This is a genomic window from Xylanimonas oleitrophica (assembly GCF_003244315.1).
GTDB classification, from domain to species: domain Bacteria; phylum Actinomycetota; class Actinomycetes; order Actinomycetales; family Cellulomonadaceae; genus Xylanimonas_A; species Xylanimonas_A oleitrophica.
Genome location: NZ_QKWH01000001.1, coordinates 456271 through 509247, shown reverse-complemented (window position 1 = coordinate 509247; position 52977 = coordinate 456271). Strand labels below are relative to the sequence as shown.

At 73.3% G+C, this 52977-nt stretch carries 72 protein-coding genes and 2 tRNA genes (1 of these 74 only partly in view); 60 read left to right on the top strand and 14 right to left on the bottom strand.

The annotated features are described in order from the left end of the window. The first annotated feature begins 44 nt into the window (after positions 1-44). The 42 genes from DNL40_RS02495 (at position 45) to DNL40_RS02305 (ending at position 23139) form a co-directional block, all read left to right on the top strand. Complete coding sequence (locus DNL40_RS02495) at positions 45-632, top strand: crossover junction endodeoxyribonuclease RuvC (RefSeq protein ID WP_111249624.1); 588 nt, start codon at positions 45-47, stop codon at positions 630-632. 3 nt (positions 633-635) lie between these two features. Beyond that, positions 636-1058: a hypothetical protein gene (locus tag DNL40_RS02490; protein WP_111249623.1), complete on the top strand. Its 423-nt coding sequence runs from the start codon at positions 636-638 to the stop codon at positions 1056-1058. Further along, positions 1051-1515: a hypothetical protein gene (locus tag DNL40_RS02485; RefSeq protein WP_111249622.1), complete on the top strand. Its 465-nt coding sequence runs from the start codon at positions 1051-1053 to the stop codon at positions 1513-1515. The genes DNL40_RS02490 and DNL40_RS02485 overlap by 8 nt, the downstream gene beginning before the upstream one ends. Then, positions 1512-1649, top strand: coding sequence for a hypothetical protein (locus DNL40_RS16300; protein ID WP_179950890.1), 138 nt, complete (start codon positions 1512-1514; stop codon positions 1647-1649). The genes DNL40_RS02485 and DNL40_RS16300 overlap by 4 nt, the downstream gene beginning before the upstream one ends. Next, the gene (locus DNL40_RS02480) at positions 1646-1975 is read left to right on the top strand and encodes a hypothetical protein (RefSeq protein WP_111249621.1); all 330 of its coding nucleotides are present in this window, start codon (positions 1646-1648) and stop codon (positions 1973-1975) included. The genes DNL40_RS16300 and DNL40_RS02480 overlap by 4 nt, the downstream gene beginning before the upstream one ends. Beyond that, the gene (locus DNL40_RS02475; RefSeq protein WP_111249620.1) at positions 1975-2241 is read left to right on the top strand and encodes a hypothetical protein; all 267 of its coding nucleotides are present in this window, start codon (positions 1975-1977) and stop codon (positions 2239-2241) included. Before DNL40_RS02480 ends, DNL40_RS02475 begins: the two co-directional genes overlap by 1 nt. Continuing rightward, positions 2238-2408, top strand: coding sequence for a hypothetical protein (locus DNL40_RS16295; RefSeq protein ID WP_179950889.1), 171 nt, complete (start codon positions 2238-2240; stop codon positions 2406-2408). Before DNL40_RS02475 ends, DNL40_RS16295 begins: the two co-directional genes overlap by 4 nt. Beyond that, entirely contained in the window at positions 2405-3103 is a 699-nt protein-coding gene (locus DNL40_RS02470) for a hypothetical protein (protein WP_111249619.1), read from the top strand. Before DNL40_RS16295 ends, DNL40_RS02470 begins: the two co-directional genes overlap by 4 nt. After that, a complete protein-coding gene (locus DNL40_RS02465; RefSeq protein WP_111249618.1) occupies positions 3100-3507 on the top strand; it encodes a hypothetical protein in 408 nt (135 codons plus the stop codon). The genes DNL40_RS02470 and DNL40_RS02465 overlap by 4 nt, the downstream gene beginning before the upstream one ends. Beyond that, complete coding sequence (locus tag DNL40_RS02460) at positions 3504-4283, top strand: BAR domain-containing protein (RefSeq protein ID WP_111249617.1); 780 nt, start codon at positions 3504-3506, stop codon at positions 4281-4283. The genes DNL40_RS02465 and DNL40_RS02460 overlap by 4 nt, the downstream gene beginning before the upstream one ends. Beyond that, complete coding sequence (locus DNL40_RS02455; protein ID WP_111249616.1) at positions 4283-4963, top strand: hypothetical protein; 681 nt, start codon at positions 4283-4285, stop codon at positions 4961-4963. The genes DNL40_RS02460 and DNL40_RS02455 overlap by 1 nt, the downstream gene beginning before the upstream one ends. A gap of 38 nt (positions 4964-5001) precedes the next feature. Further along, a complete protein-coding gene (locus DNL40_RS16875; protein ID WP_281268413.1) occupies positions 5002-5133 on the top strand; it encodes a hypothetical protein in 132 nt (43 codons plus the stop codon). Next, complete coding sequence (locus DNL40_RS02450) at positions 5130-5387, top strand: hypothetical protein (RefSeq protein ID WP_111249615.1); 258 nt, start codon at positions 5130-5132, stop codon at positions 5385-5387. Before DNL40_RS16875 ends, DNL40_RS02450 begins: the two co-directional genes overlap by 4 nt. Next, on the top strand, positions 5384-5848 hold the full coding sequence (locus tag DNL40_RS02445; RefSeq protein WP_111249614.1) for a hypothetical protein: 465 nt from the start codon (positions 5384-5386) through the stop codon (positions 5846-5848). The genes DNL40_RS02450 and DNL40_RS02445 overlap by 4 nt, the downstream gene beginning before the upstream one ends. Next, a complete protein-coding gene (locus DNL40_RS02440; RefSeq protein ID WP_111249613.1) occupies positions 5845-6180 on the top strand; it encodes a hypothetical protein in 336 nt (111 codons plus the stop codon). Before DNL40_RS02445 ends, DNL40_RS02440 begins: the two co-directional genes overlap by 4 nt. Further along, entirely contained in the window at positions 6177-6365 is a 189-nt protein-coding gene (locus tag DNL40_RS02435) for a hypothetical protein (RefSeq protein WP_111249612.1), read from the top strand. Before DNL40_RS02440 ends, DNL40_RS02435 begins: the two co-directional genes overlap by 4 nt. Then, positions 6362-6532 (top strand): hypothetical protein, encoded by a 171-nt coding sequence (locus tag DNL40_RS16290; protein WP_179950888.1) that lies wholly within the window; start codon positions 6362-6364, stop codon positions 6530-6532. The genes DNL40_RS02435 and DNL40_RS16290 overlap by 4 nt, the downstream gene beginning before the upstream one ends. Continuing rightward, the gene (locus tag DNL40_RS02430) at positions 6529-7590 is read left to right on the top strand and encodes a hypothetical protein (protein ID WP_111249611.1); all 1062 of its coding nucleotides are present in this window, start codon (positions 6529-6531) and stop codon (positions 7588-7590) included. Before DNL40_RS16290 ends, DNL40_RS02430 begins: the two co-directional genes overlap by 4 nt. Positions 7591-7609: 19 nt before the next feature. Continuing rightward, the gene (locus DNL40_RS02425) at positions 7610-7855 is read left to right on the top strand and encodes a hypothetical protein (protein ID WP_111249610.1); all 246 of its coding nucleotides are present in this window, start codon (positions 7610-7612) and stop codon (positions 7853-7855) included. Continuing rightward, positions 7855-9102, top strand: coding sequence for a hypothetical protein (locus tag DNL40_RS02420; protein WP_111249609.1), 1248 nt, complete (start codon positions 7855-7857; stop codon positions 9100-9102). The genes DNL40_RS02425 and DNL40_RS02420 overlap by 1 nt, the downstream gene beginning before the upstream one ends. Then, entirely contained in the window at positions 9099-9656 is a 558-nt protein-coding gene (locus DNL40_RS02415) for a 5' nucleotidase, NT5C type (RefSeq protein WP_111249608.1), read from the top strand. The genes DNL40_RS02420 and DNL40_RS02415 overlap by 4 nt, the downstream gene beginning before the upstream one ends. Further along, positions 9653-10084, top strand: coding sequence for a dATP/dGTP diphosphohydrolase domain-containing protein (locus DNL40_RS02410; protein ID WP_111249607.1), 432 nt, complete (start codon positions 9653-9655; stop codon positions 10082-10084). The genes DNL40_RS02415 and DNL40_RS02410 overlap by 4 nt, the downstream gene beginning before the upstream one ends. Next, complete coding sequence (locus DNL40_RS02405; protein ID WP_111249606.1) at positions 10084-10350, top strand: hypothetical protein; 267 nt, start codon at positions 10084-10086, stop codon at positions 10348-10350. The genes DNL40_RS02410 and DNL40_RS02405 overlap by 1 nt, the downstream gene beginning before the upstream one ends. Beyond that, positions 10347-10601 carry a hypothetical protein gene (locus DNL40_RS02400; RefSeq protein WP_111249605.1) on the top strand — a complete coding sequence of 85 codons (255 nt, stop codon included), beginning with the start codon at positions 10347-10349 and terminating at the stop codon, positions 10599-10601. The genes DNL40_RS02405 and DNL40_RS02400 overlap by 4 nt, the downstream gene beginning before the upstream one ends. A 37-nt stretch (positions 10602-10638) precedes the next feature. Then, on the top strand, positions 10639-10995 hold the full coding sequence (locus DNL40_RS02395) for a hypothetical protein (RefSeq protein ID WP_146252000.1): 357 nt from the start codon (positions 10639-10641) through the stop codon (positions 10993-10995). Then, positions 10992-11306: a DUF6221 family protein gene (locus tag DNL40_RS02390; protein WP_111249603.1), complete on the top strand. Its 315-nt coding sequence runs from the start codon at positions 10992-10994 to the stop codon at positions 11304-11306. The genes DNL40_RS02395 and DNL40_RS02390 overlap by 4 nt, the downstream gene beginning before the upstream one ends. Beyond that, entirely contained in the window at positions 11303-11590 is a 288-nt protein-coding gene (locus tag DNL40_RS02385; RefSeq protein WP_146251999.1) for a hypothetical protein, read from the top strand. Before DNL40_RS02390 ends, DNL40_RS02385 begins: the two co-directional genes overlap by 4 nt. A 42-nt stretch (positions 11591-11632) precedes the next feature. Next, positions 11633-11842 (top strand): type II toxin-antitoxin system HicA family toxin, encoded by a 210-nt coding sequence (locus tag DNL40_RS02380; RefSeq protein ID WP_111249601.1) that lies wholly within the window; start codon positions 11633-11635, stop codon positions 11840-11842. Further along, on the top strand, positions 11839-12207 hold the full coding sequence (locus DNL40_RS02375; protein WP_111249600.1) for an antitoxin HicB: 369 nt from the start codon (positions 11839-11841) through the stop codon (positions 12205-12207). The genes DNL40_RS02380 and DNL40_RS02375 overlap by 4 nt, the downstream gene beginning before the upstream one ends. A gap of 263 nt (positions 12208-12470) precedes the next feature. After that, positions 12471-13991: a phage terminase large subunit gene (terL, locus tag DNL40_RS02370; RefSeq protein WP_111249599.1), complete on the top strand. Its 1521-nt coding sequence runs from the start codon at positions 12471-12473 to the stop codon at positions 13989-13991. 19 nt (positions 13992-14010) lie between these two features. Next, positions 14011-15636 carry a hypothetical protein gene (locus tag DNL40_RS02365; RefSeq protein ID WP_111249598.1) on the top strand — a complete coding sequence of 542 codons (1626 nt, stop codon included), beginning with the start codon at positions 14011-14013 and terminating at the stop codon, positions 15634-15636. Next, on the top strand, positions 15636-16706 hold the full coding sequence (locus DNL40_RS02360) for a phage minor head protein (RefSeq protein ID WP_111249597.1): 1071 nt from the start codon (positions 15636-15638) through the stop codon (positions 16704-16706). Before DNL40_RS02365 ends, DNL40_RS02360 begins: the two co-directional genes overlap by 1 nt. A gap of 190 nt (positions 16707-16896) precedes the next feature. Beyond that, the gene (locus DNL40_RS02350; protein WP_111249595.1) at positions 16897-18279 is read left to right on the top strand and encodes a hypothetical protein; all 1383 of its coding nucleotides are present in this window, start codon (positions 16897-16899) and stop codon (positions 18277-18279) included. A gap of 3 nt (positions 18280-18282) precedes the next feature. Then, positions 18283-18609: a DUF2190 family protein gene (locus DNL40_RS02345; protein WP_111249594.1), complete on the top strand. Its 327-nt coding sequence runs from the start codon at positions 18283-18285 to the stop codon at positions 18607-18609. An 11-nt stretch (positions 18610-18620) separates the two neighbouring features. Continuing rightward, positions 18621-19772 carry a phage major capsid protein gene (locus DNL40_RS02340; RefSeq protein ID WP_111249593.1) on the top strand — a complete coding sequence of 384 codons (1152 nt, stop codon included), beginning with the start codon at positions 18621-18623 and terminating at the stop codon, positions 19770-19772. Between the two features lie 8 nt (positions 19773-19780). Beyond that, complete coding sequence (locus DNL40_RS02335) at positions 19781-20236, top strand: hypothetical protein (RefSeq protein WP_111249592.1); 456 nt, start codon at positions 19781-19783, stop codon at positions 20234-20236. 14 nt (positions 20237-20250) lie between these two features. Beyond that, positions 20251-20697, top strand: a complete 447-nt coding sequence (locus DNL40_RS02330; protein WP_111249591.1) for a DUF6093 family protein — start codon at positions 20251-20253, stop codon at positions 20695-20697. Next, positions 20697-21047 (top strand): HK97-gp10 family putative phage morphogenesis protein, encoded by a 351-nt coding sequence (locus DNL40_RS02325; protein WP_111249590.1) that lies wholly within the window; start codon positions 20697-20699, stop codon positions 21045-21047. The genes DNL40_RS02330 and DNL40_RS02325 overlap by 1 nt, the downstream gene beginning before the upstream one ends. An 11-nt stretch (positions 21048-21058) precedes the next feature. Continuing rightward, positions 21059-21478 (top strand): hypothetical protein, encoded by a 420-nt coding sequence (locus tag DNL40_RS02320; RefSeq protein ID WP_146251997.1) that lies wholly within the window; start codon positions 21059-21061, stop codon positions 21476-21478. Positions 21479-21555: 77 nt separating this feature from the next. After that, positions 21556-21771: a hypothetical protein gene (locus DNL40_RS02315; RefSeq protein ID WP_111249588.1), complete on the top strand. Its 216-nt coding sequence runs from the start codon at positions 21556-21558 to the stop codon at positions 21769-21771. Between the two features lie 2 nt (positions 21772-21773). After that, the gene (locus DNL40_RS02310) at positions 21774-22307 is read left to right on the top strand and encodes a phage tail tube protein (protein ID WP_111249587.1); all 534 of its coding nucleotides are present in this window, start codon (positions 21774-21776) and stop codon (positions 22305-22307) included. Between the two features lie 94 nt (positions 22308-22401). Continuing rightward, positions 22402-23139, top strand: a complete 738-nt coding sequence (locus DNL40_RS02305) for a hypothetical protein (protein WP_146251996.1) — start codon at positions 22402-22404, stop codon at positions 23137-23139. Positions 23140-23450: 311 nt separating this feature from the next. Here the strand turns inward: DNL40_RS02305 and DNL40_RS16140 are convergent, their stop codons facing one another. After that, positions 23451-23642 (bottom strand): hypothetical protein, encoded by a 192-nt coding sequence (locus tag DNL40_RS16140; RefSeq protein WP_146251995.1) that lies wholly within the window; start codon positions 23640-23642, stop codon positions 23451-23453. 44 nt (positions 23643-23686) lie between these two features. Here DNL40_RS16140 and DNL40_RS02295 point away from each other — a divergent pair, with 44 nt between their 5' ends. The 6 genes from DNL40_RS02295 to DNL40_RS02270 are packed head-to-tail and all read left to right on the top strand — an operon-like array spanning position 23687 to position 32538. After that, on the top strand, positions 23687-28477 hold the full coding sequence (locus tag DNL40_RS02295) for a phage tail tape measure protein (protein WP_111249584.1): 4791 nt from the start codon (positions 23687-23689) through the stop codon (positions 28475-28477). Next, a complete protein-coding gene (locus DNL40_RS02290; RefSeq protein ID WP_111249583.1) occupies positions 28477-29310 on the top strand; it encodes a hypothetical protein in 834 nt (277 codons plus the stop codon). The genes DNL40_RS02295 and DNL40_RS02290 overlap by 1 nt, the downstream gene beginning before the upstream one ends. After that, positions 29303-30424 carry a hypothetical protein gene (locus tag DNL40_RS02285; RefSeq protein ID WP_111249582.1) on the top strand — a complete coding sequence of 374 codons (1122 nt, stop codon included), beginning with the start codon at positions 29303-29305 and terminating at the stop codon, positions 30422-30424. Before DNL40_RS02290 ends, DNL40_RS02285 begins: the two co-directional genes overlap by 8 nt. Beyond that, positions 30421-31707 carry a hypothetical protein gene (locus DNL40_RS02280; protein ID WP_111249581.1) on the top strand — a complete coding sequence of 429 codons (1287 nt, stop codon included), beginning with the start codon at positions 30421-30423 and terminating at the stop codon, positions 31705-31707. Before DNL40_RS02285 ends, DNL40_RS02280 begins: the two co-directional genes overlap by 4 nt. Continuing rightward, positions 31704-31898: a hypothetical protein gene (locus DNL40_RS02275; RefSeq protein WP_111249580.1), complete on the top strand. Its 195-nt coding sequence runs from the start codon at positions 31704-31706 to the stop codon at positions 31896-31898. The genes DNL40_RS02280 and DNL40_RS02275 overlap by 4 nt, the downstream gene beginning before the upstream one ends. Continuing rightward, positions 31888-32538, top strand: a complete 651-nt coding sequence (locus DNL40_RS02270; RefSeq protein WP_111249579.1) for a hypothetical protein — start codon at positions 31888-31890, stop codon at positions 32536-32538. Before DNL40_RS02275 ends, DNL40_RS02270 begins: the two co-directional genes overlap by 11 nt. A gap of 20 nt (positions 32539-32558) precedes the next feature. Here the strand turns inward: DNL40_RS02270 and DNL40_RS02265 are convergent, their stop codons facing one another. Then, complete coding sequence (locus DNL40_RS02265; protein WP_111249578.1) at positions 32559-32930, bottom strand: hypothetical protein; 372 nt, start codon at positions 32928-32930, stop codon at positions 32559-32561. Positions 32931-32995: 65 nt separating this feature from the next. Here DNL40_RS02265 and DNL40_RS02260 point away from each other — a divergent pair, with 65 nt between their 5' ends. The 3 genes from DNL40_RS02260 to DNL40_RS02250 all read left to right on the top strand — a co-directional run bounded on the left by DNL40_RS02260 (position 32996) and on the right by DNL40_RS02250 (position 34633). Beyond that, positions 32996-33499, top strand: a complete 504-nt coding sequence (locus tag DNL40_RS02260) for a DUF2746 domain-containing protein (protein ID WP_111249577.1) — start codon at positions 32996-32998, stop codon at positions 33497-33499. 76 nt (positions 33500-33575) lie between these two features. Next, entirely contained in the window at positions 33576-34316 is a 741-nt protein-coding gene (locus DNL40_RS16135) for a M15 family metallopeptidase (RefSeq protein WP_146251994.1), read from the top strand. Next, positions 34313-34633 carry a hypothetical protein gene (locus DNL40_RS02250; RefSeq protein ID WP_111249576.1) on the top strand — a complete coding sequence of 107 codons (321 nt, stop codon included), beginning with the start codon at positions 34313-34315 and terminating at the stop codon, positions 34631-34633. The genes DNL40_RS16135 and DNL40_RS02250 overlap by 4 nt, the downstream gene beginning before the upstream one ends. Before the next feature lie 349 nt (positions 34634-34982). Here DNL40_RS02250 and DNL40_RS02245 read toward each other — a convergent pair whose 3' ends face one another. From DNL40_RS02245 to DNL40_RS02225, 5 genes are all read right to left on the bottom strand, one after another. Beyond that, the gene (locus tag DNL40_RS02245) at positions 34983-35432 is read right to left on the bottom strand and encodes a hypothetical protein (protein ID WP_111249575.1); all 450 of its coding nucleotides are present in this window, start codon (positions 35430-35432) and stop codon (positions 34983-34985) included. A gap of 295 nt (positions 35433-35727) precedes the next feature. Then, positions 35728-36480 (bottom strand): hypothetical protein, encoded by a 753-nt coding sequence (locus DNL40_RS02240; RefSeq protein WP_111249574.1) that lies wholly within the window; start codon positions 36478-36480, stop codon positions 35728-35730. A gap of 26 nt (positions 36481-36506) precedes the next feature. Then, on the bottom strand, positions 36507-36998 hold the full coding sequence (locus DNL40_RS02235; RefSeq protein ID WP_146251993.1) for a hypothetical protein: 492 nt from the start codon (positions 36996-36998) through the stop codon (positions 36507-36509). Between the two features lie 29 nt (positions 36999-37027). Beyond that, on the bottom strand, positions 37028-37219 hold the full coding sequence (locus DNL40_RS02230) for a hypothetical protein (RefSeq protein WP_111249572.1): 192 nt from the start codon (positions 37217-37219) through the stop codon (positions 37028-37030). A gap of 387 nt (positions 37220-37606) precedes the next feature. Then, positions 37607-37680, bottom strand: a tRNA-Pro gene (locus DNL40_RS02225). A 210-nt stretch (positions 37681-37890) separates the two neighbouring features. On the opposite strand from DNL40_RS02225, the gene DNL40_RS02220 reads away from it, so the two are divergent. The 6 genes from DNL40_RS02220 (at position 37891) to DNL40_RS02195 (ending at position 42778) form a co-directional block, all read left to right on the top strand. Continuing rightward, positions 37891-37961 (top strand) — tRNA-Gly (locus DNL40_RS02220). 381 nt (positions 37962-38342) lie between these two features. Then, complete coding sequence (gene cysK, locus DNL40_RS02215) at positions 38343-39278, top strand: cysteine synthase A (protein WP_111249571.1); 936 nt, start codon at positions 38343-38345, stop codon at positions 39276-39278. Positions 39279-39381: 103 nt separating this feature from the next. Then, on the top strand, positions 39382-39969 hold the full coding sequence (gene epsC / locus DNL40_RS02210) for a serine O-acetyltransferase EpsC (protein WP_245885638.1): 588 nt from the start codon (positions 39382-39384) through the stop codon (positions 39967-39969). 167 nt (positions 39970-40136) lie between these two features. After that, entirely contained in the window at positions 40137-40493 is a 357-nt protein-coding gene (locus DNL40_RS02205; RefSeq protein WP_111249569.1) for a GntR family transcriptional regulator, read from the top strand. Then, entirely contained in the window at positions 40490-41488 is a 999-nt protein-coding gene (locus tag DNL40_RS02200; protein WP_111249568.1) for a DUF1648 domain-containing protein, read from the top strand. The genes DNL40_RS02205 and DNL40_RS02200 overlap by 4 nt, the downstream gene beginning before the upstream one ends. A 171-nt stretch (positions 41489-41659) precedes the next feature. Further along, the gene (locus DNL40_RS02195) at positions 41660-42778 is read left to right on the top strand and encodes an LLM class F420-dependent oxidoreductase (protein ID WP_111249567.1); all 1119 of its coding nucleotides are present in this window, start codon (positions 41660-41662) and stop codon (positions 42776-42778) included. Positions 42779-42889: 111 nt separating this feature from the next. Here the strand turns inward: DNL40_RS02195 and DNL40_RS02190 are convergent, their stop codons facing one another. Beyond that, positions 42890-43255 carry an MGMT family protein gene (locus DNL40_RS02190; protein WP_281268420.1) on the bottom strand — a complete coding sequence of 122 codons (366 nt, stop codon included), beginning with the start codon at positions 43253-43255 and terminating at the stop codon, positions 42890-42892. A 225-nt stretch (positions 43256-43480) separates the two neighbouring features. On the opposite strand from DNL40_RS02190, the gene DNL40_RS02185 reads away from it, so the two are divergent. Next, positions 43481-44803 (top strand): GNAT family N-acetyltransferase, encoded by a 1323-nt coding sequence (locus DNL40_RS02185; protein WP_245885582.1) that lies wholly within the window; start codon positions 43481-43483, stop codon positions 44801-44803. A 12-nt stretch (positions 44804-44815) separates the two neighbouring features. Here the strand turns inward: DNL40_RS02185 and DNL40_RS02180 are convergent, their stop codons facing one another. From DNL40_RS02180 to DNL40_RS02170, 3 genes are read right to left on the bottom strand one after another with little or no spacing between them, the layout of a single operon-like run. Next, the gene (locus tag DNL40_RS02180) at positions 44816-45904 is read right to left on the bottom strand and encodes an NAD(P)/FAD-dependent oxidoreductase (protein ID WP_111249565.1); all 1089 of its coding nucleotides are present in this window, start codon (positions 45902-45904) and stop codon (positions 44816-44818) included. After that, positions 45901-46494: an isoprenylcysteine carboxyl methyltransferase family protein gene (locus DNL40_RS02175; protein ID WP_111249564.1), complete on the bottom strand. Its 594-nt coding sequence runs from the start codon at positions 46492-46494 to the stop codon at positions 45901-45903. Before DNL40_RS02175 ends, DNL40_RS02180 begins: the two co-directional genes overlap by 4 nt. Positions 46495-46496: 2 nt before the next feature. After that, positions 46497-47585, bottom strand: a complete 1089-nt coding sequence (locus DNL40_RS02170) for a type III polyketide synthase (protein WP_111249563.1) — start codon at positions 47583-47585, stop codon at positions 46497-46499. 66 nt (positions 47586-47651) lie between these two features. Between DNL40_RS02170 and DNL40_RS02165 the strand changes: the two genes are divergently transcribed. Then, positions 47652-48536 (top strand): UbiA family prenyltransferase, encoded by an 885-nt coding sequence (locus tag DNL40_RS02165; protein ID WP_111249562.1) that lies wholly within the window; start codon positions 47652-47654, stop codon positions 48534-48536. Between the two features lie 70 nt (positions 48537-48606). On the opposite strand, the gene DNL40_RS02160 is transcribed toward DNL40_RS02165, so the two are convergent. Both DNL40_RS02160 and DNL40_RS02155 read right to left on the bottom strand, forming a co-directional pair. Next, on the bottom strand, positions 48607-49683 hold the full coding sequence (locus DNL40_RS02160; protein ID WP_111249561.1) for an Fpg/Nei family DNA glycosylase: 1077 nt from the start codon (positions 49681-49683) through the stop codon (positions 48607-48609). A 1-nt stretch (position 49684) separates the two neighbouring features. Next, on the bottom strand, positions 49685-50143 hold the full coding sequence (locus DNL40_RS02155; RefSeq protein WP_111249560.1) for a ribose-5-phosphate isomerase: 459 nt from the start codon (positions 50141-50143) through the stop codon (positions 49685-49687). 59 nt (positions 50144-50202) lie between these two features. Here DNL40_RS02155 and DNL40_RS02150 point away from each other — a divergent pair, with 59 nt between their 5' ends. Continuing rightward, positions 50203-52215: a M13 family metallopeptidase gene (locus DNL40_RS02150; RefSeq protein WP_111249559.1), complete on the top strand. Its 2013-nt coding sequence runs from the start codon at positions 50203-50205 to the stop codon at positions 52213-52215. Between the two features lie 77 nt (positions 52216-52292). Here DNL40_RS02150 and DNL40_RS02145 read toward each other — a convergent pair whose 3' ends face one another. Then, on the bottom strand, positions 52293-52977 hold the 3' portion of the coding sequence (locus DNL40_RS02145; protein WP_111249558.1) for a hypothetical protein. It continues 527 nt past the right edge of the window; only the last 685 of its 1212 coding nucleotides appear in the window; its start codon lies off the right edge, out of view; it ends in the stop codon at positions 52293-52295.

The window sequence follows — 52977 nt, the reverse complement described above, 5'->3', positions numbered from 1 at the left end:
GTGCTCGCGCTCTACGCCGCCTGGGACCAGAAGCGCAGGCGGCCATGAAGGTCGTCGGCCTCGACCTGTCCCTGACCTCCACCGGCGTCGCCGTCGTCTGGGCAGCCCCCCGCGCGGGCCACCTCGCCCAGGTTGACCGCATCCGCACCAGCCCCGCCGGCGACACCTACCCGGCCCGCTGGTCACGCCTGCGCGACATCGTCGACGAGGCCATGGCGTGGGTGTCCGACGACACCGACCTCGTCGTCCTCGAGGGCCTGGCCTACGCCTCCAAGAGCCCGCACGCCACCGAGCGCGCTGGCCTGTGGTGGATGCTCGCCCACCGCCTCCTCGTCAACGACCACCGGCTCGCCGTCGTCACGCCCTCCGCCCGCGCCAAGTACGCCACGGGCTCTGGCGCGGCCGGCAAGGACACCGTGCTCGCCGCGGTCGTGCGCCGCTACGTCGACGTCGACGTCACCGGCAACGACGAGGCCGACGCGCTCGTGCTGGCCGCCATGGGCGCCCGCGCCCTCGGCCGCCCGATCGACGAGCTCCCCAAGAACCACCTCGACGCCATGGCCAAGGTCGCCTGGCCCGAGGGTCTCGCCCAGCCGTGCCCGGCCGGGATCACCACCGAGAGCAAGGACTGACTCATGACCGACCGCATCGAGACCACCGCCGCCCTGGACGCCCTGGCGGAGACGGTGAGCGACTGGCTCGCCGGGAGCCCTGCGGCGCACCACGGGCGCGACAACCTTGACGAGGGCTACTCGTACATCGAGGTGTACCGCGAGGACCAGTGGAACGCGTTGTCGCGCCACATAGCAGTGCGCGTACACGGCGCCCTGGCCGAGGCGGAGGCGCGCGGCGCCCGGGAGGCGACCGAGCGCGGACTGCGCGACGTGGCAGCCGTGGTCGACGCGGTGCTGGCCGTGGTGACGAAGCACGAGCGCTCCGGCGCCCAGGCACGAGCCGCTGGCGAGATCGTGTACCCCGTGCTCGTGGGTGCGGTCTGCGAGGAGATCCGCGCCGCGCTGGTGCCCCGCGCCGAGCAGGCTGGGGGCGACCGTGGCTGAGCCGCACGTCATGACCCTGGACGAGCTCGAGACCATGATGGTCCGGGTCGTCGCGAGCATCGACGCTGACGATCCGCAGGCCGCGGTCGCCGCTCTGAAGTTCGACCCGTGCCGGACGAACGTCGGCATGACCATGCGCGCCCTCGCGCTCTCCGCTGGCGTCATCCTCCGCAACGCCACCAACGCCCGCTTCGGCGCCGGCGCCACCTTCGCGAGGCCGTCCTTCGACCAGGACGCACCCGAGCACGCCTACTGGGCAGGCCGCATGTTCGCCGTCGCCATCAACGACGACAGAGACACCCTCGACGCCCTCGTCGAAGCCTGCCTCGACCGTGTCGACGAGCTCCCGGAGCCCGACGGCGCCGCCATGGGCAGCAGCGTGGTCTTCGCGCTCGTGCAGGCTCTCGCAGCCGCCCTCATCCAGCTCCGCGCCGAGCAGGCGGGAGGCGACCGATGAGCGGCCTCCTGTACGGCTACGACTGGCTGCTCAACCGCGCCGGCATCGACCCCGAGAAGGCGGAGCACGCCGCACACCTGGACGACCAGGGCTCCGACCCCGAGTGCATCTACTGCCGGGGCGGTGCGCGATGAGCGCCGACGTGATGCAGCGGCTCGCGGAGATGCAGGCGCGAGCGGACGCAGCGACCGACGGGCCATGGCACCGGGACCGGACGGCCTTGGGTGCGTGCTACCTCATCTCGGTACGCGCTCCCGGCCTGACGGTGGCGGATGGGCTCCGCAAGCCCGACGCCGAGTTCATCGCGCACGCCCGCGCTGACGTGCCCGCGCTGCTGGCGTTTGCCCGCGAGGTGCTGGCGCTGGCGGATGACAAGCAGCGTCATCGCTTCGAGCCGGGCTACGTGGACCGCGACGACATCCACGCCCTCGCCGCGACGTACCTGGGCGGTGAGGCGTGATGGAGACCGTCGCCCTGTGGATCGTGACTGTCGTCGGATTCGTCGGCCTGCTCTACCTCGCGTCGATCCTCGCCCGGCTCGCATGGGACGGGTGGGAGGCGCTGCTGCGCCGCCTGCGCCCCGCCCGCGTGCCCGAGCACCGACAGGCCGACCTGGCGGAGACCGTCGCCACCGCCCGGAGCGCGTGGCGCATCTGGCTCCCCGGCCTGTTCATCGTCGTGATGCCCGAGGCGTCGCGGAAGCCCAAGGGCGGTGAGGGCCGATGACCGCCCGCGTGAACGGCCGCACCGCGCTCACCCGCGACGACGTGCTGGGCATCGTGGCGGAGGCTCTGGGGCTCTACCACGGCGAGGCGGAGAGCGCAGCCATCGCGGAGACCGTCGTGGCCGACCTGGAGGCCGAGGGCGTGCAGCACGAGGGGTGGGGCGCATGACCGCCCACACGCACACTGAGCACGTGCCCGGCTGCTACCGCTGCGACCTGTCCCGCGACGAGGTGACCGCCCCCGAGCGCGACGCCGTGGAGGTGGTCAAGGCCGCGTTGCGCGACCGGCCCGCCATGACCTACGGGGTGTCGGACCTGATCCTCGACAGCATCTCCGCCGCCGTCGTGGCCGCGCTCACCCAGGCCGGGCATCTGGGCGGGCAGGCGGAGGCGTACACCGTCGGCCAGATCAGCGAGGCGTTCGCCAAGCACGCCAGCGCCGACGGCTGGGGTGTCCCCGCGTTCTACGAGGGCGGCTTGCTCAGCGCGCTCCGAGGCGAGTTCGACCGCCAGCCCGGCACCGACGAGAAGCCCTCGCCCTGCGAGGGCGTCGGCGGCATCCCCTGCACGCTGCCCGACGGACACGAGCCGCCGTGCCACGAGCCCGGCACCGACGAGCGCCGCGACCCCGGCCACGACCTCACCTGCCTCTGCATCCTGGACGGGTGCGCCCAGCACGGCCTTGGTCCCTGGGTCGAGCCCGAGCCGATGCGTGCCGACCGAACCCTGTGCCGCTCCCGAGACGGGGACCACGAGTGCCGCCTGCCCGCTGGTCACCGCGACGGGTTGCACCGCTGCCGCATCGACGGGCGGCGGTGGGGACGCCGCCGCCAGCCCGGCACCGACGAGGAGGAGAAGCGATGAGCGACGAGAGGTTGAGACTGGCACTGCTCGGCCTGGGGGCGGTCGCCGCAGGCGTCACATGGCGCGACCGCGCCGAGAGAGCAGAGGCGGACCTGGCCTCTACCCGCCAGGTCGCGGCCGACTACAACGACGAGATCGTGGCCGCCCACGAGGAGCGCGACGAGTGGAAGCGCCGCGCCGGGGAGGCCGAGGCCGAGCGGGACGCGCTGGCCCTCGCACGGGACGAGGTGCTGACCCTCATCGGCGGTGAGGTTGAGGCCGCAGAAGAAGCGCGCCAGGAGGCGTGGCGCATCGGCCTGAACCTGGAGGCGACCATCGCCCGACGCAACGCGTTCCGGCGCGCCCTCCGCATCGCCAAGGTGGCCTACCGCCTGGCCCGTACCGACGAGGGGGGGAAGCGATGAGCGAGCTGGGAGACGCGCTGCGAGCGATGGCCGACACGTTCGAGCGCCGGTGGTCCAAGCGGGGCCTCGCCCTGGACCTGCGCGCCCGGGCAGTCGAAGCCGACGCGCTGGCAGACGAGAGGGACACGTGGGAGAGCCGGTTCCTGGATGCGAAGTGCTCCATCGTGTCCGCGCGCCAGGACCGACTCGACGCGTGGACCCGCGCGGACCAGGCCGAGGCCCGGGTAGAGCGGGTCCGCGCCGCACTCGAGGGCGCCAGCCACACGCCGTTCTCCAAGACGCTCCCGCCCGAGGCGCGGGGCGACTACTGGAAGCGGCGCGCCGAGAAGGCCGAGACCCAGGTGGAGCGGGTGCAGGCGCTGATCAACCGCGCTGACAAGGAGTTCCACTTCGCGACCGTCGGGATCGACGGCACCGGCTACAGCGGCACCGTCGTGCGCGTCAACGACCTCCGCACCGCGCTCGGCCACCCGCCGTGCACCGCCCGCAACTGCGACGGCATCCCCTGCGTCCGCGACCAGCACGACACCACCTGGCACCGAGACGCCGTCGGCCGGCAGTGGAACTACGACACCACCACACCCTGCGCATGCTGCCGCTGCCTGGGCACCGCTGACGAGCACACCGTCAAGGACCTCCCGGGACTGTTCTTCCCCCACTTCATCGAGCACCGCCACGGCTGCGATGGCCGACACCAGAAGCGCGACAGGTGCAACACGAACGCCCACACCCATGGGGCGCCGACCAGCGACGACACCCATGAGGCGGGAGCCTGATGCCCGCGTTCGACTGCCCGAAGTGCGGCAAGACCCACCCGCGCGGCTGCCAGGGCCACCGGTCCGGTGCGCCGGACGAGCCGTGCACGAAGTACCCGATCCGGGGTGGCACGCACTGTGACACGCACGGTGGGCGTGCCCCGCAGGTGAAGGCCGCCGCGGCACGCCGTGCTGAGGCCGCCCGGCTGGAGAAGGCTGCCGCTGACCTGCTGGTCGAGGCCTACGGGGACGACGTGCCGAAGGTCGACCCGACCGAGGCGATCCTGCGGGCCGTGTCGTGGAAGCACGCCGAGGTCCTGGCGTTGCGCCGCATGGTCGCCGACCTGGAGGAGCGTGAGCGCGTCTGGGGCGTCACGAAGGACGTGCAGGGCGGGAAGGACTCCGGCACCACGTTCGAGGCCAAGACGAACATCTGGTGGGCGAAGCTCGGTGAGGCTGAGCGGGCCCTGGTGGACTTCGCGGCCAAGGCCATCGCGGCCGGTGTCGAGGAGCGGAAGGTTCGCCTGGCCGAGCAGCAGGGCGACCTGGTGTCGATCGCGTTGCGGCGGATCCTGGACGGTCTGCTCGAGGCGCTGGTCGTGGCCGGGTTAACGCCGGCGATGCGTGCGGTGTGGGACGAGCAGGTCCCGGTGATCGTGCCGCGTGAGCTGCGGCGCGTCGGGGGCGGTGAGGGCTCGTGAGGGCGGCCTGGCTGTGGGCTGCCGTCGCTGCTGATCCCGTGACCGCCGCCGACTACCGCTACGAGCAGGAGCCGAACGTCTGGTTCCACCCGGAGACGGGCGTGTCCATCTGGGACGAGGACATGCCGTGGGAGCTGCGCCCCGAGCGCGAGGAGGTGGTGGACCGATGAGGCTCCACCTGCACTGGCCGACCGGCTGGGAGTACGAGGGCGTCTGGGCCTACGCCGAGTGCCGGTGCGGCGCGCGACGCACCGCCCGGCACTGGGTCCGCGTGCTCGGGCCCGTCCGGCCCGGCTGGCCGATCCCCGAGGACGCGTGGGACTCCAGGTGGTGGCCGACACCTCCTCCGCCGCCGCCCGCACCGCCGCCCGTGAGCGTCAGGGCCGAGCTCGGCCGCTACACCGACGAGGAGGACCAGACATGACCACCACCCAGACCACCCCGGTCGACGACCGCACCCGCCGCACCCGCGAACAGGCCGCCACCATCCACGTCGGCGACCGCATCCGCTTCACCGGCGACCCCAGCACCCGCTGGTGGACCGTCCGCGCCCGCGACGAGCGCTTCATCATCGCCACCCGGCAGGCCGCGTTCGAGCCCGGCGGCACCCTCCGCTACACCGTCGTCGACCTCACCGGCTGGACCCACCGCTACAACGGCGTCGGCCCCGGCGTCGTGCGCTCCAGCCTCAACACCCTCGGCGGCGGCTGGGACCTCGGACCCGAAGGCGAGGGCTGCGACGAGATCCTCGCCGAGCTCCAGGCCGGCCGCTTCGAGCTGAGCGTCCGCCGTGTCCTGCACGTCGACGGCATCACCCGCAAGGAGGCCGGACCCATGATCACCACCACCGCCGTCGTCGAGGTCACCGAGGACGTGCCCGCATGAGCGACACCTACACCATCCCCACCGCCGCGGAACGCCTCGGCATCCACGCCCACACCGGCACCCGCGGCAAGAAGCCGACGCCACCACGCCACCCCGTCTTCCTCGTCCACGCGGCAGTCCACGCACTGTTCACCCTGTACGGCGCAGCACGCGTGCTCGCCCTCGGTGACGGGTGGGTCACGGGTGCGCTCACCGTCCTCAACGCCATCGGCGCAGTCGTCAGCCTTCGCGAGTGGTGGCAGCGCAAGACCCCCACCTCGTTCGACCTGATCTGGGGTCTGGTCGCCGCCGGGATGGCGTGCTGGGTCCTGACCGCTGGGAGGACCGCATGACCATCACCGGAGCCCTCGCCGCCACCGCCGCCGTGTTCGCCGCCGCCACCTGGACCGCCGGATCGGTCGCGTTCCTCACCGGCACCCAGCGCGGCGCCCGCCTCGCCACCCGCACCGCGGCCGGCTTCGGCATCGCCGCCATGGCCCTCTTCATCGCCGCGATCTGGACGGAGGCCCTCACGTGAACGGCGTCATCGCGCACACCTGCCCCTGCGGCGCCACCTTCCGCGCCACCTACACCACCACCCGCGACCAGCAGCACGCCAGCGCGGACGCCGCCCGCTGGCTCCGCCGCCACCGCCACCACCAGCCCGACACCCCCACCCCGGAACGAGAGGTCAACGGCCTGTGACCCGGAACATGCAGCCCTGCACCCTCGAGTGCGGCCGCGACGTCGAGGACACCTGCTACGTCTGCGCCGAGTGCGGCACCCGCCTCACCACCCTCCTCACCGCCCTCGCCGACACCCCCGAACCCGACCCCGCCGTCCTCACCCACCCCAGCAAGCCCCACCACGAGCACTGCGAGCTCTGCGACCTGCCCAAGACTGAGCGGCGCCGCATCGGCCACCCCGACCTCAACCCCCTGCGCCGCACCGGCCTGCCCCAGACCCGACCAGGACTCCTGGCCGACGCCGAAGACCGCATCGCCCACGGGCAGACCGTCGACGCCTCCGAGAAGGACGAGCACGGCCACACCGTGCCCGGCACCGAAGGCGCCACCCACCTGCCCTACCGGTACACCCCGTCCGAAGCGCGCTGGGACCTCCTGATCACCCTCACCTCCGTGGCCGACACCATCGCCAAGCGCCGCGGCCTGTACCGCCCCCTCAACACCCCCCAGGCCCTGGCCGGGTTCCTCACCGGCAACATCGCCTGGATGCGCGCCCAGCCCGACGGCGGCGACCTCATCGGCGAACTCCTCGACGCCATCCAGCGCATGAAGCGCGCCATCGACGTGCCCCCGCAGATGCAGTACGCCGGACCCTGCACCGCCGACGTCGAGGAGACCACCACCCGCATCGTCGCCGGCACCGAGGTCACCGACCTGACCGTCCGACCCTGCCACGGCGAGCTCTACGCCCGCCCCGGCGCCACCGACGTCACCTGCCCCGGCTGCGGCACCACCTACGCCCTCGCCGACCGCCGCGCCTGGCTCCTCGACCAGGTCGCCGACATGCTCCTGCCCGCCACCGAGATGGCCCGCGCCGTGCACGGCCTGATCGGCATCGACATCAAGGCCGACACCCTCGCGAACAACATCCGCTGGTGGCACCACGCCGGCCGCCTCCTGGAGGCCGGGAAGGCCCGCAACGGCGCCAACACCTACCGCGTCCGCGACGTCATCGACCTCGTCATCAACTCCGCCCGCACCCGCGCCCGCGCCAAGCAGGCCGAGAAGACCGCCTGAGAAGGGGACCCCTGCCACCATGGCCCTCGCTGACCTCCACCAGCCAAGCGTCGACGCCAAGCGTCAGGGATGCGGCCTGCGACGCATCCGCGAACGCCTCGACGACGACGACCGTGCCTGGCTCGCGCGCGTCCTGGCCGCCGACTCCGGGGAGACCAACCGCGCCATCGCCGACACCCTGACGCGCGCCGGGTACACCATCGGCCACCAGGTCATCCAGCGGCACCGGTCAGGCGTCTGCTCCTGCAAGCACCTGGAGGACTGATGGGCCTCGCTGACCTCCACGCCGCACAGGCCGCGACCCGCGTGCCCCGACCGCGCCCCACCGTCCCCACCGGGTACGAGCCGCACATCCGCTACGACGCCGGGCAGGCCGTCGAGGTCTCGATCAACCTGCCGAAGATCGAAGGCGACGAGCAGCAGTGGCGGGACGCGATCCGTGAGCACGCCGGCATCACCGTGCCCGAGGATCGGCAGGTCACCCTCACCCAGGTGCGCCTGTGGGGCCGCCCGGAGCCCGACCCCGAGACCGGCGCGTCCCGCATGTTCCACTACGCCCGGTTCACGATCACCGACCGGCCCGAGACGGCCAGCGCGGAGACCTTCACCGAGCTGGCCAAGGTCGCCCGCGCGGCCCGCACCCGCAAGACCAAGGTCAAGGCCGGCGCCCGCACCCGCGTCGTCGTCGTCGCGGACGCGCAGATCCACAAGCAGGACCACCGCGGCGGCTGGCCCCAGTTCCTCGACCGCACCGAGCACCTCCTGGCCCAGCTCGAGGACCGCATGCGTGCCGTGCCGTGCGAGGACGCGCTGATCCTCGACCCGGGCGACCTGATCGAGGGGTTCTCGAACACCAAGAGCCAGGCGCGGATGAACACCGGGAGCCTGCCGCAGCAGATCCTCGACGCGCAGCGGTTCCTGACCCGGTGGGTCGAGCGCATCGCGGACCGGGTACCGGGCTCGACCCGGGTGGCGGCCGTCCCGTCGAACCACTCCCGCTGGTCGGAGGGGAAGGAGCTCCTGGGCACGCCCGGGGACGACTTCGGGCTGGCGATCCACCAGGGCGTGGCCGAGACGTTCGCGCGCATGCGTCGCGACGACGTCACGTTCATCATCCCCGAGTCGACGTGGGACGAGACCCTGGCCCTGCAGGTGCGGGGCGCGGTCATCGGTCTCGCGCACGGGCACCGCGCCGGGACGAACGCGAACCAGGTGCCCGCCTGGTGGGCGCGGCAGACGCACGGCGGCATGCCGCTGGCAGCCGCGACGATCCTCGTCACCGGGCACTGGCACCACCTCAAGGTCGAGCCGACCGGGCAGATCGACGGCCGTGACCGGTGGTGGTTCCAGGCGCCGACGCTCGACAACGGGTCGGCGTGGTGGGCGAACGGTGGCGGCGCGGGCGACTCCCAGCCGGGCCTGCTCACGTTCACCGTGGACGACGCCGGCGACTGGGCCGACTTCGAACTCATCCGCGACACCCGCAGGCCCGAGACCGGGGAGGCGGCATGAGGGTCGGCATCGACCTCGACGGCGTCTGCTACGACTTCGCCGCGTCCGTGCGCGAGCACATCATCCGCTCGGCCGGGCGGGACCCGGGGCGCCTCGGCCGCCACTACCCGGACCCGACCCGGTGGGAGTTCTACGAGGACTGGGACCTGACGCTGCCGGAGTTCCTGGACGTGTGCCACGAGGGCGTGCGCGCCGGGGTGATCTTCACGCACGGCGCCCCGTTCGAGGGCGTGCCCGAGGCGTTCGACCGCATCCGCGCCGCCGGGCACACCATCCACATCGTCACCGACCGACGCTTCGGCGGCCCGGGCCTGGCTGAGGCCGCGACCCTGCGCTGGCTCGACGCCCACGCCCTGCCGTTCGACACGATCACGTTCGCAGCGGACAAGACCATCGCCCGCCTCGACGTCATGGTCGACGACAAGCCCGCGAACTACCACGCCCTGAACGCGGCCGGTGTGGCCACCTACCTCCTGACCCGCCCCTGGAACGCCCACGTCGAGGACGCGCACCGTGTGCGCGACCTCCTGCACTACGCCGAGGTGATCGCATGACCGAGACCATGACCACGTCCACGACCGGTGGCCGCAAGGGCACGAAGCCGCAGCGGTACGACCTGCTGCCGAAGGCCGGCATGGACGCCATCGCCGAGGTGCTGGCGTTCGGTGCGGAGAAGTACGCGGCCCACAACTGGCGCAAGGGCTACGAGTGGGGCAAGTCCTACGCGGCGGCGATGCGGCACATGACGGCGCACTGGGACGGCGAGACGCTCGACCCGGAGTCGGGGCTGCCGCACCTGGCGCACGCGGGCTGCCACCTGATGTTCATGCTGACGTGGCTGGCGGAGCAGGGCGAGGGCGGCGAGTTCGACGACCGGTACCGGCCGCCGGCGCGGGGCGGTGGCGACACGGCCGACGCGACATCCGCTTGGCTCACGAGAGTGTCCGAGGGCATCGAGCAGGCGCTGGGGCGGCGGTCGTGATGCACGCCTACTACCAGCCGGTCACCGAGCATCAGCCACCCGAGCCCGAGCCCGACGACGGCAGCCTCTTCGAGGCGCTGCGGGCCGCCGCCGAGTCCGGCGCCCACATCGTGGTCGACGGGCACCTGGCCACCGTGGGGCCCGTCCAGCGTCGCCCGTGCGGCGACCGGCTCGGGCTCCGCATCGGCCCCTGCCAGACCGAGACACGACACCAGCAGCACGACGACGGCCACGGCACCACGTGGCAGCGAGGAGCACGACCGTGACGGCCAAGACGCTCGCCACCCTCCAGCTCGACGACGTCGGCCGGCGGGTCACGTTCGAGACGAACGGCACGACCGTGACCGGCTACCTGACGGACTTCCGGGTCGAGACGGACTACGTCACCGAGGTCACGATGACGCAGGACCCGGACGAGGCGGCCCGGATCCCGACGCGCAAGACCGTGACGGTGACGGTGTGGCCGTGGACCGCGACGGGCCTGCCGGGCGACACCCGGGTCAAGGTGGCCCGGTGAAGGCGCCCATGTCGGCCCCTGATGGGAAGGTGTGAGCATGGCCCGCATCATCGAGCCGGACCCCATCTTCGCGCGCTTCGCGCAGATCCTGGGGCTGGACCCCGCCCGCACCGTGGAGGGCACGCTGTCTGTGTATGTCGGCGGCCGGGTCGAGTGGGTCGAGCTGGTCGACGGCCCCGAGGGTCGAGAACATGTCCGGCGCAGCCGCACCGCTTCGGACGACGAGCTCGCGCGGATCGTGGCGGTGACTGATGAGGTTGAGGTCGAGCGCCACGCCGTCCGCGAAGCGGCCCAGACCCGCACGTACACCGCTGTCGACATGGAGCGGGCCTACCGCGCCGGGTTCGGCGACGGGTGGACGAACAAGCCGAGTAGACCGGAGCGCGTGCTGTGACCCTGCCCGAGTTCCTGCTGGCCCGCATCGCCGAGGACGAGGCCGGTGCTGATGACGTTCACCGCGTCGGGTGCGGCGCGAGCCCTGACGAGCAGGGCTACACGTACCCATGCGACTGCGGGCAGCCGGCCCGCCTCCTGGCCGAGTGCGAGGCCAAGCGGCGCATCGTCGGGGTGAACGCGGCACCGGACTGGCCGCAGGGCGACGACCGCTACACGCTCGGGTGGCAGGACAGCGCGCACGCTGTGCTGCGCGCGCTCGCCCTGCCCTACGCCAGTCACCCGGACTACGACGAGGCGTGGCGGCCGTGAGCGCGCTCGACCGGATGCTCGCCGCCGTCGGCCTCCAGCGGGCACGCACGGACGCCGAGCAGGCCGCGCTCGACCGCCTGGCCGCGTGCACCACGGGTCCGGGCGACTACCTGCACCGGCTGGAGCAGGCGGTGATGATCGCGCAGTGCGGTGGCGTGGACGATGACACGCTGGTGGCCCTGCTGCATCTCGCGGCGGCCGGGCAGATGACGCCCGGGGTGGAGCGGGCGTTGGCCGGTGTCGGCATCGACCTGACGCCGCGGCCGACGACCCGGCCTGTCTAGCCCCCCTTGACATTGACTGTCTAGACCCCCTAAACTAGGGTCATGGTCAAGCCGATGAAGCGCCGCGAGGTGCAGGACGCACTCGCCGCCCACGGGTGCAAGGTCATCCGAGAGGGCGGCCGCCACACCGTCTACGGGTGCCCGTGCGGAAAGCACACCGCCCCGCTTCCCCGGCACGGCGACGTCACCGCAGGCGTCGTCCGCTCGATCCAGAAGCAGATGGCATGTCTCCCAGAGGGGTGGTTGCAGTGAGCACGACCTACAAGGCCACCGCGACCCGAGAGGGTCAGTGGTGGGTCATCGACGTCGACGGCGTCGGCGTCACTCAGGAGCGCACCCTGCGCGACGCCCCCGACCAGGCCCGCGACCTCGTCGCCACCATGCTCGACGTCGCCCCCGAGACCGTCGAGATCGACCTTCACGTCGACCTCGACGGCTTCGAGGTCGAGGTGGCCGCAGCCCGCCGCGAGAGCGCCGAGGCCGCCGCCGCCCAGCAGCGCGCCGCCCGCCGCGCCCGCGAGGTCGCCACCAGCCTCCGTGAGCGCGGCCTGTCCGTCACCGACACCGCCGTCGTGCTCGGCGTCAGCCGCGGCCGCGTCTCCCAGCTCGTCGGATAGGCACACCTATCCGCCCGAACGTTCGGTGACATTCCGGCGTGTCCCTTGCCTCACCGAATCACCAACGCTACTGTGTGCTCTGATAGGTGATCTGCACAAGAGGCCACCACAACCGCATAGCGCGAACGCCCCGCCCCGAGGCCACCGGCCCCACAGGCGGGGCGTTCGGCATCCATGACGCCCCAACCCAACGACGCCCACCGGCCGCAGCCACCGGACGCCGTGGTTGGGGACTCACACGGACGGAGGCGAGGAGGCACACCGTGTCCCTCGACTTCCTCGAACACGCCGCCCGCGCGTTCGAGCCCAAGACCGACCCCTTCCCGACACCCGGCGCCCTCGCACAGGCCATCACCCCCGGCACGATCCAGACACCCGCGCTCGACGTCATCGACCAAGCCCTCGTCGACGTCGAAGCCGGGAAGATCGACCGGCTCATCATCTCCATGCCCCCGCAGGAGGGAAAGAGCACCCGCGTCACCAAGACCGGGCCGCTCTGGTTCCTGCTCCGCAACCCCGACCGCCGCATCGTCGTCGCGTCCTACGCCGAGTCCCTCGCCCAAGAGTTCGGCCGCGACATCCGCCGCTTCATCACCGAGAACAACGGCGCCGACGGCTCCCTCGACCTCGGCCTGCGCATCGCACCCGACAACGGCGCCGTCACCGCCTGGCAGCTCGCCGGCCGCCGCGGCGGCGTCCGCTCAGTCGGCATCGCGGGTGGACTCACCGGCCGCCCCGCCGACGTGCTCTTCATCGACGACCCGATCTCCAACATGGAGCAAGCCGAGTCCGAGACCTACCGCGAACGCGCCTGGTCATTCTGGACCTCCGTCGGCCGCACCCGCCTCGCGCCCGGCGCCCCGGTCATCCTCATCCTGACCCGCTGGCACCACGACGACCTCGCAGGCAGGCTCATCGCCTCCGAAGAAGGCCACCGCTGGCACGTCATCAACATCCCCGCCCAGGCCGACTACGACCCTGACGCCGGAGAGACCGACCCCCTCGGCCGCCAGCCCGGCGAGTGGATGCAGTCCGCCCGCCGCGACGAGAAGACCGGCCGCCAACGCAGCGCCGAGGACTGGGAACGCACCCGCCGCGAGGTCGGCCCCCGCGTGTGGAACGCGCTCTACCAGGGCCGCCCCACAGCCGACAAGGGCAACCTCTTCCCCAAGGACTGGGCACGCTACGACCAGCCCCTGTGGATCGACCGCGCCGACGGGTCCCGATGGCTGCCCGGCGAGGGCCACGAGATGGCCATCAGCGCCGACCTGACCTTCAAGGACAAGCCCACCAGCGACTACGTCGTGCTCCAGGTCTGGGCACGCATCGGCGTCGACGTCTACCTGCTCGACCAGGTCCGCCGCCGCATGAACTTCAACGACACCGTGACGGCCCTCAAGGCGCTCGCGGCCCGGTGGCCGCAGGCCGTGGCGAAGTTCGTCGAGGACAAGGCGAACGGGCCGGCCGTCATCAACGCCCTGCAGTCGACCATGCCCGGCCTGATCCCGGTCGAGCCGCAGGGCTCGAAGTACGCCCGAGCCTCAGCCGTCAGCCCCCTCGCGCACGCCGGGAACGTGGTCCTTCCCGACGCGACGCTCGCCCCGTGGGTCGAGGACTTCGTCGAGGAGGCCAAGGCCTTCCCGTCCGGCGCGCACGACGACCAGGTCGACGCCATGTCGCAGGCCGTGAACCAGCTCCTGCTGTACCCGCTCCTCGAGGAGGAGACGGTGACGGCCGAAGACCTCATCGACGACGACCCGCACGCCTACCTCGGCGGCTACTAGCTCGAAGGGAGGCCGTCACGTGGGACGCATCCGTCAGGCCCTCGGCCTCCAGGAGTCCGCCGTCGTCACCGAGGCCATCGACCGGGCGCGCGCCGCCGAGGCCAACCTCGCGCTGCTGACCGAGTCCGTCCTCGACCTGGAGCGCACCCTGGAGGACAAGGGCTGGCGGCGCCTGGACGCGCAGGGCGCCGCCGAGTTCTCCCGCGAGGGGCTGCGCACCGCCGCCCGCCTGTCCCGGGTCATGTACCTGGCGAACCCGCTCATCAAGCGGGGCCTGTCCGTGCGGCAGGCCTACGTGTGGGGGCAGGGCGTGCAGATCGCGGCCCGCGCCAAGGGCGCCGACGGCGGCGAGGACGTCAACGCCGCCGTGCAGCGGTTCCTCGACGACCCGGGCAACAGGTCGGCCCTGACCGGCGACCAGGCACACGAGCAGCTCGAGATCGCGCTCGGCACCGACGGGAACGTGTTCCTGGCCTGCTTCACCAACCCCCGCACCGGGTTCGTGCAGGTCCGGTCCATCGCGTTCGACGAGATCGACGACGTCATCACGAACCCCGACGACAAGGACGACCCCTGGTACTACCTGCGGTCGTGGACGTCGCAGGTCCTCAAGGCCGACGGCACCGGGTTCGAGACCGTCCAGGAGAAGGCGTACTACCCGGCGCTGACGTACCGGCCCCGCACCCGCCCGAAGGCCATCGGCGGCGTCGAGGTCCGCTGGGACGCCCCTATCTACCACGTCAAGGTCAACGCCCTCGACGGGGCGAAGTTCGGCGTCGGGGACGCCTACGCCGCCCTGCCGTGGGCGCGCGCCTACAAGGACTTCCTGTCCGACTGGGCGCTGCTGGTCAAGGCCCTGAGCCAGTTCGCGTGGAAGGCCAGCGCGAAGAACTCCTCGCGCGCCGCCGGGATGCGTCAGGCACTGGCCCGCCGCCCCCAGGGCGAGGCGCCTGCCGGGAACGAGAACAACGTCGGCAGCACCGCCGTGCTTCCCGCCGACGTCACCCTCGAAGCCATCCCGAAGACCGGCGCCACCATCGACTCCGAGTCCGGGCGCCCGCTGGCCGCGATGGTCGGCGCCGCCCTGGACGTGCCTGTCACGACCCTCATGTCCGACCCCGGCCAGACCGGCGCCCGCGCCGTGGCGGAGACACTCAACCTGCCCACGAAGCTCGCCATGCGGCAGCGGCAGACCGTGTGGACCGAGGCGCACCGCGCGATCCTCTCCTACGTCATCCGCGAGGCCGTGCGCGCCCCGCAGGGCGGCCTGCGCGGCGCCATCGGCCGCGACGACTTCACCGGCCGCGAGGTCGTCACCCTGGCCGGCGCCACCGACCAGACCATCGAGATCGACTGGCCCAGTCTCGACGAGACGCCGCTCGAGACCATCGTCAAGGCCATCGTCGACGCCGACGCCACCGGCAAGCTGCCACCCCTGGTGATCGCGAAGCTCCTGCTGCAGGCGCTCGGGGTGAAGGACGCCGACGAGATCGTTGAGCAGATGACCGACGCCGACGGCAACTGGATCGACCCCTACGCCTCTGTCGGGCAGGCCGTCGTGGACGCGTTCCGGCGCGGCAACGACCCCGCCCGGGTCATCCAGCCGCCGGTCGAGGACGACGACGTCGAGGGCGACAACGCCTGATGGCCGTCAACCGGGAGACCCTGCGCCTGGCGCGCGGCATGCGCGTCCAGCTCGACCGGACGGTCGACGCCGCCACCCGCGACATGGTCGCGGCGTGGGTCAAGGCCTGGGACGACCTTGCCGCCCAGTGGGAGACCGTCGTCGCCGAGCTCGTCGAGTACACGCAGGAGAACGGCACCTGGCCGCCGGCGTGGCGCATCGCCCGCGCCGAGCGGGTCGCGCAGGCCGTGAACGCCACCCGTGACCGGCTTGACGACCTCACGGCGAACGCTGGCGTGCGGATCCTGCAGGACGTGCCCGCGATCACCGACGCCGCGGCGGAGTGGCAGGCGCGGATCATCGCTGCGCAGATGCCGCGCGCGTCCGTCGCCGGGGACTACGCGGTGGCCGCGACGTTCGACCGCCTCGACGCGGCCGCGCTCGACGCGATCGTGCGGCGCACCACCTCTCAGGTCACCGCCCTGACGATCCCGCTGTCGGACGAGGCGACCGACAGCATGGTCCGCCACCTGGTGCGCGGCGTGACCGTCGGGGACAACCCCCGCACCGCGGCCCGCCGCATGCTGCGCGGCCTCGAGGGCGGGTTCAACGGGGGCCTGTCCCGGGCCATGACGATCGCGCGCACGGAGATGCTCGACGCGCACCGCGAGGCCTCCCGGGCGGCGCGCCGCGCCAACGCCGACGTCCTGACCGGGTGGCAGTGGATCGCCGAGCTCTCCCACCGCACGTGCCCGTCGTGCCTGGCGCAGCACGGCTCCATCCACCCCGTGGAGGAGCCGGGCCCGATCGACCACCAGAACGGTCGGTGCACGGCGCTGCCCGTCACGAAGTCGTGGGCCGACCTCGGCTTCGACATCGAGGAGCCCGAGTCGACCCTGCCCGACGCCCGCGCCTGGTTCGACTCCCTGCCCGAGAAGGAGCAGCTGGCCGTCATGGGTCCCGAGCGGCTGCGGCTGCTGCGGGCGGGGCAGATCGGCTGGGACGACCTGTCACAGCGGCGCTCCACGCCGGGCTGGCGCGACTCCTACGGCGTGACCCCGGTGCGGGACCTACTCCCCGCCGCGTCCTGACCAGTTCGCTGGCCGCACCGAGACCGCACCGCACCTGCTGCACCCGTACTCCAGGGTGCTGCGCCCGGCCCGCATGTACGCACCGTCCAGGACCCACACGTGCTCGACGCAGTCCCGGTCGTCGTCGTCACCCATGCGCCGCCTCGACCTTCATCACGACCATCCCACCAGTGTCCCCCGGGAGGTGACCATGTCCACCACGATCCTGCGTGAGTCGACCTCCCTGACCGAGGCGACCAAGGCCGTCCAGGGCGCGGGCCGGTTCAAGGTCCGCATCATCTCCGCCGGCGTCGGCTCGTCCGGGGTGTACCCCGTCGAGACGATCAAGGCGGCCGCCGAGGCGAACGTCTTCGCCGCCGGCACCCACATGTACCTCGACCACCCGTCCGAGTCCGAGCGGTGGGACCGGCCCGAGCGGTCCGTGAAGGACCTCGCCGCCCGCCTCGTGACCGACGCGGTCTTCGTCGACGAGGACGGCGGCGCCCTCGATGCCGAGATCGAGGTCTTCACCCCGTGGCGGGCCGCCATCGCCGAGATGAAGGACGCCATCGGCCTGTCGATCCGCGCGTCGGCCGAGGTGAGCGAGAACGACGACCAGGGCCGCCCGGTCATCTCCCGCATCATCGAGGCCCAGTCGGTCGACTTCGTGACCAAGGCGGGCCGCGGCGGCAAGGTCCTGCAGCTCGTAGAGTCGGCCCGCGCGAACGTGCGCGCCGTCGAGCGTGGTGTCGCCGAGGCGACCGCGAACGACAAGCGAGAGGCGCTCGACCGTCTCGTCGGGGACGCCTACGGCGCCGACGACCGGTGGGTGTACGTCCGCGACTTCGACGACGCGAACGTGTGGTTCTCCATCCACGGCGAGACCCCCGGCACCTACCAGCAGTCGTACACGTCCGCCGACGGCGTGCCGCAGGAACTGACCGGTGAGCGCATCGAGGTGCGCGCCACGACCGTCTACGTGCCCGTCAACGAGGCCGCAAGCACCGCCACCACCCAGACCACCGACGCCGCCCCGGCGCCGGTCCGCGAAGCCGCGCCCGCGGCCGAGCCCAACCCGCCCGCCGTGGAGGCGGGACCCCGCCCGCCCCACAAGAAGGAGGACCCCATGGGGACCATCCAGGTCGACGAGGCTCGCTACGCGGGCCTCGAGGAGAAGGCCGCCCTGGTGCCGGCGCTCGAGGCGAAGGTCGAGGCCGCCGAGGCCCGAGCCGCCGCCGCCGAGTCCGAGCGTGACCAGGCCGTGGCCGCCGCCAAGGCGCGCGACTTCGCGCGCAAGCTCGCCAGCGAGGCCAACAAGGACCTCGTCCCGGCGTCGCTCGACGCGATCGTCGCCGAGGCCACCCGCAACCCGCTGCCCCTCGACGCCGAGCACCGCCTCGACACCGAGAAGTTCGGCGAGGTCGTGAACGAGGCCCGCAAGGCCCACGAGACGCTCCTGGCGTCCATCGCCGAGGCGTCGGGTGTCGGCTCCGTCCGCGGTGTCGGCGCCACCCAGCCCGTCCAGACGTCGGTCACCGAGGCCGACGCGCACGCTGCGGCCCTGGCCGCGTTCGACATGTCGAAGGGGGCCTGAGCCATGGCCACGAACGAGTACCTGCGTGACGCGGTCCACGTGACCCTGCCCGTCGCGTCCGGCGTCAAGTCCGGGCAGGCCGTGAAGGTCGGTTCCCTCGTGGGCGTCGCCATCACCGACCGCGCCGAGGACGGCACCGCGACCGTGTGGCGCGCGGGCGCCTTCAACCTCTCCGTCACCGGGGCCGTCACCAACGTGGGCGACCCGGTCTACATCACGTCCAGCGGCCAGCTCACCGCGACCGCCACGGACAACACCCTGTTCGGCTACGCCCTGGCCACCAAGGCCGCGGCCGCTGCCGAGATCCCCGTCGCCATCGCGCAGGTCTGAGGAGGACCCCCATGGACAACATCGAGATCCTCACCGGTGACCTCGCGGTCGCTGAGGGTGAGAAGAGCGGCGCCGAGGGCGGCTTCCGCGCCCCGGCCCGCGGCGCCCAGTACCACGCCAAGATCAAGGAGGCGGCCGAGCTCTGGGGCGAGGTCATGCACTCCGGTGGCATCAAGGGCATGCGCGCCCGGGTGCGGCTCGTCGAGTCGCTCTCCACGTCGGACTTCCCCTACCTGCTCGGCGGGGTGTTCGACCGCGTCCTCATGGCGTCCTACGGGTCGCTGCCCTCGACGTGGGCGACGTTCGCCGGCCGCACCACCGTGCGCGACTTCCGGCCGAAGGAGCTCGTCGACCTGCTCGGCGGCCGCTCCATCCTCGACCCGGTCGGGGAGGGCGCCGAGTACCCGGCCCGCAAGCTCACCGAGGGCAAGTACACCCTCAAGGTGGCCAAGCGCGGCGCTCGCATCCCCCTGACCTGGGAGATGATCATCAACGACGACCTGGACGCCTTCCGGGACCTGCCGCAGCGTCTGGCGCAGGGCGCCGTGGAGACCGAGGACTTCCTCGCCACGTCGCTCCTGGTCGGCTCGGGCGGCATCAACACGTCGTTCTTCAAGTCGGCCAACGGCAACGCCGTGGCGCACGACCCGCTGACCGGCGAGAACCTCGACAAGGCCATCACGGCCATCGGGCAGCGCCGCGACAGCGACAACCGCCCCATCTCGGTGCCGTCGTTCACGCTCGTCGTGGGCCCCGGCCTGGAGACGCAGGCGAACCGCATCCTGCAGGCCACCGAGCTGCGGTTCACCGACCAGAACGGTCAGACGACCGTCACGTCGAACTACATGGCCGGCAAGGTCAAGCTGGCCGTGAACCCGTGGCTGCCGGTCATCGACCGGTCGGCGACGGCGGCCAGCTCGTGGTTCCTGGTCCCGACCCCGGGCCAGGCTCGTGAGGCCCTCACCCTGGGCTTCCTGCGGGGCCACGAGACGCCCGACCTGCGCGTGAAGGCCGACACCGGCTCGCGTGTGGGCGGCGGCCTCATCGCGCCCGAGGACGGGTCGTTCGACGACGACACCATCCAGTACCGGGTGCGTCACGTCGTGGGCGCGGCCCACGTCGACCCGAAGGCGACCTACGCCTCGGACGGCGCCGGCTCCTGACCCGGCCGGTGGCCGCCCCGCACCCGGTGCGGGGCGGCCACCACCCCGCCCACCTCGCCCTCACCGTCCCCCTGGAGGTCACCGTGGGCTACAGCACGCCCGTCGAGCAGGTCCGGCTCCTGCTCGCCGACGTCGCGTCCGACGAGGCCCGCCGCACCCTGACCGACGACCAGATCAGCGGCTACCTCGCCCTGCAGGGCGGCAGCGAGGACGACGCCCCCGTCTGGGTCGTCAAGCGGGCCGCGGCCGACGCCCTCGATGCCATCGCGACCAGCGAGGCCCTCGTCGGCAAGGTGGTCCGCACCGCGGACGGCATCAGCACCGACGGCGCCAAGGTCGCCGACGCGCTGCGCAAGCACGCCCAGACCCTGCGCGACCAGGCTGTCCAGGCCGAGGACGACGCCGCCTGGATGCCGGGCGGTCCCCGCGGGTTCGGCGTGATCGAGTTCAGCCCCTACCCGTGAGGCGGTGACCGGCCGTGCCGCTCGACAGCACCCGCCCCATCCACCCCGACTGGGCCGCTCACCACACGGCCACAACGCAGGGCTCGATGAACGCGGTCGTGACGATCACGCAGGGCAGCACGGGCGGCGGCTGGGACCCGGTGACCGGCCCCCGCCCGTCCATCCCGATCCAGACCTACACCGGGCCTGCCCGCATCACCTACCAGGCGCTCGACGCCGGCATCCGTGACGCCGCCGGGCAGGACGTCACCGTCCGAGAGGTCACCGTCGCCCTCCCTCGGCCCGCGGCCGCCCAGGCCATCGGCGCCCGCATCCGCGTCGACGCCGTCGACGCCAACGGGCCCACCGCGCTCGTCGGCCGCGAGTACACCGTCACGTCGGCGCCGTACTCGTCCCACGCGCTCGAGCACGTCCTGACCGCCGTCGATGAGCAGAACAACCAGCCCGGAGGTGGTGGCTGATGGGGTTCGACGTGCGCGGCATCCGCCGCATGTCCACCGACCTGCGGCAGGCCGGGCAGAAGGCGGGCCCCATCGTGGAGCTCGTCGTGCGCAAGGCCACCCTCGACGTCGAGCGCGACGCGAAGACCGGTGTCCCGGTCGACACCGGCAACCTGCGCGCCACGATCAGCTCCGACGTGCAGGCCACCGCCGGAAGCGTGTCCGGCGAGGTCGGCCCGACCGCGAACTACGGCCTCTTCGTCGAGCTCGGCACCTCGAAGATGGCGCCGCAGCCGTACATGGGTCCGGCCCTGGACCGCAACGCCCCAGCCTTCGAGCAGGCCATGGCGCAGATCGTGGACCGGCTGTGAACGTCGCGGCCATGCACGACGCCGTGCTCACGGCGCTCGACCAGACCACCGTGACCGTCTACGACGGCGAGGTCGGACGCATCCCGGGCGCCGACCCCGGCGACCCGCTGCAGACCCCGCCCGCCGACAACAGCGGCCGCGTCTACCCCTACGCACTCGTGTGGTCCACCGGCGGTGAGCCCGGCCCCGAGCAGGACGTCACCCGGGCCAGCACCGGCGACGTGTGGCGCACCCACGTGAACATCGCCGCTGGCCACCCGACCTGGCTCATGCAGGCCATCCCCGTCGTCCGCGCTCGCCTGCACCTCCTCGAGGTCGCACCGGGCGTGCGCCTGACCGAGGACGAGGTCGGCGGCGTCATCACGAAGGACCCGGACACGATCCCGCCCCGCTGGTTCCTGCCCACCCGCTGGTCGGCCCTGACCGTCTGACCCCACCCCTAGTACGCCCCCTGCGCGCCGCGCACGGGGGTCCTCGCCATGCCCGAACACACCTGAGGAGGCACCCGATGGCGAAGCGCACCCCGAAGCCCTCGACGGCCGGATTCCAGCCGATCGAGGTCGCCCGCGGCGACCAGACCGCCCTGCCCGGCTTCAAGCCGATCGAGGTCACCCGCCGCGACCTGTCCGCCACCCCCGCGGTGGTGGCCACCCAGCCGACCACCCGGCCGGCTCCCACCCCCACCGCGAAGTCCGCCCAGACGGCGGAGAAGAAGGAGGCCTGACCATGCCCCGCATCGTCGACCTGGGCGTCACCCAGTACCTGTGGATCCCCGGCGAGAACGGCATCGCCAACGAGCTCATGCCGGACCTGTCGGAGCTGACCGCGACCGGCGTCAAGAACATCTCGAGCCAGGTGGTCACCACGACCACGCTGGACGTCGAGGCGTCGGACACCGTCAACGAGCGGTCCGTCACCGACGTCGCGAACGTCGTCACGCCGACCGTCGGCAACTACGCCGGCAGCCTCGTGCTCTTCCGCGACTACGAGAACGGCGAGCCCACCGCGAACGACCCGCTGGCCGTCATCGGCTCCTCGGTCGGCGTCATCGGCTGGATCGCCAAGCGCGTCGGCAAGCCCGCCGCGCAGGCCGCCGCCGAGGGCGACGAGTACGACGTCTACCTCGTGATGATCGACAACCCGCAGACCACGGGCGGTCAGGGCGAGGGCTTCCTCAAGGCCACGTTCCCGCTGCTGCAGCAGGGCCGCTTCAAGAAGGGCGCCAAGGTCACCGCCGCGGCGGGCGGCGCCGGCTCCTGACCCCCTCGACCCCCGGCCGGGCGTGCGACACGGGGCGCGCCCGGCCGGGAACCACCCACCCCGTGACCCCGTGAACCCCGTGAAGGAGCACCCCGTGATCGAGCAGTCCATCACCGACACCACCCCCGACCAGCCCGCCGCCGAGCCCACCCTGGCCCCGGCGTTCGACCTCGACACCTGGATCAGCGGCATGTCCGCCACCGAGCGGTCCGTCGAGATCTACGGCAACACCAGCGTGTTCGGCGAGTACGAGCACCTCGTGCGCGAGCTCGACGTCGCTCGCCGCGAGGAGGCCGCCGGAGAGCGTTCCGTCGAGGACGACGGCGGCCGGGTCGCGCGGATCGAGGCCCGCATCGCCGAGCTCGCCGAGATCCAGCAGCAGTCCAAGACGACCTGGTACGTGACTGCGCTCGACGGCGAGGTCTTCAAGGCGATCAACGAGGAGCACCCGGTGCCGGACGCTCTGCCCGAGCCGGAGAAGCCGTCGAAGAACGCCCACCCCAGCGTGAAGGCCAGGTACGAGGCCGAGCACGCCGAGTGGGTCGTGGCGAACGGGGCGCGCGAGGCGGAGCGGACCGCGGCGCAGAACGAGCGCAACTTGCACCAGATCGCCGCGTCCGTCGTCCGCGTCGAGGACTGGCAGGGCAACGTCCTGGCCGGCACCGCCGTCGGCCAGCCCATCACCGTCGCCCAGCTCAAGGCCATGGAGCGCAAGCCGCACGGCCCGCTGCAGGTCGGCCGCCTCCTGACCGCCGTCGCGGAGGCCAAGTTCGGTGAGCCGGTGATCGACGCCCCTTTCTCCTCCGCCACCTCGAGGAGCGCCCGGGGCTGACCCTCGGTCTGCGCGCCGCCCGCGAGTGGAAGGTGCGGCCCACCGTGTACCTCGGTGCGGCCGCACCTGGCGGTGCGTGGTCGTCGCGTGACCGGGCGCTGGCCGAGGCGCTGCTGCTGCTCGAAGCGTCAGCGTGCCCCGGCTGCGGTCAGCCCAAGGGACACGCGTGGGACCCCCGCTCCGAGGGCGAGTACGAGGTGGAGAAGGTCACCTGCCAGGCGTGCGCGGCCAAGGGGCAGGCGACGAAGCGCAAGGAGCCGGGCCCGGGCGAGTACCTCCTGGTCCACCGCGTCCAGGACCAGGCGGGGGACCTAGCTGCTCCGGCTCTGGCGGACCGCTCGATGGATCAGACCGCCCACGAGCAGCACCGAGCCGACGAGCGCGATCAGCCACCCGCTCGGGATGCCGTTGATGCCGCGTATCGCGCCGATCAGCAGGGCTCCTAGCCCGATCACGCTCAGCAGCGGCAGCAGAGCCTGGCCGCCCTTTGTCTTTTCGCTCATCCCGCCATTCAACAGCACAGTGCCGACTCTCCAGGGGGTGAATCGTGACGACTCGCTCCTACGCCATCCGTCTCGAGGCCGAGTACCAGGCATTCGTCCGGGGGATGGACCTCGCGGCCAAGGCCACCGACAAGGTGGCCGACGCGGCGGAGAAGGCGGGGCAGCGGGTCGACCGGGCGCAGAAGGCCCAGGCCGACGCTGCCGGGCGCCTGCGAGTCGCCGAGCAGCAGCTCGCGGACGCGCGCACCCGGCACGGGGCGCAGTCGACGCAGGCCGTCGCGGCCGAGGAGCGGGTGGCCAAGGCGCGCCGCGACGTGGACAAGGCCACCAAGGAGGTCACGGCCGCCGAGGCCGCCCACCGCGCCTCCATGGAGCAGACGTCGGCGGCTGCCGCTCAGCAGCAGACCGCACTCGGGCGCCTGACGACCTCGGTCGAGCAGAACCGCGAGTCGTGGGACCGGGCCGGGATGGCGCTGTCGGCATTCGGCGCGATCACCACGGCCACCGCCGGCGCCACGGTCAAGGCTGCCGTCGACTGGGAGTCGGCCTGGACGGGCGTGCTCAAGACCGTCGAGGGCACGCCGCAGCAGCTGGCCGCGGTGGAGGCGGGTCTGCGCGGCATGGCGCGCGAGCTGCCGTCGTCGCACACCGAGATCGCCGCCGTGGCGGAGGCGGCCGGCCAGCTCGGCATCAGCACGGGCGGCATCGTGCAGTTCACGCGCACGATGATCGACCTTGGCGAGACGACGAACCTGTCCGCCGAGGAAGCGGCCATGGCGCTGGCGAAGTTCGCGGCCGTGATGGGCACGAGCGAGTCTGACATCGGCCGCCTCGGCGCGTCCGTGGTCGGCCTGGGCAACAACTTCGCCACGACCGAGGCTGACATCGTCGCGATGTCGACCCGCCTGTCGGCCGCCGGCGCCGTCGCGGGCTTCACCGAGCCGCAGGTCCTCGGCCTCGCCGCCGCCATGTCCTCGATCGGCATCGAGGCCGAGGCCGGTGGCACGGCCATGTCGCAGACCATCCAGACGATCTCCAAGGCGGTCGTCGAGGGCTCCGGTGACCTGCAGGGCTTCGCTGACCTGGCCGGCATGAGCGCTGAGCGGTTCGCGAGCACGTGGCGGAGCAACCCGATCGTCGCGCTCGACGCCGTCATCGGCGGCCTCGACGCGATGAACAAGGCTGGCGGGAACACCTACGGCACCCTCAAGGACCTGAACATCGCCGGCATCCGGCAGGTCGGCATGCTCCAGGGTCTGGCCACCGCCACCGGCATGGCCACCCGCGCCGTCGGCCTGGCAAACGAGGAGTGGGAGGCCAACACCGCCCTCGTCGACGAGGCGGGCAAGCGGTACGACACCGCCGAGGCCAAGATGCAGATCGCGAAGAACGCGATCACCGACTCGGCGATCACTGTCGGGCAGGCATTCCTGCCCGCGCTGGCCGCCGGCGCCGACGCCGTCGCGGGGCTCGCCGAGGCCTTCGGGGCCCTGCCTGCCCCGATGCAGCAGGCCATCGGCGGGATGACCGGCCTCGTCGGCGTGACCAGCCTCCTCGCGGGCGGCTTCCTGCTGACCTTCCCCCGCGTGATCGAGACGGCCCGCGCCATGCGGGACATCGGCGCCATCTCGCCCGGAACGGTGGACAAGCTCCGCCGTTTCGGCCCTGCCCTCGGCGCACTCGCCAAGGCGCTCGGCGTCGCCGCCGCGGCTTTCACGGCAGCCCAGATCGCCGCCGCAGCGTTCGGGGAGGAGTCGGACCCCCGTAGCGCTGCGGAGTGGACTCGCATCCTCCTCGACGTCTCGGACGCCGCAGAGCTCGCCGCGGTCCAGATCAAGGGCATCGCTGGTGACAGCTACAACCTCCGCGAGGCCTTCGAGCGCGTCACCGACCCCGGGATCATGGACCGGTTCGACGACTTCGCCGGCAACCTCCTCGGGATGAACTCGTCGGCCGACCTGGTCACTGACGAGCTCGAGCGCATGGGCCAGGCTCTGGCCTCCATGTACGCCTCGGACCCGGCGATGGCGACCGCCAAGTTCCAGGCCTACCTCGACCTCACGGGCGCCAGCACCGCGCAACTGCTGGAGCTCATGCCTTCGTTCCGGGACGTGCTCCTGGAGGCGGAGAACGCGCAGGACATGGCCAGTCAGTCGGCATCCGACCTGGCCGAGGGCATGGACGGTGTGGGGGCCTCGGCGAACCTGTCGTCGGACGCGCTGGACGAGCTCGCGAAGCGGGTCCAGAAGACGCGCGAGTCCTACGACGAGGCGTCCCGGTCGTTCATCAACATCTCGGGCACGTACACGGAGATGCTGTCCGCCCAGCAGGCCAAGCAGGAGGAGACGGCCAAGAAGACGGCCAAGTCCAAGGGCCAGGAGGGCGACGCCTGGAAGAAGTTCGTCGGCGACGTCAAGGTCAGTCTGTCGGACTACCTCGCCGAGCTCGACCGGCAGGTGCAGGCGCAGCAGAACTGGCAGTCCAACCTCATGCGCCTGACCGACTCCCTGTCGGCGTCGACCATCGGCTACCTGCAGTCCCTGGGTCCGGAGGCGGCCGGCCTGGTCGAGCAGCTGACCACCGCCAGCGTGGAGGAGCTGGCGCGGTTCGACGCGCTGACGCAGGAGACGCTGGCTGGGGCGTCGTCGGAATGGGTGCTGGAGATGGAGCGCGGCATGGCGCTCGTCACCGCTGTGATGCAGTCGCAGGGTCCGGAGGCGGCGGCCGCGCTGGCGGACTCGCTGGCGCAGGGGCTGCGTGACGGGTCGACGACGGTCGAGGCTGAGGCTGCCCGGCTCGGCGCCACCATCACGGAGCAGGTGCCTGGCGAGTGGCCGGTGACGTTCACCGGCAACACCGCCGAGGCGGAGGGTGCCGCGCGGGGGCTGCGGACGACGATCGAGCAGGAGGCCGGGCACGTCAAGCCCTGGACGATCGCGGCGGACGCGACGCTGGCGCACCAGACGCTGGCCCGGCTGACGTCGGACATCGGTGCGGCCAAGGGCACGGTCGAGATCGAGGGTCACTCGGGGTCGGCTGAGCGGGTGCTGTACGGGCTGACGGCGCAGGTGGATCAGGCGTCGGGCACGGTCACGATCTACGGGTCGGACGGTGAGGCGCGCACCACCCTGAGCAACTACAAGCACGCCGTCGACTCGACGACGGGTGCGGTCACGATCACGGGTGAGGACTCGAAGGGGCGCGCGGTCACGGTCCGCCTGACGGACTGGGTGTCGAAGCAGGGCGGTGCGATCGTCGTGTCCGCCCGCGACAACGCCACACCCACCATCGAGGCCATCAAGGCGTCGCTGGCGGGCCTGTCGCGCACCGTGACCGTCGGTGTGAACGGCACCGTCTCGGTGGGGACCTCTGGGCTCGGCGGCCGGCAGACGTTCGCGACCGGTGGGTACACGGGGCCGGGCGGCAAGCACGAGCCGGCCGGGATCGTCCACCGGGACGAGTACGTGGTCCGCAAGGAATCGAGGCAGTCGATCGAGCGGGTCGCGCCGGGCTTCCTCGACGCGCTCAACGAGCGCGGCGCGGACGCGCTGGGCCTGGGTGGGTACGCCGGGGGCGGTCGCGTGTCGGCGACGTCGCGGCAGTACGAGACGCAGCGTGACCGTGCGCAGGCCGAGATGCAGCGGCTGTGGCCGCAGATCCAGGCAGCCGCCACCCGCGGCGACGAGGACCGCAAGCGCAGCCTGGACGAGCGGTTCTGGGCGGCGGAGAAGCGGTACAACGACGCCGTCGCGCAGCTCCAGGCGTTCGCGAAGGACAGGGCCGCCTACGAGCGCACGCTCTCGCGCGGCGACATCCTCGGGCAGGCGACCGGCGGCCTCTCCTCGGCGCAGTCCCTGGTCGACCGGCTGCGCACCCTGGACCAGGACGAGTCCCTCGCGTACTCCTCCCGGGTCAGCCTGGCCCGCATGGGCGAGCAGGCCGAGAAGTCGTTCTCGCGCCTGTACGGGACGCTGACGCACGTCACCGACCAGCTCGACGCCGCCAAGCAGCGCGCAGCCGAGCTCCAGCAGATCAGCGACCGCACCGCGTCGTCGCTGATCGGCGGGTTCTCGCTGGACTCGGCGTCCGGGCGGGACCCGTGGTCGGGCCGCCCGACCGGCGCGGGCATCCTGGCCTCGGCACGCGACTACGCCAGCAAGGTCAAGAGCCTGTCCAGCAAGGTCGGCCAGCTCGTGTCGAGGGGGTTCGCTCCCGCGATCGTGCAGGAGGTCGGGCAGGCCGGCGTGCAGGGCGGCCTGGCGATGGCGGACGCGCTGCTGTCGATGTCGGCGGCCGAGGTCAGGGCACTCAACGGCCAGTACGCGAGCATCGAGCAGTACGCGGCCCTGACCGGGCAGAACGTCACCAGCGCGTTCTCCAAGGGCGGCCTGTCGGCGGCCAACGCGCAGGTCATCGACCTCACCCGGCAGCAGGCGCAGGTCGAGGCGCAGATCGCCGGCGTCGGCAAGCAGATCGAGAACCTCCTCGCGGGGGTGTTCGGCCTGCCGCGGCGTGCGAAGGGCGGCCCGACCCAGGCCGGGCAGGCGTACATCGTCGGCGAGGAGGGACCCGAGCTCCACGTCCCCCGCACGTCGGGGTACGTCCTGCCCGCTGACGTCACCCGATCGCTGGCCTACGCCAGCCCCGCGGCCGGGGCGGGCGGTGGGGTCACAGCCGTGCAGGTGGCGCTCGACAAGGGCGCGCTCGCGCAGGCGATGGCCGGCACGGAGCTGACCCTCCTGGTGGACGGGCAGCCCATGCGTGCGGTCGTGCACGCCGAGATGAAGCAGGCCGCCGACGAGGCAGCCCTGGCCGTGGGAGCGAGGCGCCAGTAATGCCACAGATCACAGCGTCCCTGCTCAGCGGGCTCACCCCCGAGCCGGTGCAGCTCATCGTCACCGGTGTCCCGCAGGGGGAGGAGTTCGTCGTGCGAGGGCGGGCCGGGGACGTCACGTGGGACGTCCCCGGCGGACGGCGGACCGCGCCGGACGGCCAGGTCGTGCTGATCGACGTGCGCGCCCCGATCAACCTGCCGGTGGTGTACGAGCTGACGCACGGTCAGCAGGTCGTGACGTCCGACCCGGTCCAGGTGCGGTGGCAGCCGGACGGCGCCTACCGGCGCGCGCTGGTCCAGTCGCTGGACGGGCGCACCGTGATCCCGGTGCGCATGTGGATCCACAACGGCCTGCCGCGGGACCCGCACGTGGGGAGCGTGGCTTTCCGGGTGGAGGGCCGGTCCCGCCCGGTGGTGGTCATGCGTCCCGCCGGAGACGGCACCACGACGTTCCGGCTGCTGCTGACCCGGGAGGCCGGGGAGGCGCTGACACGCGTGATGCGCGCGGGCGGCGGCATCGCCGTGCGCACCGACGGCTCCGTGCGTGACCTGCCCGCCACCGACCTCGGCGTGGTGCTGGGGTGGCCGTCGGAGCTGTGGGACGGGGACGGTGGCCTGTCCACGTCCCGCGTGTACACGCTGACGGTGCAGTGGATCGACGACCCGGAGCCGGACGTGCCGGTCGCGCTGTACACGTGGGACGACTTCGACCACATGTGGTCGGCCTCCACGTGGGACGACTTCGACCGCTTCTTCGCCGGCCGGACCTGGGCCGACTTCGACGCCCTGGACTACGGCCAGTACGGCGTGATCGGTCAGGTGCCCGATGCGTGACGGGGCCCCGCACTCGGTGATGTCCTCCGGCTACCGCTGGGAACCGTCCATCCAGGCATGGCACCCCGAGCTCGGGATGCTGGCCGCGCAGGTGCCGATCCTGTCCGGGTCGGTCTCCTGGGACGTGGCCGGCAAGGGCGTGCCCGAGTCGTGCACCCTGACCGTGCCGCGCTACAGCGTGGAGGACGGTCGCCGCCGTGACTGGCTGCCCGGCGACGACACCGCCCACCCCCTGGCCACCTACGGGCAGTGGCTGGCCCTGGCGGTCGTGGTGACCTCCGCGGTGACCGGCACGCAGTACGTCACCCGCCTGGCCGCCTGCCGGGTGCAGGCGTGGGAAGAGCAGGACGACGGGTCCGTGCGCGTGAGCGGTGTCGGCCTGCTCCAGCGTGCGACCGACGACCAGATCCTCGTGCCCCGCTCACCTGGGCCCGGCTCGACCCTGGCCTCAGAGCTGCGGCGCATGCTCCCGGCGGGCATGGTCGCGCTGATCGACCCGGCCCTGCCGTCGATCGACGTCACCCCGGGCAAGCAATGGTCGGGCGACCGGCTGGCCGCGCTGTACGAGATCGCGGACACGTGGCCAGCGCGTATGCGCCCGGACGCGGACGGCAACGTGCAGCTGCTGCCGCCGCTGCCAGACTCGCCCGCCCCTGTGGTGACCTACCGCGACGGGGAGCCGACCCGCGACGGCGCCATGCCGACCCTGGTGTCCGCCCCGCGCGCAGGGTCTCGCACCGGGGTCTTCAACTCCTGGACGGTCATGTCCTCGATCACGGGCGACGACGGGCAGCCCCTGGCTCGCACCGAGCCCATCGAGGCCACGGCCGGCCCCTACGCGGTGGCGACCTACGGGCGCGTCAACGCCGCCTGGTCCTCCGACCTCATCACGTCCGAGGCGCAGGCCTACGCCGCGGGCCGCAAGAAGCTCGCCGAGGGCCTGCGTCCGGCGCGCGTGGTCGACGTGCAGATCGCACCAGACCCGCGCCCTGAGCCCGACGACGCCGTGCGCGTGGTCCGCGACGGCGTGACCCGCACCGGCTACGTGCTGGGCGGCACCGTCGACCTGCTCGGCGCCACCCCCACGTCCCTGACCGTAGGAGTCGAGGAATGACCAACCCCCTCGCCGCGCTCGTCCAGGCGCTCCCGCAGGGCCCGAAGCCTGGCGCGGACATCCGGGCCGTGGAGCTGGCCACCATCGTGGCCGCGGGCCAGCGCACGGTGCAGGTCGAGCTGCGCGGCTCTGACCCGATCGACCTGCCTGCCCTGGCAGACGTGGACTGGGCGGCGATGATCGGGCAGCCCTGCTGGGTGCTGCGCGACCAGCAGTCGGGTGCCCTGGTGATGGCGCTGGCACCCAGGGACTCGGTGCCCTCTCCTGAGGTCGGTGCGCAGCCCCTGTTCGGGACGGTGACGGCCGTGGGGTCGGGCTCGCAGGCGGGCCGGGTCACGGTCGACGTCGGCGGTGGGGAGACGGTGACCGCCTGGACCGTCGCGTCCTACGCGTCACCGGCCGCGGGCGACGTCGTCGTGCTGGGATGGGCCGCTGACGGGTCAGGGGTCGCCGCGATCGGGCGGCGCGGCGCCGCGGCTACGGTCGCGCCAGCCCGCCCGGCAGCACCGTCCGTGTCCCGCTCCGGTGGCACGGTCACCGTGACGTGGAGCAAGCCGGCCACCGTCGACACCACCCAGGTGCGGTACTCGACCAACAGCGGCGCCACGTGGACCACCAGGGCAGCGGTCACGGGCACCTCGACCACGCTGTCGATCAGCGCTGGCCAGACGATGCTGATCCAGATCCAGCAGAGCAACGCCGGCGGTCCCTCCGGGTGGTCGGACTCCGCGAGGGTCACCTACCCCTCCTCGGCGCCGGTCGAGCGCTACGAGACGGTCAGGACCATCGTCCAGCCGTCGTGGGTGGGCACCTACCGGGTGTCCACGAGCCGGTGGGACGACTGGAACGCAGGCCGCTACGGCTACCCGAACATCCTCTACCAGGGGCAGCGCGACGGATCGGGGCTGCTGTACGGCGCCGCCGGGTACGGCACCAAGATCACCCAGCTCGGCGCCGTCGAGATCACGGCCATGCGCGTGCAGCTGATGGGCGTCGACCTGGGGGTGCCCTACTCGCTGGGGTGGGTGTCCCTGACATCGATCACCAACCCCTCCAAGTCGGGCATCCCGAACGGCGCCGGCCCGACCTGGGACGCCCTCGGACCCGGCGTCAACGGGACCGGCTGGTACGCCGTCGGCGGGGTACTCGGCAGCGCGGCCGTCCGCGAAGCGTTCCGCACCGGCGCCTACCGAGGCTTCGCGCTCGTCGGCAGCTCCTACGCCGCGGTGCGCGGCGCCGGCGGCGGCATGGCCCTGGAGATCACCTACCGGAGGCGCGTGTGACCACCGACCCCACCGAAGCCCCTGCGCTCGAGGAGGCCCTCGCCGGCCCGGTCCGGCAGGACGACGCCTGGAGCGTGTGCGCCCTGTGCGGCGCCGTCGTCGCGGTGACCGCGATCCACGACGCCTTCCACGCCCGCCAGGGCGACACCCCTGACATCCCTGAGATCGAGGAGACCCCCGATGGTGACTGACGCCCGCGGCCACGAGCTGATGCCCGAGACCCAGCCGCCCACCCGTGCCGCGATCAACGGCCTGGTGGCTGGCATCCGCGACATCATGACTTTCGCGACCCTCGCGGCGGCGGACGCGTGGGCCACCGCCAACCCGACGGTCGTCAAGCCCGGCGACCAAGTCTGGATCACCGCTGAGAATGCTGTTTACGTGCGCTCCGGAGACGCATGGCGGCGCCTGTGGGCGGCCGACGCCGTCAGGAGCCTGGCGATCCACCTGCAGCAGACCAACCCGATCAACGTGGGCGGGGGCACCGACACGTTCCCCGTCTGCGACGCGGCCCAGGACGCGGACGGCCTGTCGCTCGCGTCCGGGGCCGTCGTGCTGCCGGTGCGAGGCTGGTACATGGTCTCGATGGACTACCTGTGGAACGGTGCCGCCGCGAGCCCTGTCATCGGTGTGAGCTTCAACGGTGGAGGGTTCAGCGCCGGCCGCATGTACGCGTTCCAGGGGTCCTCGTCCGGTTCGTGGCGGCAGACCGCGTCGTGGCTGATCCCGGTGCCCGCGAACACCTCGGTGCGCCCCGTCGTGCGTCAGTCCGGCACGCCGGTCCCGGCACAGGTGGCAGCGTTCCGCGTCGCCCTCATCAGCACCCTGTGACTCAGGCTGCGGGCGGCCCCTCAGTTGACCGCCCACGCGACACCGCCACGCATCCACATGGACACCGACGACACGGTGCCGGTCCAGTAGATCTGACACTCGCCCTGGGTGTTGATGATGAGGAACGGCTCGACGACGCCGGAGTACGGGGTCAGCGGCACGTACTGCGTGCGCAGGGGACGGAAGCCCTCGGGGATGCCGGTGCAGACGACGTCGCCCGGCTGCAGCGTGCCCGCCATGCACGTGAAGACACCGGTCACGAGGCCGGCGCGACGGTCGAGCGCGAACGTCCTCTGGTTGCCCACGCGTGCGTTCCACACGGCGAACGTGCTGTTGGACGCCGGCGCCCAGGAGTCGCGCCAGAAGAGCCGCCATGCGTCTCCGGAGCGCACGTAAACAGCATTCTCGGGTCTGCCTGCCGACCACGGCGCGCCCGCTACACGAGACGGAGGAGCGCATGACTCTGGAGGCTGCAGCAGGCCTGGTCCAGGACAACAGCAGCCTACTGGCCGCCCTGGGCACGGTGCTCGGCACCGCCGCGATGGTCGCTCTCGCCTACGCGGGCCGCTGGCTCAAGCAGCGGCTCGACGAGCTCGCTGGTCAGACCAGGGTGGTGCGGGACCACGTCGCCAACACGCACTCGACCAATCTCAGGGACGACCTGGACGGCGTCGGCGCCAAGGTTGACGCGGTGCTCGCCGGGCTCGACACCGTGCAGCGCGACATCGCCGGCCTGCGCTCGGCCGACCGGCAGCGCGGCCGCGAGCTGGAGGGCGTGCGCGAGGACATCCGCCGCGTCCAGGGCACCGTCGAGGGAGCCCGCCAACAGGCCACCGCCGCCAGCAGCCGCGTGCGCGGCCTCGAGGACACCCTCGAGCAGCACCTGGTCGAGGCCCGCGCCCGCGACGAGCGGATCACCGAGCTGACCGAGCGCTTCACCGGGCACGACCCGACCACCTGACCCACCCATCCATCAGGCCGCGACCCGGCCCCCGCCCGGGGGTGCTCGCGGCCTTCGTCATGCCCGGGAGGCATCCATGGCCACGAGCCAGAACGGCTGGACCGTCCACCCCACCTCCGACGTGCTGGTGCCGCTGCGGTGGATCACGGGCCGCGTCCTGCCCGGTGACGTGCACACCGTCTTCGACTACCTGTGCCGTCGCTTCGACGCGGAGGTCGAGCCGATCCGGCAGGACTGGTCGTGGGGCTGGGCGTACCGCGCGATCCGCGGGCAGACCTCCGGCTACAGCAACCACGCGTCGGCGACGGCCATCGACCTCAACGCGCCCGCGCACCCGCTCGGCGCCGACCCCATGCGGACGTTCGGTGCCGCCAAGGTCGCCGCCATCCGCAGCATCCTCGCCGACCTCGACGGCGTCGTGCGCTGGGGCGGCAACTACACCGGCCGCAAGGACGCGATGCACTTCGAGATCAACGCCGACGCCCGGCGCGTGGCCGCTGTCGCCGCCCGCATCCGAGGCGGCTCCCTCGCCACCAAGCCCGGCGCCAGCGCGCCGACCACCGCCATCCCCACCCCCACGGCGCCGAGCCCGACGCCGCTGACACCCATCCCGGAGGCCACCATGTTCCTCATCACCTGTGACGTGCAGGGCGACCCGCAGCGGGGCGCCACCTGGTACGTCGTCCCGCAGGGCAACGGCAAGCCGCTCGCCACCACCTACTCCAACCAGGACTCCGTCACCGGGGTGCCGCACATCGTGTTCCGCAACCCCGGCGCCTGGGTCGCCTTCAAGACGAAGCAGGTGGCCTTCGGATGACCGCGACCCCTGTCACGACTCAGCAGGCGCACCCGCAGCGCGCCACCTGGCGCACCGTGGTGCAGGGCATCCTCTCGACGGTGATCGTCCTCGGCGTCGTCGCTCCGGCTGTGGCTGCGATCCTCGGCGAGGAGCTCGGGCACCTGCTGGGCGAGCACGCCGTCGCGACCATCACGGCGGTCGGTGCGGGCATCGCTGCGGTGGGTGGGGCGCTGGCCCGCATCATGGCGATCCCCGCCGTGGACGCCTGGCTCCAGCGGCTGCACCTGTCCTCGGACCCGCAGATCCATCTCGTGCGCCGCGACCCCGACGCCTGACGCGCAGAACACCAACGACAGTGGCCCCCGCCTCCTGATGGAGGCGGGGGCCGCTTCGTGCTGTCCCGGAGGAACCCCGCTGAGGCGGGGAGCACGCGATGCTGTTACACCGCCCCGGGTCACCCCCGCTCGCGCGGGGATTACTTCATGCCCTGTGCGCTGTTGTTGCAGCGTCTCGGGTCACCCCCGCTCTCGCGGGGAACATGTTCGGGCCGTACCAGGTCACGGACCACCCCCGCTCTCGCGGGGAGCACTGCGAGTCGACCTAAGACCCAGTCGTTCGGAACGCCGGATCACCCCCGCTCACGCGGGGAGCACGCGCCCATGCTAGCGCGGCCCGCCCTGGGTGTCACCGGTAGCGGCGGGCGTTGCTCCAGCCGGGGCGCATCGTGGTGCGGCGGGGGCGGGTCGCGTAGGGCTCCTCGGCCGGCGGCTCGTCGTCCAGGGTGGCGACGTGTGCGGCGAACGCGAGGTCGGCCTGGGCCTCGGTGGCGGCCTCGGTGGCCTCGGTCTCGGCGGCCTGCGTCTCGGCGGTCTCGGGGGCGGGCTCGCCCTCGGGGGCCGGGGCGAGGGCAGCCTCGATCGCGGCGCGCAGCTTGTACTCGCGGATCTGGCCGCGCTCTTCCAGGCGGTCGATGTGCAGGACGCCGTCCTGGTCGAGCCAGAACTTCGCGGACAGCACACGGCCCCGGTTGGCGACGCCGTGCACGTCGTAGGCGATGAGGCCCCAGACCTCGTAGTTGTCGAGGTAGTGGCGGATCTGGCCGGTGGTCGGGTGGGTCCAGGCGTTGGTCTTCATGGTCGGCTCCTCGTGCTGTCCCGCTCCGGGGCCTTGGCCCCGTCTCTCTCTGACACCACAAACATTACACGCCCCGCGCTCACGCGTAAAGTTAAACGGGAGGCGGGAGCGGGTGAAGAACGGGCCCTCGGGATGTCGCCGTGCGTTGACACGCCTGCGATGTCGCCGTGCGTTGACATGGCGACCCGCGGCGGTGCGGGGCTACCGGGCGGGGCAGGCGCGCGCCGGGCATGGGTGAGCCCGGCCGGGGAGGAGTCCTGTCAGAGAGACCGCCCGGCCGGGCTCGGTGGCCATCCTACTGGCCGCGCTCGATCCACGCGTCGAGCGTGGGCCGCGAGACCCCGACCGACCTGGCGATCGACGCCTTGGTCCACGCGCCGGCAGACCACATGCCCAGGGCGACGGCGGCCTGAGCCTGGCGCAGGGCGCGGTCGTCCTCGGACCACGCGCGCCCGGCGCGCCCGGCGGCGTCGGCCAGGCTGAGGCGCTCGGCCACGCGCGGCCCGTGGGTGGCCCACCACGCGCCGGCGTAGTGCTCGCGCCCGGCGTCGGGCAGGTTGTGCACGTGGCGCACGAGCCGGGTGGCCTGCGGCGCCCGCCTGGCGTCGTCCTCGGCGGCGGTCAGCCAGCCGATCAGGTCGCGCCCGATGGTGCCCCGGGTCCCGTCGGGGCCGCCCGGGGCGCGCCGCAGCTCCAGCGCCAGGGCGAGGGCATCCTCGAGGCGCCCGCTCCGGGACAGGGCTGCCGGGTGCCGGGCGACGATCTCGGTCCAGGCGGGGGCGTCGTCACGCTCGGCGGCCAGGCGCCGCCCGTGCAGGCGCAGGATGTGCGCGGCGTAGTGCCCGCCCAGGCCCCACACCGCCGGACGCGCGGGCAGGTCGTCGGGGCCGGCCTTCGCCTCGGGCGCCAGGACACCCTCGTGGTGACGCGTCGCCAGGGCCCACACCGTGCGGGCCAGGCCCTCCAGCGGCTCGCTGTAGATCTCGGCCACCTCGAAGAACGGCCCGCCGTCCTGGGTCTGCTCGAGGTCCTTGGGGGTGGTGCTCATGGTCGTCCTCCTGTCGTCGTGATCCATCACTGCTCCGCCGCGTCCAGGGCGACCCCGACGCCCTGCCACGCCGTGACGACGTCGCGGACGAGGTCCGGGTCGATGAGGTCCTGGACGACGAGCGCGATGACGGAGAGGCTCACGAACTCAAACGACCGCCGGCCAGCCCCGGCGGTCAGCTGTGCCTCGTGAAACGCCGCGCGCCACGCGTCCGCCGGCGCGTTCTCCCAGGCGCGCTCCGTCAGGACTCGCTCCAGCCCGTCGAGGGCCTTGTGCGCGTCGTTGCTGGCCCTCATTGAGGCGAGGACGGTCGCATCACCTCTCTCCAGCGCCTCGTAGAGGTCGTAGTCGTCGAGCATGGTCTCCAGCGCGGCGGCGACCGGCGACGCGCCGAGGGTCTTCCACTGCTCGGCGTTCAGCTCGGGCAGCGCATCGAACAGGCGAAGGACCTGAGCAGTGTGCTGGCCGTAGATCTCGGTGTCCATGAGCCCTCCCGGGCGACAGGGGCCGGCGCCCACCCCGTGCAGGGTGGGCACCGGCGGGGCGGTCAGTCGTCCAGGTAGTCCAGGTCGTGCGCGGCGAGCTCGGCCTCGCGGCGGGCCTCCTCGTCTTCCCACGACGGCATCGCGGCGTCGAGCGCCTCGACCTGGGCGGCGATGCGAGCTTCGACCGCAGCGTCGACGGCGGCGTCGTACTCGGCCTGGCTGGCGAAGTCCTCGCGGTTGATCTTGGTGTTCATGGTGACTCCTTGGCTCTGGGGCCTTGGCCCCGTCTCTCTGACACCACACACATTACACGCCCCGCGCTCACGCGTAAAGTTAAACGGGAGGCGGGAGCGGGTGAAGAATCCGGGCGGCGCGTGCGCGGCGATGGACCAGGGGCCGGCGCCCACGACCGGCACCGCCTCCTCGGCGCGTGGCTGCCACCGACCGGCGTCCGGCGTCGGTGAGGCCACAACCTTGATCGGGCGGAATCAAGGCTCTGGGCTTCGGCGCGAGCTCGCGCGCTCTGTGAGATCGGACAGGCTTCGATTGCTGCACACATTGCTACAGCCCAGCCGCAGGGGCTGGATACGCGAACGGCCCGCGGCCTAGAATCCCTAGACCACGGGCCGATTCCCGCCCGGTCGGGGTGACAGGATTTGAACCTGCGACCCTCTGCTCCCAAAGCAGATGCGCTACCAAGCTGCGCCACACCCCGTGGGCCGCTCACGGCGACCGCGGGCCAGTCTAGGTGGTTCCCGCCGATGGTCTCGTGGGAGGGCACCGGCGAGGACGCGGCGCCCGCGCACGGAACCAGCGGCCCCCAGCGCCCTCCGCGACACCAGAGCAGGGGTGACGCTTTGCTAGTCTTGCCCCGCGATCCCGACGTCGTGCGCCTTCTCCGCGCAGGTCCGCCGTCGGTGTCGGTGCGGGCGTAGCTCAATGGTAGAGCCCCAGTCTTCCAAACTGGCTACGCGGGTTCGATTCCCGTCGCCCGCTCCCCCGACCCCCGGCAGGGCATCATGGCCCCGCCGGGGGTCTTCTCGTCCCGTCTGCCGGTCGCCCGCCTGGCGTGACCTGGGCCACCGCCCATAATGTGTGACCTGGGCCGGCACCACCCGGCCTTGTCCATCGCGGCGCGCCACGTCCGACGCCGCCTGCCGGAGGGAGCTGACCGTGCGTACCGCCGTCGTCCTCCGTGCGCTCGCGACCGGCCCGGCCGGTCCGCGCTGTCGCGGCTGTCGGTAGGGCGTCCGCGCCACGCCTGACCCGCCGGGCCCCTGCCGCCCTCCGGGTCGCGGCGAACGCGGCCGCTCGTGCCGTACCGGCCGCTGCTCTCGCAGCACCCGTCAGCAACCCGCACCAAGCGAAGGACGACCCATGGCCCGCATCTACGACGACGCGACCAAGCTCATCGGCAACACCCCGCTCGTGCGCCTCAACCGGCTCGCCGCCGGCAAGGGTGCCACCGTGCTCGCGAAGCTCGAGTTCTACAACCCCGCCAACTCCGTCAAGGACCGCATCGGCGTCGCCATCATCGACGCCGCGGAGGCGTCGGGCGAGCTCCAGCCCGGCGGCACCATCGTCGAGGGCACCTCCGGCAACACGGGCATCGCGCTCGCGTGGGTCGGCGCGGCCCGCGGCTACAAGGTGGTGCTGGCGATGCCCGAGACCATGTCCAAGGAGCGCCGTGCGCTGCTGCGCGCCTACGGGGCCGAGCTGGTGCTCACCCCGGGGGCCGACGGCATGAAGGGCGCCGTCGCCGAGGCGGAGCGCATCGCTGCCGAGCGGCCCGGCGCCGTCCTGGCCCGCCAGTTCGCCAACGCCGCCAACCCGGAGATCCACCGCCGCACCACGGCGGAGGAGATCTGGGCGGACACCGACGGCGCGGTCGACGTCGTCGTCTCCGGTATCGGCACGGGTGGCACCATCACCGGCGTGGGCCAGGTGCTCAAGGAGCGCAAGCCCGACGTGCGGCTGGTCGCCGTGGAGCCGAAGGAGTCGCCGATCCTCAACGGGGGCGCCCCGGGACCGCACAAGATCCAGGGCATCGGCCCGAACTTCGTCCCGGAGATCCTCGACACCGACGTCTACGACGAGGTCGTCGACGTCGACGCCGACACGGCCGTGGAGTGGGCTCGCCGGGCGGCCAAGGAGGAGGGCCTGCTGGTCGGCATCTCCTCGGGCGCCGCGCTGGCCGCGGCGGTCGAGCTGGCCGGCCGCGAGGAGTACGCGGGCAAGACGATCGTGGCGATCGTGCCGGACTTCGGCGAGCGCTACCTGTCCACCGTGCTCTACGCCGACCTGCTGGACTGAGGCGAACGCTGACGTGACCGACCTCCGCGCCGTCCGCGAGCGCACCCAGGCCGGGCCGGACCGGGGGCACGAGCACCCGCTCCCTCCCGGGCACCGGCCCGGCCTGCGGCACCTGCTGGACATCCTGCTCGAGGACCTCGACGCCGCCCACGCCCACGACCCGGCGGCACGCACCCGCCTGGAGGTCGCGCTGGCCTACCCCGGGGTGCACGCCCTGTGGGTGCACCGGCTCAGCCACCGCATGTGGCACGTGCCGCTGCTGCGGCTGCCGGCCCGCCTGGTCTCGCAGGTGGCCCGGTTCGTCACGGGTATCGAGATCCACCCGGGTGCCGTGATCGGGCGGCGGCTGTTCATCGACCACGGCATGGGCGTGGTGATCGGGGAGACGGCGCAGATCGGGGACGACTGCATCCTGTTCCACGGCTCCACGCTGGGCGGGCGCTCGATGACGCGCGGCAAGCGTCACCCCACCCTCGGGAACCGCGTGATGGTGGGCGCAGGAGCCAAGGTGCTGGGCCCGGTGACGATCGGTGACGACGTCCAGGTGGGGGCGAACGCGGTGGTGGTCAAGGACGTGCAGGCGGGGGCGGTGGCCCTGGGGGTGCCGGCGCGGGTGCGCGTGCCGTCGCAGCCGGTGGCCGAGCGGGACCGGCACGAGGACCCGGCCACGCTGATCGAGTACATGATCTGAGGACGCGGGCTCGCGGTGACGGGCGCCGGTGGACGGGGTGCGGCCTGCGGGCCGCACCCCGTCCGTTCTCGTTCTTCGCCCTCTTCGCAGCGCAGACCCGCGACGGGGCGGGTGAACCTGCCGACCCTGGTTGTTCTATTTCCAATAGAACAAGTACGGTTCATCTCGTGATCTGGCGCATCGACCCGGGCAGCGAGGAGCCGCTGTACGCACAGCTCGTCGCCCAGGTGCACGTGGCGCTCGCCCACGGCGAGCTGAAGGCGGGCGACCGGCTGCCGGCCGCCCGCGACCTGGCCGAGTCCCTGGACCTGAACGTGCACACCGTGCTGCACGCCTACCAGCAGCTGCGCGACGCGGGCGTGATCGAGCTGCGCCGCGGGCGCGGCGCCGTCGTCGTCCAGGCCGCCACGGGCGACCGCGCGCCGCTCGAGGCAGCGCTCGCGGCGTTCGTCGCCGCGGCCCGCGACGCCCACCTCACGACCGAGACAGCGACCACCCTGCTCAAGGAGGCGATGAAGCGATGACGCACGAGCCCGGCACCACCGCGACCACGGAGACCTGGCGCCCACGAGCCCGCGCCGTGGTCCTGTGGTCGACCCTGGCGGCGACGGCCCTGCTGCTGACCGCCGTCGCCCTCGTGCTCTCGTGGCGGGCCGACCTCCCGGACCCGGTCGCCTCCCACTGGGGCCCCGACGGCCAGCCGGACGGCTTCGCCTCCCTCGGCGGCTTCGTCGGCACCATCGTCGCCAGCACCGCCGGCCCCTGCGTCCTCTTCGCCGCCATCGGCTGGTTCCGCGGGCAGGCTGCGGCCACGCGCCGCATCGTGGCCGGCGCGACGGTGTGGTCCGGCGCCTTCGGCGCTGCCACCCTGCTGATGTCCCTCGCCCCGCAGCGCGGGCTCGGCGACGCCGCGCAGGCGCCTGGCGTCGGCACGGCTCTCGCCGTGTCCCTGCTGGCGCCCCTCGTGCCGGCGGCGGTCGCCGCGTTCCTGGTGCCGGCCGACCCGCCGCAGGCCGCGGACGGGCAGGTGCCGGCCGACGCCTCCCGGCTCCCGGTGGCCGACGGCGAGCGCGTCGTGTGGTTGCGCCGCATCGCGGGCGGCCCGGGCGTCGGCATCGGCGCTGCCACGACGATCGGCATGGTCGGCGTCACCGTGGCCCTGCAGATGTGGACGCTGCTCCTGATGCCCCTGCTGCTCGGCGTGCTCTTCGCCGCGATGTTCGCGTTCGTCGTGCGCGTGGACGCCACCGGCCTCACGGTGCGCTCCCGGCTCGGCTGGCCGCGCACGCACGTGCCCGCCGCCGAGATCGAGCGCGCGTCCGTGATCGAGGTGGAGCCCATGCGGGACTTCGGCGGGTGGGGCTGGCGCGTGGGACGCGGCGGGCGCGTCGGCGTGGTGCTGCGGCGCGGCGAGGCGCTGCTCGTGGAGCGCTCCGGCGGCCGCTCCGTGGCGGTCACGGTCGACGACGCCGCCGCAGGTGCCGCCCTGCTCAACACTCTGGCGGAGCGGAGCCGGTGACGAGGCGGCCGCCTCGGTGCGGTGGTACGGGCACACCGGGCACACCGGGCTCCCCCACCGCCGTCGGCTAGGGTGTGACGCGGCTTACCCAGGACGCCGCGTCCCGGGAAGTCGCGCCCACCGCCACCACACCGGGACGGGCGCACCGCCACCGACTCGACGAGGAGCACCGTGCGCATCGGCATCCAGACCGGCTACTGGTCCCGCAAGCCCCCGAAGGGCATCGTTCCCGCCCTCGTCGCCGCCGAGGCCCTCGGCCTGGACTCCGTCTGGACGGCCGAGGCCTACGGCTCCGACGCCTTCACGCCCCTGGCCTGGTGGGGGTCTCGGACCCGCCGCGTGCGGCTGGGCACCGGTATCGCCCAGATGGCTGCCCGCACCCCCACCGCCACGGCCATGCACGCCATCACGCTCGACCACCTCTCGGGCGGGCGGTTCGTGCTCGGCCTCGGCGCCTCCGGCCCGCAGGTGGTCGAGGGGTGGTACGGCCAGCCCTACCGCCGGCCCCTGGCCCGCACGCGGGAGTTCGTGGACGTCGTGCGCGAGGTCGTGGCCCGCGAGCGCCCCGTGACCTACGACGGCGACTTCTACCGCCTCCCCCTGCCTGCTGACACCGCGGGCGCCACGGGCCTGGGCAAGGCCCTCAAGCCCACCGTGCACCCGCGCCGGCGCGAGATCCCGATCGTGCTCGCCGCGCAGGGGCCGAAGAACGTGGCGCTGGCCGCGGAGATCGCCGACGGCTGGATGGCCGGCTTCTACGCCCCGAAGGCCGACGCCGAGCACCGGGCGCTGCTCGCGGAGGGGTTCGCCGCGCGCAGCGGGTCGCGGTCGCCGTCGTCCCGCTTCGAAGTGCTCGCCACGGTGCCGGCGGTGGTGCGTGACGACGTCGAGGCGGCGGCCGACGTCATCCGGCCGCACGTGGCGCTGTACGCCGGCGGGATGGGCTCCAAGGAGGCGAACTTCCACAAGGCGTCGCTCGACCGTCTGGGCTACAAGGACGTGCTGGACGAGGTGCAGGAGCTGTACCTCGCCGGGCGCCGGGAGGACGCTGCCCGGGCCGTGCCGCTGGAGCTGGTCGAGGAGATCGCGCTGGTGGGCCCGGCGGAGAAGGTGCAGCGGGACCTCGCCCGCTGGGACGGCACCGCGCTGACCACGATGCTGCTGCAGGGCGACCCGGCGTCGGTGCTCACCGTGCTGGCCGCCGCGCAGGAGCGGGAGGCCACCACGGCGGGGCGTGTGCGCTCCAGGGCCGGGTCGCTGCTCGCCCGGGTGGCGCCGCGCAAGGCCTGAGCCGGTCTGAGGCGGTCTGGCGGCCGCAGGCACGGCGGCGGCCGCAGGCGGCGCGGCCGCCGCTGGGATGACGGCGGCGCGGCCGCCGGTGGGACGACGGGCACCGACGCCCTACGCCTGTGGGTCGTCCTCGATCCCCGGGAACCACACGGCCCTGCGCAGGTCTACCCGGTGTCCGTCGCGCGTGAGCGGCGTGCCCTCGGCGCGCAGCGCGTCCAGCGCGGCGGTCAGGTGGTGCGCCGGCGGCGCACCCGAGGCGTTGACCACCCGCCACCACGCGACGTGGTGGTCGTCCTGGGCGGGCCCGACGACGGCGGCGCCGTCGGGCACCAGGTGGGCGTAGCGGTCCCCTGAGCCCGCCATGACCTGCCCCACCTGCCGTGGCCCGCCGCGGTGGAGCGTCTCGGCCACGATCTCGGCGACCAGGCCGTACGTCATCGCGCGGCCGGGCGGGATGCGGCGCACCAGGGCGAGCACGGCGGCGGCGTACTCCTGCGCTGCGTCTTCCTGTGCGGCGTCTTCCTGCGTGCCGGGGCTGGCCGCGGCGTCCTCGGCGTCGTCCGGTCTCTGCGTGGCGTGGCGGGGCACGGCACGACCCTAGGGCAGCACCGCGGCGGGGGCCGGTCCCTCGACCCGGGCGCGGACGCTGCCCTCCGCGCAAAAGGGGTGGTGCCCGGCCCCTCGGCGGGTGACGATCAGCCGGTGAGCACCGACGACGCACCCGCCGACCGCCCTGACATCGCCCCCGCCGCGCTCCCCGCCGGCTACGCCTTCCGCGGGCTGGGCCCCGGCGACCTGCGAGCGGTGCTCGACCTGGACACGTGGGCGTTCCCCTCACCGCACGCCCTGGACGACCTGGAACGGCTGCCGTCCCCGCTGACGTGGTCCCGCACCGTGGGGGTCGAGGCCGACGGCACCGACGGGCTGGCCGCGATGCACTCCTCCTACCCCTTCGCGCGCTTCCCGGTGCCGGGCGGCGAGCTGCCTGTGGCCGGCCTGACCTGGGTGGGCGTGCACCCGCAGCACCGCCGTCGCGGCATCCTGCGGGCGATGATCGACCTGCACCTGGGGCGGTGCCGGGAGCGCGGGGAGCCGGTCTCGGCCCTGTTCGCCGCCGAGGCCGCGATCTACGGCCGCTTCGGGTACGGGCGTGCGGCGCACGACCTGCGCCTCGCCGTCCCGCGCGGTGCCGCGCTGCGGGAGGTACCCGGGGCGGCAGAGCACACGGTCCGCGTGGAGCACGCGACCCGGCAGGCGCACGGCGAGCTGGTGGACCGCGTGCACCGTGCCGCGGGTGCCGCTCCGGGCGGCGTCACGGGGGTCAACCGCCCTGGCTGGGCCACGCGGGAGACACCGGAGCTGCAGGCGCACTTCTGGGAGGACGCACCGATGTTCCGCGGCGGCCAGGAGTCGCGTCGCATCGTCGTGGTGGAGCGCGACGGCCAGCCTCGGGGGTACGCGCTGTTCCGCCGCAGCCTCGAGTGGGAGCCCACGGGTCCGCGAGGCACGGTGCGCACCGGGGAGGTGGTGGCGCTCGACGCCGCCGCGGCCCGCGCCCTGTGGGGCGTGCTCACCGACCTCGACCTGACCACCCAGGTGCACCCGTTCATGCTGCCTGCCGACGACGTGGTGAGCCACCTGCTGGCGGACCCGCGGGCCGCGGACCAGCGCCTGGCCGACAACCTGTGGGTGCGGGTCGTCGACGTCCCGGCCGCGCTCGCCGGGCGCCGGTACGCCGCCGACGTCGACGTGGTGCTGGGGGTCGGCGACGCACGGGTGCCCGCCAACGCCGGGACGTGGCGGCTGCGTGCGGAGGCGTTCGGCGAGGCGACGTGCGAGCGCACCGAGGACCCGGCCGACCTGGAGCTGGACGTGCGCGAGCTGGGAGCGGCCTACCTCGGCGGGACGTCGCTCGCGTCGATGGCCGCCGCCGGGCAGGTGGTCGAGCGCTCGCCCGGCACCCTCGCGGCCGCGAGCGCGGCGTTCGGGTGGCCGCTCGCCCCGGTGTGCAGCTGGGTGTTCTGAGCCGGTGGCCTCTCAGCGGGCCAGCCGCTCCACGACCGCGCCGTACAGCGGCGGGAGGGCGCGGGCCGCCGGCACGATCGCACGCCGGGCGGGGCCGGTGGCCCAGGCGACCAGCCCGCTGGTCAGCAACCGGTAGTCGCGGGTCGCCGCCCGCCAGGCCCGCTCGTAGGCGTCCGCGTCGTCGAGGTGCCGCACGGCCGCTCGCGCCTGGGCCAGGCCCACGCGCACCCCTTCGCCGGTGAGGGCGTCGACGTAGCCGGAGGCGTCGCCCACGAGGCGCACGCGGCCGGCGGTACGGCGCGTGGTCCGCTGCCGCAGCGGCCCCGCGCCTCGTACGGCGCCGAGGGGCTCGGCCCCGGCCAGCCGGTCGGCGAGCTCGGGGAACCCGGCGGCGAGCGCCTCCTCGAAGGAGCCGCCCGCGGTGGCGTGCCGCGGGCCCAGCACGGCCACACCGACGACGTCCGGCGCCACCGGTGTCACGTACGCCTCCGCGCGGTCGCTCCAGTGCACCTCCACCAGGTCGTTCCACGGGCGCACCCGGTAGTGGCGGCGCAGGCCGTACCGTGCCCGGGCGTCGGGTCGCGTCGCCGCTGCGCGGCCGGCGGGCCGCGCCCGGCTGCCGGCGTCGAGCCCGGCCAGCCGCCGCACCGTCGAGTGCAGCCCGTCGCAGCCCAGCAGCCAGCGGCCCCTCAGACGCGCCGGGCCGGTCTCGACCTCCACGCCGGCGGCATCCTGCCGCAGGTCGTGGACGGAGGCGTGCAGGAGCACGGCGCCGGCGTGCTCGGCCCGCTCGCGCAGCGCCTCGTGCAGCCGTGTGCGTCGCACGCCCCTGCCCTCACCCGCGGTGAACAGGTGGTCGGCGTGAGCTCCAGGACGGCGGTAGCTGATGCCGGAGATCGGGTGACCGGGCGGGTCGACGCCGAGCTCCCGCACGGCAGCGAGCGCGCCGGGCAGCAGCCCCTCGCCGCACGCCTTGTCGAGCGTGCCCTCACGCCGCTCCAGCACCAGCACGTCGAGGCCGGCCTCGCGGGCGCCGATCGCCGCCGCCAGGCCGACCGGCCCGCCGCCGACCACGAGCACGTCGGCGTCGGCCCTGCTCACCGCGCGGCCCCTGCCCCTCCGCCGACGACGCCGGCCCCGTCCGCGGTGCCGACGTCACGGCCGCGGCCGCCGGCGGCGCCCGCCGCCAGACCGAGCGCCCGCTCCTCGGCAGGGATGCGGAAGCGCAGCAGCAGCACGGCGTTGAGCACGGTGAAGGCGATCGCGGTCACCCACGCGGTGTGCACGAGCGGCAGGGCGATTCCCTCCAGCGCGACGACGACGTAGTTGGGGTGCCGCAGCCACCGGTACGGGCCGCGGGCGACGAGGGGCAGGCCCGGCACCACGATGATGCGGGTGTTCCACTGCGGTCCCAGCACCGCCACGCACCACCAGCGCAGCACCTGGCTGACCACCACGAGCACGAGCATGGGCCAGCCGAGCCACGGCAGGAACGGGCGGTCGGCCAGCACCACCTCGGCCGCGCACGCCACGAGCAGACCGGTGTGGAGCGCCACCATCGCCGGGAAGTGCCCGCGGCCTGACTCCACACCCCCGCGCGCGAACGACCACCGGGCGTTGCGCGCCGAGACCACCAGCTCCACGAGCCGCTCGACCCCCGTCGCGAGCACCAGCGCCAGGTACCAGACCACGTTCAGACCTCCCCGTCGAGCCGCATGAGCACCATCTCCGTCGCCACCCCCGGCCCGAACGCCATCAGCACGGCAGGCGACCCGGGCGGCGCCTGCGAGCCTGCCAGGGTCCGGGCGAGCACGTCGAGCACCGACGCCGAGGACAGGTTGCCGGCCGTGGCCAGGCTCGTCCGGCTCTCTCGCAGGTCGGCCTCGGTCAGTCCGAGGGCGTCGCGCACGGCGTCCAGCACCCGAGGTCCGCCCGGGTGCACCACCCACGTCGGCACCTGGCCGGGCGTCAGGCCGTGCTCCGCCAGCAGCCCCTTGACGTCCCCGAGCAGGTGGGCGCCGAGCAGCTCCGGCAGCCGGGCGGACAGCACGATGCCGAACCCGCTGTCGCGCACCTCCCAGCCCAGCTCTCCGGCCGTGCCCGGGTACAGGCACGACCGCGTGCCCACCACGGTGGCCGTGCGAGCGCCGTGGCCGGCCCGGCCTGCGAGCGGGTGCTCGTCCCCCACCACGACGACGGCCGCGGCGCCGTCGCCGAACAGTCCCGAGGCCACCATGTTGGCCGTGGAGCCGTCCCCCTGCTGGAGCGTGAGCGAGCACAGCTCCACGGACACCAGCAGCGCCACGCCCCGCGGGTGCCCAGCCAGGTAGTCGTGCACGCGGGCCAGCCCGCCCGCCCCGCCCGCGCACCCCAGGCCGAACGACGGCGTGCGCCGCACGTCCGCGCGCAGCCCGAGACGCTCGGCGAGCAGCACGTCCAGCGACGGCGCCCCGATGCCCGTCACCGACGTGCTGAACACGTGGTCGACGTCGCCCGGGACCAGCCCGGCGGCTGTCAGCGCCTGGCGGCTCGCCCGCTCCGCGAGCGCCGTGCCCTCCCGCAGGAACACCGCGTTCGCCGCCCCGAACGTCGTCGTCGCGGCGTACTCCTCGAGGGGCTGCACCAGGTGCCGCCGGCGCACGCCCGAGGAGGAGTGCAGGCGCCGCAGCAGCTCGGCCCGCGCCGGGCTCCCGGCCAGCATCGGCGCCAGGACGGCGCTGATCTCCTCCTGCGCGTGCACGTGCTCGGGCAGGACGGGCGCGACGGCGAGGACTCGGGACACCCCGGCATCGTCACACCGGCCCGGGACCCCCGCGCGCGGTGGGCCCTGCCCGGTTACGGTGGCGGCATGGTGCAGGCCGTGGAGGCGACGCAGGACCAGGCCGGTCCGCGGCTCTGGCGGGCCCTGCGGGGGCTGGCTCTCGCCTGCCACCCCGGCCCCACCGTCGTCGTCACGGGGCTGGCCACGGCTCTGGCCGCGGCGGTGGGCGCGGGACCGACGACGGTCGTGCTCGTGGCCCTCGCCGTGCTCAGCGGGCAGCTTTCCGTCGGCTGGTCCAACGACTGGATCGACGCGCGGCGCGACCTCGCCGTCGGCCGCACGGGCAAGCCGGTCGTGGCCGGGCTCGTCGGCGCCCAGACCTTGCGCGCGGCGGCGCTCGCCGCCGTCGCGGTCTGCGTGCCCGCCTCGCTCGCGGCGAGCGCCGTAGGCGGCAGCCTCCACCTTGTCGCCGTCGCGAGCGCCTGGGCGTACAACGCGCGTCTCAAGGCCACGGTGTGGTCGTGGCTGCCCTACGCCCTGTCCTTCGGGCTGCTGCCCCTGTTCGTGGTGCTGGCGGCCCCGGGTGACCGGGTCGCGGCCCCCTGGGTGGTCGGGGCCGCCGCCCTGCTCGGCGCGGGCGCGCACGTGGCCAACACGCTGCCGGACCTCGCCGACGACGCCGCCACGGGGGTGAGGGGCCTGCCCCACCGCCTCGGGCGCCGGGTGTCGGGGGTGCTCGCACCCGTGCTGCTGCTCTCTGCCGTCGCCGTCGTCCTCACCGGTCCCGACGCCGCTCCGGGTCGCCTCGCCTGGGCGTGCGGCGTCCTGGCTGCCCTCCTCGCGGTCGGCGCGGGCGTCGTGGCGGTGGAGCGCCCGTCCAGCAGGGCGCCGTTCGGGCTCAGCATGGCGGTCGCCGTCGTCTGTCTCGTGCTGCTGGCGCTGGCCGCCCCGGACGCCGCGGTCACCGTCTGAGGCGCACCGGCGCACCGGCGCCTCGGAGCGCCGGCGCGCCGCGACCGCCGGCTCCCCCGGCGCGGCCCGCTCAGCGCTGGCACGCGGGGCACCAGAACAGGTTGCGCCCCGCCAGCTCCTTGACCAGCACCGGGGTGCCGCACACGCGGCACGGCTGGCCGTCGCGGTGGTAGACGTAGAACGCCTCGTCCGCCGGCACGGCCCCCGGGGTGCCGTCGGTGTTCTGCCGGGTGCGGCGACGCCCCTCGGGGGCGGGACCCGGCTGGCCGGCGCCGTCCCTGTGCTCGGGCCTGGTCGTCACGATGGCGCCCGTGGCCGCGCCGTCGCGCATGAGCACCACCAGGTCGTCCCACAGCGCGGCCAGCGTCCCGGCGTCGACGTCGCGCCCGGGCCGCAGGGGGTCCAGGCCCGCGCGGTACAGCACCTCGGCGCGGTAGATGTTGCCCGCCCCGGCCACCACGGCCTGGTCCATGAGCTGCTGACCGACCGCGACCCGGGACCGGCGCACCCGGGCCACGAAGTCGGCGCGCGCGGCCTCCAGGGAGCCGCGGCCGCCGTCGGGCCGGATCGGGTCGGGGCCGAGGCGGGCCTCGACCCCCGCCTTGTCCGCGGGCGTGATCACCTCGCAGGCCGTCGGGCCCGTCAGGTCGGCCACCGCGTGCTGGCCCAGCAGCCGCACGCGCACCGCACCCCGCGGTGCGGGCGGGTCCCACGCCTGCCGCACGCCGGAGGCTGCGCCTGCTGTACCGACCGTGCCGGTGGCGACGGTGCCTGCTGTGCCCGCCGTGCCGGCGTCCTGCTCCGCCGCGAGCGCCGTCTCCCGCTCGCCGACGCGCTTGCGCGGCGCCCCGATGGCGTGCGCGACGGCGGCCGTGCCGTCGCCGGCGAAGGTCCACGCCCCGTACAGCCCGAGGTGGACGCGCAGCCACAGCCGCGCCGGGCCGTCGGCCCCGTCTGCACCCTCGGTGCCGTCGAAGCCCAGGAAGAGCTGCTTGCCCCAGGCCTCGCTCGTGACCAGCCGGCGACCGTCGAGGAGCGCGGCACCGGCGGCGAAGCGGCCCTGCGGGCTGCTCACCGCGAGCACCTCGCCCGCGAACAGCTCGGCGAACGTGCGCGCCAGGCGGTGGACCGTGTGGCCCTCGGGCACGTCAGGCGCCTGCGCGCGTCGCCTCGTACGCCGCCATCTGGTCGATGCGGCGCTGGTGGCGCTCGTCGCCGCTGAACGGCTCGGTCACGAAGGCGTCGACGATCGCCGTGGCCTCCTCCAGCGAGTGCATGCGGCCGCCGACGGCCACCACGTTCGCGTCGTTGTGCTGGCGGCCGAGGCGAGCCGTCTCCAGCGACCAGGCGAGGATGGCCCGCACGCCCGGCACACGGTTGGCCGCCAGCTGCTCACCGTTGCCGGACCCGCCGATGACGATGCCCAGCGAGCCGGGCTCGGCGACGACGGCCTCGGCCGCGGCGATGCAGAACGCCGGGTAGTCGTCCTGGGCGTCGTACTCGAAGGCTCCGTGGTCGACGACGTCGTGCCCCTGGGAGCGCAGGTGCTCCAGCAGGTGGGTCTTGAGCTCGAAACCGGCGTGGTCGGTGGCGATGTGCAGGCGCATGGGGACATTGTGGCGTACCGGGCGGGTGGGTCGCCCGGGGCCGCCCGTAGGGTGTCGTCATGACGACCGAATCCCTCAGGTCCGGCATCGACCTCGACGCTCTCGACCCCGCCATCCGCCCGCAGGACGACCTCTACCGGCACGTCAACGGCCGGTGGATCGCGTCGCACGTCATCCCCGCCGACCGCGCGATCGACGGCGCCTTCCGTGCGCTGCACGACCTGTCCGAGGAGCGGGTGCGCCAGATCATCACCGACCTGGCGGCGGCCGAGGACACCACGCCGGGCAGCACCGCGGCGAAGATCGGGGACCTGTTCTCCAGCTTCATGGACACCGAGCGCGTCGAGGCGCTCGGCACCGACCCGCTGGCGCCCGAGCTGGCGCTCCTGGCCGGCGCGGCCACCCCGGCAGAGCTCGTCGGGGTGCTCGGCGCGCTGCAGCGCACGGGCGGCGGCGGCGCGGTGGCCTTCTACGTCGACAACGACGCGAAGGACCCGGAGCGGTACGTCACCTACCTCGTCCAGTCGGGCCTGGGGCTGCCCGACGAGGCGTACTACCGCGAGGAGCAGTACGCCTCGGTGCGGGAGAAGTACGCGCCCCACGTGGCCCGCATGCTGCGCCTGGCCGGCGCGGGCGAGGCGCTGGGCCTGGGCTCCGGGTTCGACGCCGACGAGGCGGCCGCACGTGTGGTGGCGCTGGAGACCCGGCTGGCGGCCCACCACTGGGACGTGGTGCGCGACCGCGACGCCACCGCGACGTACAACCCGATGACGCTGGCCGAGCTGGTGGAGCGCGCCCCCGGGTTCGACTGGCGCGCCTGGGCCGCGGCGCTGGGTGCCCCGGCGGGCGCCCTGGACGCCCTCGTCGTCCGTGAGCCGTCCTTCGTCGAGGAGCTGGCACGGCTGTGGCAGTCGGAGCCGCTCGAGGACTGGAAGCTGTGGGCCGCCTACCACCTGGTCTCGGCGCGCGCCCCGTACCTGACGGACGAGCTGGTCGAGGCGAACTTCGACTTCTACGGCCGCACCCTCTCGGGCGCGCAGGAGGTGCGCGAGCGCTGGAAGCGGGGGGTGTCCCTCGTCGAGGGGGCGCTCGGCGAGGCCGTCGGCGAGCAGTACGTCGCCCGGCACTTCCCGCCGTCGCACAAGGAGCGCATGGACGTGCTCGTCGAGCACCTCGTGGCCGCCTACCGCGAGTCCATCCAGGAGCTCGACTGGATGTCGGAGGAGACCAAGGTCAAGGCCCTGGCCAAGCTCGAGAAGTTCACGCCCAAGATCGGCTACCCGGCCCGGTGGCGCGACTACTCCGGCCTGGTCGTCGACGCGCAGGACCTGGTGGGCAACGTGCGCCGTGCCTACGCGTTCGAGCTGGACCGCGAGCTGGGCAAGATCGGCCGCCCCCTGGACCGCGACGAGTGGTTCATGACGCCGCAGACGGTCAACGCCTACTACAACCCGGGGATGAACGAGATCGTCTTCCCCGCGGCGATCCTGCAGCCGCCGTTCTTCGACCCCGAGGCCGACGACGCCGTCAACTACGGCGGCATCGGCGGCGTCATCGGGCACGAGATCGGCCACGGGTTCGACGACCAGGGCTCGAAGTACGACGGCGACGGCCGCCTCGAGGACTGGTGGACCGAGACCGACCGCGCGGAGTTCGAGAAGCGCACCACGGCCCTGATCGCACAGTACGACGCGTTCGTGCCCGAGCAGCTCGGCCCCGACGGTCCCCACGTCAACGGCGGCCTGACCATCGGTGAGAACATCGGTGACCTCGGCGGCCTGTCGATCGCGATCAAGGCCTACCGCATCTCCCTGGGCACGTCGCTCGACGAGGCGCCCGTGGTGGACGGCCTGACCGGGCTGCAGCGCGTGTTCCTCGGCTGGGCCCAGGTGTGGCAGTCGAAGGGGCGCGACGAGGAGGTCGTGCGGCGCCTGGCCACCGACCCCCACTCCCCCAACGAGTTCCGCTGCAACGGCGTGGTGCGCAACGTCGACGAGTTCTACGAGGCGTACGGGGTCCAGGAGGGCGACGCCCTGTGGCTGGCGCCCGCCGAGCGCGTGCGCATCTGGTGACCCGGTAGCACGACGGCGGGCCCGGGCTCCTCACAGAGCCCGGGCCCGCCGTCGTCAGGAGTCCGGGAGCGGCCGGCTCAGAACGAGCCGATGCCGGCTCGCGCCACGGTGAACCCGCGCCCGCTGCGGTCGTCCCGGCACTGCATGCCGGACTGCTCGCTGTTGCAGGTGAACTGGCCCTCCGTCACGGACTGCCCGTACTCCAGGCGCCGCACGTCCTGAGGCGCGGGCGTGGGCTGCTCGTCGGGCGGCACGCACGGCAGGTCCACCTCGCCCGTGGCGGCCTCGATCGTCACCCGGTACCCCGTGGTGCCGTCGCATCCCTCCACGGGGGCCGGCTGCTGGTTGAGCTCCGCGATCGAGCACGTCACCGCCGCCGTGGTGATCTCGCACGTGATGTTCCCGCTGGGCGCCGCGAACGAGGCCAGCGTCTGCGCGGGCGGCGCCTCCTCGGTCGGCTCGTCCGACGGAGCGACGCTGGCGGTGCCGGCACCGGGGCCGTCCTCCGTGGCGGGCGAGCCCCCGAACAGGTTCCACACCACGACGCCCAGGACGGCGACCAGCGCGACGTCGAACACGATGAAGGCGATCCACCCCGGCGACAGCCGGCGACGGCGCGCCTGCTGGGCAGGCTGACCCGGACCGGCGTAGGCCGGGTGCGGCGCGGCGTGGGGCGCCGCGTACTGCGGCGCCGGTGCGGCCGGCTGGTGCGCGTACGCGGGCGGCTGCTGCGCGGCGTGGTGCTGCGGCGGGTAGCCCGGC

Coding starts and splice junctions, on each gene's coding strand:
- DNL40_RS16135 (WP_146251994.1), top strand. CDS start 33,576: ATGGCCACGAGCCAGAACGGCTGGACCGTCCACCCCACCTCCGACGTG.
- DNL40_RS02230 (WP_111249572.1), bottom strand. CDS start 37,219: ATGAACACCAAGATCAACCGCGAGGACTTCGCCAGCCAGGCCGAGTAC.
- DNL40_RS02490 (WP_111249623.1), top strand. CDS start 636: ATGACCGACCGCATCGAGACCACCGCCGCCCTGGACGCCCTGGCGGAG.
- DNL40_RS02320 (WP_146251997.1), top strand. CDS start 21,059: ATGCACGACGCCGTGCTCACGGCGCTCGACCAGACCACCGTGACCGTC.
- DNL40_RS02425 (WP_111249610.1), top strand. CDS start 7,610: ATGGCCCTCGCTGACCTCCACCAGCCAAGCGTCGACGCCAAGCGTCAG.
- DNL40_RS02150 (WP_111249559.1), top strand. CDS start 50,203: ATGACGACCGAATCCCTCAGGTCCGGCATCGACCTCGACGCTCTCGAC.
- DNL40_RS02280 (WP_111249581.1), top strand. CDS start 30,421: ATGACCAACCCCCTCGCCGCGCTCGTCCAGGCGCTCCCGCAGGGCCCG.
- DNL40_RS02245 (WP_111249575.1), bottom strand. CDS start 35,432: ATGAAGACCAACGCCTGGACCCACCCGACCACCGGCCAGATCCGCCAC.
- cysK (WP_111249571.1), top strand. CDS start 38,343: ATGGCCCGCATCTACGACGACGCGACCAAGCTCATCGGCAACACCCCG.
- DNL40_RS02200 (WP_111249568.1), top strand. CDS start 40,490: ATGACGCACGAGCCCGGCACCACCGCGACCACGGAGACCTGGCGCCCA.
- DNL40_RS02420 (WP_111249609.1), top strand. CDS start 7,855: ATGGGCCTCGCTGACCTCCACGCCGCACAGGCCGCGACCCGCGTGCCC.
- DNL40_RS02315 (WP_111249588.1), top strand. CDS start 21,556: ATGGCGAAGCGCACCCCGAAGCCCTCGACGGCCGGATTCCAGCCGATC.
- DNL40_RS02440 (WP_111249613.1), top strand. CDS start 5,845: ATGAGCGACACCTACACCATCCCCACCGCCGCGGAACGCCTCGGCATC.
- DNL40_RS02340 (WP_111249593.1), top strand. CDS start 18,621: ATGGACAACATCGAGATCCTCACCGGTGACCTCGCGGTCGCTGAGGGT.
- DNL40_RS02475 (WP_111249620.1), top strand. CDS start 1,975: ATGGAGACCGTCGCCCTGTGGATCGTGACTGTCGTCGGATTCGTCGGC.
- DNL40_RS02250 (WP_111249576.1), top strand. CDS start 34,313: ATGACCGCGACCCCTGTCACGACTCAGCAGGCGCACCCGCAGCGCGCC.
- DNL40_RS02495 (WP_111249624.1), top strand. CDS start 45: ATGAAGGTCGTCGGCCTCGACCTGTCCCTGACCTCCACCGGCGTCGCC.
- DNL40_RS16300 (WP_179950890.1), top strand. CDS start 1,512: ATGAGCGGCCTCCTGTACGGCTACGACTGGCTGCTCAACCGCGCCGGC.
- DNL40_RS02270 (WP_111249579.1), top strand. CDS start 31,888: ATGGTGACTGACGCCCGCGGCCACGAGCTGATGCCCGAGACCCAGCCG.
- DNL40_RS02415 (WP_111249608.1), top strand. CDS start 9,099: ATGAGGGTCGGCATCGACCTCGACGGCGTCTGCTACGACTTCGCCGCG.
- DNL40_RS02290 (WP_111249583.1), top strand. CDS start 28,477: ATGCCACAGATCACAGCGTCCCTGCTCAGCGGGCTCACCCCCGAGCCG.
- DNL40_RS02360 (WP_111249597.1), top strand. CDS start 15,636: ATGGCCGTCAACCGGGAGACCCTGCGCCTGGCGCGCGGCATGCGCGTC.
- DNL40_RS02435 (WP_111249612.1), top strand. CDS start 6,177: ATGACCATCACCGGAGCCCTCGCCGCCACCGCCGCCGTGTTCGCCGCC.
- DNL40_RS02345 (WP_111249594.1), top strand. CDS start 18,283: ATGGCCACGAACGAGTACCTGCGTGACGCGGTCCACGTGACCCTGCCC.
- DNL40_RS02310 (WP_111249587.1), top strand. CDS start 21,774: ATGCCCCGCATCGTCGACCTGGGCGTCACCCAGTACCTGTGGATCCCC.
- DNL40_RS02470 (WP_111249619.1), top strand. CDS start 2,405: ATGACCGCCCACACGCACACTGAGCACGTGCCCGGCTGCTACCGCTGC.
- DNL40_RS02155 (WP_111249560.1), bottom strand. CDS start 50,143: ATGCGCCTGCACATCGCCACCGACCACGCCGGTTTCGAGCTCAAGACC.
- DNL40_RS02455 (WP_111249616.1), top strand. CDS start 4,283: ATGCCCGCGTTCGACTGCCCGAAGTGCGGCAAGACCCACCCGCGCGGC.
- DNL40_RS02480 (WP_111249621.1), top strand. CDS start 1,646: ATGAGCGCCGACGTGATGCAGCGGCTCGCGGAGATGCAGGCGCGAGCG.
- DNL40_RS16140 (WP_146251995.1), bottom strand. CDS start 23,642: ATGAGCGAAAAGACAAAGGGCGGCCAGGCTCTGCTGCCGCTGCTGAGC.
- DNL40_RS02460 (WP_111249617.1), top strand. CDS start 3,504: ATGAGCGAGCTGGGAGACGCGCTGCGAGCGATGGCCGACACGTTCGAG.
- DNL40_RS02410 (WP_111249607.1), top strand. CDS start 9,653: ATGACCGAGACCATGACCACGTCCACGACCGGTGGCCGCAAGGGCACG.
- DNL40_RS02465 (WP_111249618.1), top strand. CDS start 3,100: ATGAGCGACGAGAGGTTGAGACTGGCACTGCTCGGCCTGGGGGCGGTC.
- DNL40_RS02380 (WP_111249601.1), top strand. CDS start 11,633: ATGGTCAAGCCGATGAAGCGCCGCGAGGTGCAGGACGCACTCGCCGCC.
- DNL40_RS02325 (WP_111249590.1), top strand. CDS start 20,697: ATGGGGTTCGACGTGCGCGGCATCCGCCGCATGTCCACCGACCTGCGG.
- DNL40_RS02260 (WP_111249577.1), top strand. CDS start 32,996: ATGACTCTGGAGGCTGCAGCAGGCCTGGTCCAGGACAACAGCAGCCTA.
- DNL40_RS02445 (WP_111249614.1), top strand. CDS start 5,384: ATGACCACCACCCAGACCACCCCGGTCGACGACCGCACCCGCCGCACC.
- DNL40_RS02285 (WP_111249582.1), top strand. CDS start 29,303: ATGCGTGACGGGGCCCCGCACTCGGTGATGTCCTCCGGCTACCGCTGG.
- DNL40_RS02240 (WP_111249574.1), bottom strand. CDS start 36,480: ATGAGCACCACCCCCAAGGACCTCGAGCAGACCCAGGACGGCGGGCCG.
- DNL40_RS02450 (WP_111249615.1), top strand. CDS start 5,130: ATGAGGCTCCACCTGCACTGGCCGACCGGCTGGGAGTACGAGGGCGTC.
- DNL40_RS02350 (WP_111249595.1), top strand. CDS start 16,897: ATGTCCACCACGATCCTGCGTGAGTCGACCTCCCTGACCGAGGCGACC.
- DNL40_RS02165 (WP_111249562.1), top strand. CDS start 47,652: ATGGTGCAGGCCGTGGAGGCGACGCAGGACCAGGCCGGTCCGCGGCTC.
- DNL40_RS16295 (WP_179950889.1), top strand. CDS start 2,238: ATGACCGCCCGCGTGAACGGCCGCACCGCGCTCACCCGCGACGACGTG.
- DNL40_RS02405 (WP_111249606.1), top strand. CDS start 10,084: ATGCACGCCTACTACCAGCCGGTCACCGAGCATCAGCCACCCGAGCCC.
- DNL40_RS02395 (WP_146252000.1), top strand. CDS start 10,639: ATGGCCCGCATCATCGAGCCGGACCCCATCTTCGCGCGCTTCGCGCAG.